This window comes from Martelella limonii (genome assembly GCF_013344475.1).
Taxonomy (GTDB): Bacteria; Pseudomonadota; Alphaproteobacteria; order Rhizobiales; family Rhizobiaceae; genus Martelella; species Martelella limonii.
This window is the reverse complement of sequence record NZ_JABUOU010000004.1, coordinates 371413-428676: the sequence shown is the minus strand read 5'-3', so window position 1 is coordinate 428676 and position 57264 is coordinate 371413. Positions and strand designations below refer to the sequence as shown.

General features: G+C 62.2%; 49 protein-coding genes and 1 tRNA gene (2 of these 50 cut by a window edge). 24 read left to right on the top strand and 26 right to left on the bottom strand.

Translation table 11 applies throughout. The features are described from left to right. The 4 genes from HPQ62_RS11800 to HPQ62_RS11785 form a co-directional block, all read right to left on the bottom strand. Positions 1 to 2035, bottom strand: partial view of a two-component system response regulator gene (locus HPQ62_RS11800; protein WP_174802736.1) — the 5' portion only. Its footprint begins 200 nt before the window's first position; the window shows 2035 of its 2235 coding nt (coding positions 1-2035); its start codon is at positions 2033 to 2035; the stop codon falls past the left edge of the window. 19 nt (positions 2036 to 2054) lie between these two features. Beyond that, positions 2055 to 3929 (bottom strand): sensor histidine kinase, encoded by a 1875-nt coding sequence (locus tag HPQ62_RS11795; RefSeq protein WP_174802735.1) that lies wholly within the window; start codon positions 3927 to 3929, stop codon positions 2055 to 2057. 213 nt (positions 3930 to 4142) lie between these two features. Further along, a complete protein-coding gene (locus HPQ62_RS11790) occupies positions 4143 to 5732 on the bottom strand; it encodes a DHA2 family efflux MFS transporter permease subunit (RefSeq protein ID WP_174802734.1) in 1590 nt (529 codons plus the stop codon). A 44-nt stretch (positions 5733 to 5776) separates the two neighbouring features. Further along, positions 5777 to 6904 (bottom strand): HlyD family secretion protein, encoded by a 1128-nt coding sequence (locus HPQ62_RS11785; protein WP_194246320.1) that lies wholly within the window; start codon positions 6902 to 6904, stop codon positions 5777 to 5779. A gap of 245 nt (positions 6905 to 7149) precedes the next feature. On the opposite strand from HPQ62_RS11785, the gene HPQ62_RS11780 reads away from it, so the two are divergent. From HPQ62_RS11780 to lysS, 3 genes are all read left to right on the top strand, one after another. Beyond that, complete coding sequence (locus HPQ62_RS11780) at positions 7150 to 7923, top strand: TerC family protein (protein ID WP_174802733.1); 774 nt, start codon at positions 7150 to 7152, stop codon at positions 7921 to 7923. A gap of 153 nt (positions 7924 to 8076) precedes the next feature. Continuing rightward, positions 8077 to 9543, top strand: a complete 1467-nt coding sequence (gltX, locus tag HPQ62_RS11775) for a glutamate--tRNA ligase (RefSeq protein WP_174802732.1) — start codon at positions 8077 to 8079, stop codon at positions 9541 to 9543. Between the two features lies 1 nt (position 9544). Further along, positions 9545 to 11032, top strand: a complete 1488-nt coding sequence (gene lysS / locus HPQ62_RS11770; protein ID WP_174802731.1) for a lysine--tRNA ligase — start codon at positions 9545 to 9547, stop codon at positions 11030 to 11032. Between the two features lie 235 nt (positions 11033 to 11267). Here the strand turns inward: lysS and HPQ62_RS11765 are convergent, their stop codons facing one another. Next, the gene (locus tag HPQ62_RS11765; protein ID WP_174802730.1) at positions 11268 to 12446 is read right to left on the bottom strand and encodes an MFS transporter; all 1179 of its coding nucleotides are present in this window, start codon (positions 12444 to 12446) and stop codon (positions 11268 to 11270) included. A 165-nt stretch (positions 12447 to 12611) separates the two neighbouring features. Next, a complete protein-coding gene (locus tag HPQ62_RS11760) occupies positions 12612 to 13379 on the bottom strand; it encodes a LamB/YcsF family protein (protein ID WP_174802729.1) in 768 nt (255 codons plus the stop codon). A 177-nt stretch (positions 13380 to 13556) separates the two neighbouring features. On the opposite strand from HPQ62_RS11760, the gene pyrC reads away from it, so the two are divergent. After that, positions 13557 to 14600 carry a dihydroorotase gene (gene pyrC, locus HPQ62_RS11755; protein ID WP_174802728.1) on the top strand — a complete coding sequence of 348 codons (1044 nt, stop codon included), beginning with the start codon at positions 13557 to 13559 and terminating at the stop codon, positions 14598 to 14600. Here pyrC and HPQ62_RS11750 read toward each other — a convergent pair. The 4 genes from HPQ62_RS11750 to HPQ62_RS11735 are packed head-to-tail and all read right to left on the bottom strand — an operon-like array spanning position 14576 to position 18042. After that, positions 14576 to 15433, bottom strand: a complete 858-nt coding sequence (locus tag HPQ62_RS11750) for a metal ABC transporter permease (RefSeq protein ID WP_280516273.1) — start codon at positions 15431 to 15433, stop codon at positions 14576 to 14578. The two genes, pyrC and HPQ62_RS11750, sit on opposite strands and share 25 nt — an antisense overlap. Next, a complete protein-coding gene (locus tag HPQ62_RS11745) occupies positions 15430 to 16293 on the bottom strand; it encodes a metal ABC transporter permease (protein ID WP_174802727.1) in 864 nt (287 codons plus the stop codon). Before HPQ62_RS11745 ends, HPQ62_RS11750 begins: the two co-directional genes overlap by 4 nt. Beyond that, a complete protein-coding gene (locus HPQ62_RS11740) occupies positions 16286 to 17179 on the bottom strand; it encodes a manganese/iron ABC transporter ATP-binding protein (protein WP_174802726.1) in 894 nt (297 codons plus the stop codon). Before HPQ62_RS11740 ends, HPQ62_RS11745 begins: the two co-directional genes overlap by 8 nt. Then, complete coding sequence (locus HPQ62_RS11735) at positions 17176 to 18042, bottom strand: metal ABC transporter substrate-binding protein (protein WP_244629662.1); 867 nt, start codon at positions 18040 to 18042, stop codon at positions 17176 to 17178. The genes HPQ62_RS11740 and HPQ62_RS11735 overlap by 4 nt, the downstream gene beginning before the upstream one ends. Positions 18043 to 18418: 376 nt before the next feature. On the opposite strand from HPQ62_RS11735, the gene HPQ62_RS11730 reads away from it, so the two are divergent. From HPQ62_RS11730 to galE, 3 genes are read left to right on the top strand one after another with little or no spacing between them, the layout of a single operon-like run. Continuing rightward, positions 18419 to 19576: a galactokinase gene (locus HPQ62_RS11730; RefSeq protein WP_174802724.1), complete on the top strand. Its 1158-nt coding sequence runs from the start codon at positions 18419 to 18421 to the stop codon at positions 19574 to 19576. Between the two features lie 5 nt (positions 19577 to 19581). Further along, a complete protein-coding gene (locus tag HPQ62_RS11725) occupies positions 19582 to 20619 on the top strand; it encodes a UDP-glucose--hexose-1-phosphate uridylyltransferase (RefSeq protein WP_174802723.1) in 1038 nt (345 codons plus the stop codon). A 27-nt stretch (positions 20620 to 20646) separates the two neighbouring features. Continuing rightward, positions 20647 to 21639, top strand: a complete 993-nt coding sequence (gene galE, locus HPQ62_RS11720) for a UDP-glucose 4-epimerase GalE (protein ID WP_174802722.1) — start codon at positions 20647 to 20649, stop codon at positions 21637 to 21639. A 184-nt stretch (positions 21640 to 21823) separates the two neighbouring features. Here galE and HPQ62_RS11715 read toward each other — a convergent pair whose 3' ends face one another. Continuing rightward, positions 21824 to 22990 carry a pyridoxal phosphate-dependent aminotransferase gene (locus HPQ62_RS11715; protein ID WP_174802721.1) on the bottom strand — a complete coding sequence of 389 codons (1167 nt, stop codon included), beginning with the start codon at positions 22988 to 22990 and terminating at the stop codon, positions 21824 to 21826. 187 nt (positions 22991 to 23177) lie between these two features. Here HPQ62_RS11715 and HPQ62_RS11710 point away from each other — a divergent pair, with 187 nt between their 5' ends. After that, positions 23178 to 26681 carry a PAS domain-containing hybrid sensor histidine kinase/response regulator gene (locus HPQ62_RS11710; protein WP_174802720.1) on the top strand — a complete coding sequence of 1168 codons (3504 nt, stop codon included), beginning with the start codon at positions 23178 to 23180 and terminating at the stop codon, positions 26679 to 26681. Between the two features lie 74 nt (positions 26682 to 26755). Here the strand turns inward: HPQ62_RS11710 and HPQ62_RS11705 are convergent, their stop codons facing one another. Then, positions 26756 to 27808 carry a DUF475 domain-containing protein gene (locus HPQ62_RS11705; RefSeq protein ID WP_174802719.1) on the bottom strand — a complete coding sequence of 351 codons (1053 nt, stop codon included), beginning with the start codon at positions 27806 to 27808 and terminating at the stop codon, positions 26756 to 26758. 539 nt (positions 27809 to 28347) lie between these two features. On the opposite strand from HPQ62_RS11705, the gene HPQ62_RS11700 reads away from it, so the two are divergent. Then, positions 28348 to 28421, top strand: a tRNA-Gly gene (locus HPQ62_RS11700). Between the two features lie 8 nt (positions 28422 to 28429). On the opposite strand, the gene HPQ62_RS11695 is transcribed toward HPQ62_RS11700, so the two are convergent. The 4 genes from HPQ62_RS11695 to HPQ62_RS11680 all read right to left on the bottom strand — a co-directional run bounded on the left by HPQ62_RS11695 (position 28430) and on the right by HPQ62_RS11680 (position 32372). Then, entirely contained in the window at positions 28430 to 30307 is a 1878-nt protein-coding gene (locus tag HPQ62_RS11695) for a glycosyltransferase family 2 protein (RefSeq protein ID WP_174802718.1), read from the bottom strand. A 204-nt stretch (positions 30308 to 30511) separates the two neighbouring features. Then, positions 30512 to 30940 carry a tellurite resistance TerB family protein gene (locus HPQ62_RS11690; RefSeq protein ID WP_174802717.1) on the bottom strand — a complete coding sequence of 143 codons (429 nt, stop codon included), beginning with the start codon at positions 30938 to 30940 and terminating at the stop codon, positions 30512 to 30514. A gap of 24 nt (positions 30941 to 30964) precedes the next feature. Then, the gene (locus HPQ62_RS11685) at positions 30965 to 31639 is read right to left on the bottom strand and encodes a S24 family peptidase (protein ID WP_174802716.1); all 675 of its coding nucleotides are present in this window, start codon (positions 31637 to 31639) and stop codon (positions 30965 to 30967) included. Positions 31640 to 31724: 85 nt separating this feature from the next. After that, on the bottom strand, positions 31725 to 32372 hold the full coding sequence (locus tag HPQ62_RS11680; protein WP_174802715.1) for a response regulator: 648 nt from the start codon (positions 32370 to 32372) through the stop codon (positions 31725 to 31727). Between the two features lie 244 nt (positions 32373 to 32616). Here HPQ62_RS11680 and HPQ62_RS11675 point away from each other — a divergent pair, with 244 nt between their 5' ends. Together HPQ62_RS11675 and HPQ62_RS11670 are read left to right on the top strand one after the other, a co-directional pair. Continuing rightward, a complete protein-coding gene (locus tag HPQ62_RS11675; RefSeq protein WP_174802714.1) occupies positions 32617 to 32967 on the top strand; it encodes a DUF952 domain-containing protein in 351 nt (116 codons plus the stop codon). Then, positions 32964 to 34040, top strand: coding sequence for a quinone-dependent dihydroorotate dehydrogenase (locus HPQ62_RS11670; protein WP_174802713.1), 1077 nt, complete (start codon positions 32964 to 32966; stop codon positions 34038 to 34040). Before HPQ62_RS11675 ends, HPQ62_RS11670 begins: the two co-directional genes overlap by 4 nt. Before the next feature lie 4 nt (positions 34041 to 34044). On the opposite strand, the gene HPQ62_RS11665 is transcribed toward HPQ62_RS11670, so the two are convergent. Together HPQ62_RS11665 and HPQ62_RS11660 are read right to left on the bottom strand one after the other, a co-directional pair. After that, positions 34045 to 34548: a CAP domain-containing protein gene (locus HPQ62_RS11665; RefSeq protein WP_194246319.1), complete on the bottom strand. Its 504-nt coding sequence runs from the start codon at positions 34546 to 34548 to the stop codon at positions 34045 to 34047. Continuing rightward, positions 34545 to 34811, bottom strand: a complete 267-nt coding sequence (locus HPQ62_RS11660) for a DUF6460 domain-containing protein (protein ID WP_174802712.1) — start codon at positions 34809 to 34811, stop codon at positions 34545 to 34547. The genes HPQ62_RS11665 and HPQ62_RS11660 overlap by 4 nt, the downstream gene beginning before the upstream one ends. A 134-nt stretch (positions 34812 to 34945) precedes the next feature. Here HPQ62_RS11660 and HPQ62_RS11655 point away from each other — a divergent pair, with 134 nt between their 5' ends. From HPQ62_RS11655 to HPQ62_RS11630, 6 genes are all read left to right on the top strand, one after another. Beyond that, positions 34946 to 35884 (top strand): class I SAM-dependent DNA methyltransferase, encoded by a 939-nt coding sequence (locus HPQ62_RS11655; protein ID WP_174802711.1) that lies wholly within the window; start codon positions 34946 to 34948, stop codon positions 35882 to 35884. 109 nt (positions 35885 to 35993) lie between these two features. Then, positions 35994 to 36299, top strand: coding sequence for an XRE family transcriptional regulator (locus tag HPQ62_RS11650; RefSeq protein ID WP_174802710.1), 306 nt, complete (start codon positions 35994 to 35996; stop codon positions 36297 to 36299). Between the two features lie 82 nt (positions 36300 to 36381). Beyond that, on the top strand, positions 36382 to 37017 hold the full coding sequence (locus HPQ62_RS11645; RefSeq protein ID WP_174802709.1) for a YitT family protein: 636 nt from the start codon (positions 36382 to 36384) through the stop codon (positions 37015 to 37017). A 50-nt stretch (positions 37018 to 37067) separates the two neighbouring features. Next, the gene (locus HPQ62_RS11640; RefSeq protein ID WP_174802708.1) at positions 37068 to 39596 is read left to right on the top strand and encodes a ligase-associated DNA damage response DEXH box helicase; all 2529 of its coding nucleotides are present in this window, start codon (positions 37068 to 37070) and stop codon (positions 39594 to 39596) included. Further along, complete coding sequence (gene pdeM, locus HPQ62_RS11635; protein WP_174802707.1) at positions 39593 to 40300, top strand: ligase-associated DNA damage response endonuclease PdeM; 708 nt, start codon at positions 39593 to 39595, stop codon at positions 40298 to 40300. Before HPQ62_RS11640 ends, pdeM begins: the two co-directional genes overlap by 4 nt. Beyond that, positions 40300 to 41199, top strand: a complete 900-nt coding sequence (locus HPQ62_RS11630; protein ID WP_174802706.1) for an aminoglycoside phosphotransferase family protein — start codon at positions 40300 to 40302, stop codon at positions 41197 to 41199. Before pdeM ends, HPQ62_RS11630 begins: the two co-directional genes overlap by 1 nt. Here HPQ62_RS11630 and HPQ62_RS11625 read toward each other — a convergent pair. The 5 genes from HPQ62_RS11625 to HPQ62_RS11605 form a co-directional block, all read right to left on the bottom strand. Continuing rightward, positions 41186 to 41959, bottom strand: a complete 774-nt coding sequence (locus tag HPQ62_RS11625) for a TIGR02186 family protein (protein WP_174802705.1) — start codon at positions 41957 to 41959, stop codon at positions 41186 to 41188. The genes HPQ62_RS11630 and HPQ62_RS11625 overlap by 14 nt on opposite strands. After that, a complete protein-coding gene (locus HPQ62_RS11620) occupies positions 41956 to 42882 on the bottom strand; it encodes a TSUP family transporter (RefSeq protein ID WP_174802704.1) in 927 nt (308 codons plus the stop codon). Before HPQ62_RS11620 ends, HPQ62_RS11625 begins: the two co-directional genes overlap by 4 nt. A gap of 118 nt (positions 42883 to 43000) precedes the next feature. Next, positions 43001 to 47800 (bottom strand): peptidoglycan-binding protein, encoded by a 4800-nt coding sequence (locus tag HPQ62_RS11615; RefSeq protein ID WP_174802703.1) that lies wholly within the window; start codon positions 47798 to 47800, stop codon positions 43001 to 43003. 166 nt (positions 47801 to 47966) lie between these two features. After that, entirely contained in the window at positions 47967 to 48671 is a 705-nt protein-coding gene (locus HPQ62_RS11610) for a DUF1223 domain-containing protein (protein WP_244629661.1), read from the bottom strand. A 162-nt stretch (positions 48672 to 48833) separates the two neighbouring features. Next, entirely contained in the window at positions 48834 to 49427 is a 594-nt protein-coding gene (locus tag HPQ62_RS11605) for an exopolysaccharide biosynthesis protein (RefSeq protein ID WP_174802701.1), read from the bottom strand. A 347-nt stretch (positions 49428 to 49774) separates the two neighbouring features. On the opposite strand from HPQ62_RS11605, the gene HPQ62_RS11600 reads away from it, so the two are divergent. Further along, a complete protein-coding gene (locus tag HPQ62_RS11600; protein WP_174802700.1) occupies positions 49775 to 50191 on the top strand; it encodes a RusA family crossover junction endodeoxyribonuclease in 417 nt (138 codons plus the stop codon). Then, complete coding sequence (locus tag HPQ62_RS11595) at positions 50188 to 50817, top strand: hypothetical protein (RefSeq protein WP_174802699.1); 630 nt, start codon at positions 50188 to 50190, stop codon at positions 50815 to 50817. Before HPQ62_RS11600 ends, HPQ62_RS11595 begins: the two co-directional genes overlap by 4 nt. Positions 50818 to 50905: 88 nt before the next feature. On the opposite strand, the gene acnA is transcribed toward HPQ62_RS11595, so the two are convergent. Further along, entirely contained in the window at positions 50906 to 53599 is a 2694-nt protein-coding gene (gene acnA / locus HPQ62_RS11590) for an aconitate hydratase AcnA (RefSeq protein WP_174802698.1), read from the bottom strand. A 278-nt stretch (positions 53600 to 53877) separates the two neighbouring features. Between acnA and ccmA the strand changes: the two genes are divergently transcribed. Genes ccmA through HPQ62_RS11565 form a run of 5 tightly spaced genes read left to right on the top strand, consistent with a single transcriptional unit; the run spans position 53878 to position 56738 of the window. Next, entirely contained in the window at positions 53878 to 54540 is a 663-nt protein-coding gene (ccmA, locus tag HPQ62_RS11585; protein ID WP_194246316.1) for a heme ABC exporter ATP-binding protein CcmA, read from the top strand. A 4-nt stretch (positions 54541 to 54544) separates the two neighbouring features. Then, positions 54545 to 55204, top strand: a complete 660-nt coding sequence (gene ccmB / locus HPQ62_RS11580; RefSeq protein WP_174802697.1) for a heme exporter protein CcmB — start codon at positions 54545 to 54547, stop codon at positions 55202 to 55204. A 36-nt stretch (positions 55205 to 55240) separates the two neighbouring features. Next, entirely contained in the window at positions 55241 to 56011 is a 771-nt protein-coding gene (locus HPQ62_RS11575; RefSeq protein WP_174802798.1) for a heme ABC transporter permease, read from the top strand. Continuing rightward, entirely contained in the window at positions 56008 to 56169 is a 162-nt protein-coding gene (gene ccmD, locus HPQ62_RS11570) for a heme exporter protein CcmD (RefSeq protein WP_174802696.1), read from the top strand. The genes HPQ62_RS11575 and ccmD overlap by 4 nt, the downstream gene beginning before the upstream one ends. After that, positions 56166 to 56738 carry a DsbE family thiol:disulfide interchange protein gene (locus HPQ62_RS11565; protein WP_174802695.1) on the top strand — a complete coding sequence of 191 codons (573 nt, stop codon included), beginning with the start codon at positions 56166 to 56168 and terminating at the stop codon, positions 56736 to 56738. Before ccmD ends, HPQ62_RS11565 begins: the two co-directional genes overlap by 4 nt. A 37-nt stretch (positions 56739 to 56775) precedes the next feature. Here HPQ62_RS11565 and mutT read toward each other — a convergent pair whose 3' ends face one another. Both mutT and HPQ62_RS11555 read right to left on the bottom strand, forming a co-directional pair. Then, the gene (mutT, locus tag HPQ62_RS11560) at positions 56776 to 57189 is read right to left on the bottom strand and encodes an 8-oxo-dGTP diphosphatase MutT (RefSeq protein WP_174802694.1); all 414 of its coding nucleotides are present in this window, start codon (positions 57187 to 57189) and stop codon (positions 56776 to 56778) included. Then, positions 57189 to 57264: the 3' end of a GNAT family N-acetyltransferase gene (locus HPQ62_RS11555; RefSeq protein WP_425312626.1), read on the bottom strand. Its footprint extends 641 nt past the window's final position; the window shows 76 of its 717 coding nt (coding positions 642-717); its start codon lies off the right edge, out of view — the gene reads right to left on this strand; its stop codon occupies positions 57189 to 57191. Before HPQ62_RS11555 ends, mutT begins: the two co-directional genes overlap by 1 nt.

The window sequence follows — 57264 nt, the reverse complement described above, 5'->3', positions numbered from 1 at the left end:
GGTCGGTCATGGCGACGATGACGGTGCACAGACTTTTCGTGGCATTGGCGCCGGTCAGGTGGCTGACGAAACTGCGATCGATCTTCACGGTCTGGAAGGGCAGGCGTTCCAGGTGGGCGAGCGATGAATAGCCGGTGCCGAAATCATCGAGCGAAATGCTATAGCCCTGCTTCGCCAGTTCGCGTACTTGCTCGATCGGCACCTCGCCTGACATCGCGATTGCCTCGGTCACCTCGAAATCGATCATGGGTGGCTGAAGGCCGAGGGCCTGAAGCCTTCGCAGTAGCCACGCCGCAAAACCGGGCACGTTGAGGTCGGCCATGGAAAGGTTGACGGATACGCGAAACGGCTGGCCGTCGGGGCGGGCGTTGGCCTTTACCCATGCCGCCACGTCCCGCAGCACGAAATTGGTCAGCGATCGCGTGAGACCGGTTGCCTCCGCAATCGGGATGAATTCGCTCGGAGGGACGGATTCGTCATCGATGGTCCAGCGCATAAGCGCTTCTGCACCGATGATCTCCCCCGTCATGAGATCGACCTTGGGCTGAAGATAGGTGGCGAGACCCGAAAAGGTCTCGGAATCGCGCTTCAGCGCGTTCCGAAGCCTGTTGCTCCGCTCCCATGCAAGCCTCTCGCGCTTGCCGTAAAGGATATGGGCTTCGCTCTCTGCCTTGCGGGTGGGCACCTGGGCTGCGGTTGCAACGGTGAGGGCGTCGTCGCGATTTTCGGGCAGGTCCCGGATCTGGAGGATGATCGATGACGGGCTGGATGCCATCTCGATATCGTCGATGATATAGCTGCATTGCAGGGCCTCGGCGAGCTTCTCCGGCAGGAGTGTCGCATTGGGATCGACAATCCCGAAGGCACCTTCTCCGACGAGCGCGACCTGGCAAGTATCACCGGCCATGGCCGTCAGGCGGTTATAGGCCTGGCGCATCAGCTTGCGGGTGACAATGGTGCCGAAGGTTGCGACCTGAGACTGGTAATCGCACACCTGCACCTTCGCGATATAGCCTTCGGGCCCGCGGTCGAGCGCTTCATTGAGCGCATCCTCGAAGGCATTCAGATTTGGCAGATCCAGGATCGGATCGGTGAATGCGCGCTTGTTCAACGCCTCGAGCAGCGAGATATTCTCGAAGCCGACACTGATATTGCTCGAAAAGAGCCGGAGCAGATCGAGCTCCGTCGGGGTGACGTCATGGTCGGATTCCAGCGCTGCGAACAGCAGCGCGCCAAGATCGGATTCAAACCGCATGCCGAGATAGTCACCCTCGTTGAAGGGCTCTTCGCTGGCGCGGCTGTTGGCGCACATCGCTGCCAGCGTTTCATCCACCTCTTCAAGCGTCTTGCCCTGATGGCCGGCATATCGCCCGATGCCTGTGATGATGCGCATCTTGTCGTCCTCGGACTTGCTGCCGCTGACGAGTCCGCTTGATGACACCCGCAGGAGCGCCGCCACCTGGGTGAGAACGCCCTGCGCAAACATTTCCAGGTCATTGCGCTTGTAAAGCTGACGGGCACTGCCAACGATGAGTTCCAGGCCTTCGCGGCTGCGCGACATGATCCTGATGTTTTCATAGGCGCGGATCGCGGTGGTCAGCAGCGAGATCAGCCGCGTCCTGGTCAACTCCTCCTTCGTGAAATAGCCGTCGATCTCGTAATTCGTCACGACGGAAAGTTCAGGCGCGTAGCCGGGAAAGCCGGTGCGCAGAACCAGGCGCGTGTCATGAAGGCCTTGCTCGCGCAGCGCTTTGACAAGTTCCAGACCCGCATCCGGCGTTTCCATCACGACATCGATGATTGCGACTGCAAGCTCGTCGATCCCGGCGGTCTTTTCGAGCGCCTCCCTTGCGCTCGAGGCAAAGATCAGTGACAGCCGCCGCCCGAAGATCGTGATGTCCTTGATCGAATAGGCCGTCGCACGGTGGACCTCGGTGTCATCATCGACGATCAGGATGTTCCAGGCCTGCCCTCTGGCCGGCATGATGTCGCTGTCGGAGGAGTCATCAAAGAGTTCTATTTCGCCGTTTTCCATCTTTGATCCTGTCTCCTGCTCAATTCGTGAATTGGCCATTCCCCGAGGGGGCGACGATTGGTATGAGCAGGGTCACGCTGGTTCCCTGATCCGGTGTGCTTTCGATGTCGAGTTTTCCGTGCAGGACGCCACCCACGATATTGTTGACGATGGTGAGGCCAAGCCCGCTCCCACCATCGGCGACGGCAGTCGTGAAGAACGGGTCGAGGGCTTTCCGGAGCTGCTCCGGCGTCATGCCATGGCCGTTGTCGCTGACGATGATGGCGACATGATCGCTGCCGACGCGTTTCGCCGAAACCTTCACATGGCCGCGCGTCTCTCCCTTGAAACCATGAACGCGGGCGTTGATCAGCAGGTTCGTGACGACCTGACCCAGCGGACCGGGAAAGCTTTCCATGGTGACGGCTGCGATCTCGCCCGCAATAAGCGTGATGCCGGAACGCGTGAATTGGGGCTTCAGGAGCTTGAGCGTTTCCTGCAAATAATCCTTGAGCTCGAAAGATCGTCTGCGGTCGCTGGTCTGGTCGATCGCGAACTGCTTGAAGCTGCCGATGATCTCGGATGCGCGGTAGAGGGAGGCGGTCATCATCGAAACGCCTTCGCGGATATCCGATACCATCGAAAACAGGGCGTTCCTGCCGATCCTGCCTTCGCTGACGGTGCGCGAAAGCTCGCTGGCGCGATGATCGATGGTCGTGGCCGTCATCATGGCATTGCCGATCGGGGTGTTCAGCTCATGGGATACGCTGGCAACGAGCGCGCCAAGACCCGCCATCCGGTCAAGGCGGATGACCTGCGCTTCTGACGCCCTTGCCTGTTCTTCGGCTCTCTTGCGGCCGGCGATCATGGTCGCGGTGTAGATCGAAAATGCCGCACAGGCGACGATCAGGAGCGCAATGCCGGGAATGTTCCTGGAGGAGAAAAGGCCGCCGGCCAAGGGCAAGTCGACAAGCATGTAAAGCGTCGACTCTTGTGTGTTAACGCTATCGTAGGTCGTCCGGCTTCTGATCAGGTCGGCCAACGGAAGGCTGATGTAGCTGGTCCGGACGCGATCCTGCAGGACCGTTCCTGCGTGCGCAGTTCTCACCTGCGACCAGAGGGCCGGATCCTGCCGCGCGAGCGTATGGTCGTTGTCGAACATGAAGCCGAACAGATCGGCCTTCTGCGCTCCGCTCAGCCAGTAGCCTTGCGCATTCAAGAGCTGAACCGGCTGACCAAGTGGTCTTGCCATGTCCTCGATCGCCTCCAGAATACTGCCGGCATCAAGGTTCATGATCAGTATGCCGCGCGCTTCGGGTGCGGAGCCGTAGATCGGCAGGGCCAGTCGCACAACGGGCCGCCATGGGGTCTCTATGCGCCCGAATTCGACGTTCAGATCGATCGGCGAAAGATAAAGTGCGTGTTCCGGAAGGCCGATCGTCGTTTGAAAGTAATAGCGCGAGGCCTTGTTCTGAAGGTCTGCTTCGGGAGCTGCCACGATCTGTTCATTCACGCGTTCGCTGCGAAGGACCTCCCGGCCGGCGCTGTCAATATAGCGCAGCTGGGCAATTGCCGGCCGCGCTGCGAGCCAGGCGTCGAAATCGCGCAGCGCATCGCCATGGTAGCCCGGGTCCTGCACGGCCCTCGTGAAGGTTGTGGTGTTGGAGATGATGTCGAGGCTTTGGGCATAGTCGGCAAGAAAATTCGCCAGCCATATCTCTGCAAGGCCAAGAACATTCTCCGCCCTGAGCCGGCTCTGCTCGAACGCGAACCGGCGATCGAAATGATCGATGGCGCCCCAAGTCAGCAGGGCTGAGGACAGGGTAGCGATGAACAGGATGATTATAAGCCGTAATGCGGACGCGGTTGAGCCGCTGAAGAAATATTCTGACAGAAATGATCTTCTGCGTCCCATCTGCGAGGTCTGTACCGGTTACTGGTTTTTCAATAATTTCATCTGATATTCTAGGACATAATAAATTAGAACTTTAATATTGTCATGCCCAGCAGGGGTTTGCACCAAAATTGGTCCGCAAAGTGGTATTTATACGGACATCAAGGCATGCTTCAGCTTTCCCGGTGGCGCTGGCGCACAAGCGGGTTCGGCTTACCTGCGCAAGGCTGATCGTCAGTGGCCGCCGCCGCCAACGCCCGCTTTCGGCTTTCTCACCAAGATGATGCAGAAGCTGAGGATGACGAAAAGCACGGTCAGAATGGTGAAGATGTCGATGAAGGCCATCAGCCAGGCCTGCTGGCTCACGATCTGGTGAAGCTGCAGGATCGCAGCCTTCTCGCCGTCAATACCCTGGCTGTCGTAGACGCCCTTGAGCAGGCCGATCCATTCCTGCGTCGTGGTGCTTCCGGCGCCAACCGTTTCCGCCAGCCGGTCGAAGTGGAAATCGGTGCGGCGGCTCAACAGCGTGTTGATCACGGCAAGCCCCACGGCGCCGCCGAGATTGCGGGTGAGGTTGAACAGGCCGGATGCGTTCTTGATATCCTGCGGAGGCAGGGTGCCGAGCGCGATGTTCGAGACCGGGATCATCGAGATCATCAGTGCCACGCCGCGGCCCGCCTGCGGCCAGAACAGGTTCCAGTAGTCCCACTCGGCGGTGATATGGGTCATCTGCCAGGTGCAGAGCGCAAACAGGGCAAGGCCCATGCCCATCATAACCCGGGGGTCGAGTTTGTTCTGTAGCATACCGGCAACCGGCGCCGTGCACATCATGAAGGCGCCGGTCACGAACATCGTTTCCCCGATCATCAGCGCGTCATAGCCACGGATGCGTGCCATGTAGAGCGGGAACAGGTAGACGAGGCCGTAAAGCCCGATACCGAGTGAAAACGAGAACACCGACCCGACGGCGAAGTTGAAATTGCCGAAGGCGCGCAGATCGACCACCGGAGAGGGGTTGGTAAAGGAGCGGTAGAAGAACAGGACGCCGCCGATCACCATGGTCACGAACACGACCCGAATGACCTCGTCGGAAAACCAGCCCTTGATATTGCCTTCCTCGAGAAAATACTCGAGCGAGCCCAGAAACGTCGCCATTGCCGCAAGGCCGAGCCAGTCGAAATGCTTCAGCAGGGGCAGGTTGGGCTTGTCGAAATCGATCAGCAGCCACGAACTGATCGCGACGATGATGCCCGGGATGAGGTTGATCAGGAACAGCCAGTGCCAGGAAAAAGCGGCGACCAGGTAGCCGCCGACCGTGGGGCCGATCGTTGGGGCAAGGGTTGCGACAAGGCCCACCACCGGGATGACGGTCGACCGCTTCGATGGGGGGAATGCGGTGAACGAGACGGCGAAGACCGCCGGCACCATCCCGCCGCTCATAAAGCCCTGGAGCGCGCGGTAGACGATCATCTGGTCGATGCTGGTGGCGGTCGCGCATAACACGCTGCAGGCGGTAAAGGCTGCCGCCGAGACGGTGAACACCACGCGCGTGGAGAAGATCCGCGCCAGGATGCCCGACAGCGGGATCATGATCACTTCGGCGATCAGGTAGGAGGTCTGGACCCAGGCGATCTCGTCCGCGCTGGCGGAAATGCCGGCCTGGATATCAGAAAGCGCCGAGGCGACGATCTGGATGTCGAGGATGGCCATGAACATGCCGAACGCCATGACCACGAAGGCCACCCAGGTGCGGGCCGGCACATGGTCCGACGGCGGGGACGCGGCTTCTGTTCCAAGCTGCGCATTTTCGGCGGTATCTGTCATCAAAACATCCGATCGACCAGAATGCGGCGCAGGCATGCGACGTATCAGCGGTTGGCGGCAACCGCTTCACCGATGGTGCCGTCCGGTGCGGTACGGCTATCGACTTCCGCCGTGACGGAGAGCCCCGCCTTCAGGTAATTGCGGTCGAGAATGTCCTGCGGGATCGTGATCCTCACCGGCAGGCGCTGCACGATCTTGGTGAAATTGCCCGTTGCGTTCTGCGGCGGCAGCAGCGCGAACACCGCGCCTGATGCGGGCGAGAAGGATTCGACCGCGCCGGTGAAACTGTCCTTTTCGAAGGCATCGACGGTCACGCGGACCTTCGCGCCAATGCCGAGGCGATCGAGATCGGTCTCCTTGAAATTGGCGACGATGTAAAGATCATCGGTCGGCACGAGTGCGCCGAGGCGGGCACCGGAGGACACGAGATCCCCCACCTGCACATTCTTGTTGCCGAAGATGCCGTCGAACGGCGCACGGATCTCGGTAAAGCCGAGATTGCGCTTGGCAAGCTCGATCGCGAGCTGGCGTTCCTTCAGCGCGGCCTGTTGCTGGGCAAGCTGGGCCTCGGTGGTCGTGATGTTCGCCTTGGCGACCTCGATGGCTGCATTGGCGGCTTCAACCTTCGCCTTCAGCTGATCGAGCGCCGACTTCGCGTCGTCATAGGACGCAATGGTGGCGGCCCCCTTCTGCTGCAGCGTGTTGGCGCGCTGCAGGATCGATTTGGCATTGTCGATCTGCGGGTCGAGCGCATCGCGGTTGGCCTGGGCCTGCGTCAGAGACGCCTTGCTGGCTTCGATCTGGGCTTCCGTCGCCTTCAGCGCCACGTTCTGCGCATTGAGCTGCGCCTCGGCCTGGGCGAGCGCATTCTGATAGTCTCCGTCGTCGATCTTGATCAGAAGGTCGCCCTTCTTGACGCGCTGGTTGCTGACGACCTCGACATCCTCGACATAGCCGGAGACTTTCGGAGAGATGATTGCGATATCGCCTTCGATATAGGCGTCATCGGTGGAGATCATGAAGCGGCCTTCGGTCCACCAGTGATGGCCGAACCATACCGCGCCGCCGATCAGAGCCACGCCAAGCGCTGCGAAGATGATCTTGCGCGTGGCACCACCGGACTTCTTCTCCGGCGCGCGCGGCGCGGGATGGATCTCAGTTTCGGTCGTCATGCGAAAAGGCCTTTCTTGCGCCGTAGGGGAGGGCACGCGGCGCGGAAAACTTGAATTCGAACTCGCGGGTTCGATGAATTTGCACGGTAGATGCGCCTTGCGGACTTTTCTGTCAAGCGTAAGAAGGTTGGAACCGCTGTAACGTCTGCACGTTGTTGCTGAAACCGTGGATATTGCGGTATGAAAACGTCATTCGGCTCCCTCCGGTTCCTCAACCCGGCCGGGACCGTCAGGGGGATACAAATTTGAACGATCTGCTTGCGCTTGCCTCCCAGCCAGAAGCCTGGGCCGCCCTCGTTACCCTGATCGTGATGGAGGTGGTGCTCGGCATCGACAACCTTGTCTTCATTTCCATTCTGACGAACAAGCTTCCGGCGGAGAACCGAAGGAACGCACGCCGCATCGGACTCGGCCTTGCGCTTGTGCTCCGGCTCGTGCTGCTTGGTGCCGTCGCCTGGATCGTGCAACTGACCGAGCCGGTATTTGCCGCTTTCGGACATGATTTCTCCTGGAAGGACATCATCCTGATTGCCGGTGGACTTTTCCTCGTCTGGAAGGCGACGCGGGAGATCCATCACAGCGTCGATCTGGAGGATCAACCCGGCGATATGGTCGGCCGCACCGTGAAGACCAGCTTTGCCGCGGCAATCGTGCAGATCCTGCTCCTCGATTTGGTGTTCTCGGTTGACAGCATCATCACCGCCGTCGGCATGACCCAGCATCTGCCGATCATGATCATCGCCGTCGTCGTTGCCGTGACGCTGATGCTGATCGCGTCGGGTCCGCTTGCCCGCTTCATCGAAGCCAACCCGACGATCGTGATGCTGGCGCTCTCCTTCCTGCTGATGATCGGCATGACGCTGATTGCCGACGGCATCGGCTTCCACGTGCCGAAGGGCTATATCTACGCGGCCATGGCGTTTTCCGGTCTGGTCGAGGCGCTCAACATGCTGGCGCGCCGCAAACGCCGCAAGGAGAGACAAGGCGGGGAGGAAACTGCGGTGGAGACCCTGCACTGAGGCTCTCGAACGGTCCGATGGCTTGACGGAGAGGGATGAATATGCACAAAGGCAGGCCTGATCGGGCCGCCTTCCGGCTGGGAGTTGCCGGCCCCGCACATTCAGCATTTCTCGAGAGAAAGCCGCGGTTAGGCTGCGGTACGGACAAAAACCATGAGCACAACCGGCCCGCGCCTGCGCATCGCACCCTCTCCGACAGGCGAGCCGCATGTCGGCACAGCCTATACCGCGCTGTTCAATTACCTCTACGCAAAGAAGATGGGCGGTACATTTATCCTGCGCATCGAGGATACCGACGCCACGCGCTCGACGCCCGAATTCGAGAAGAACGTGCTCGACGCGTTGAAATGGTGCGGCCTGGAATGGGCCGAAGGTCCGGATGTCGGCGGCCCTTACGGTCCCTATCGCCAGTCGGACCGCAAGGACCTCTACAAGCCCTATGTCGACCGCCTGGTCGCCGAAGGCCATGCCTTCCATTGCTTCTGCACGCCCGAGCGGCTCGACCGCATGCGCGCCGCCCAGCGCGCCGAAGGCCGTGCGCCGAAATATGACGGGCTCTGCATGCATCTGAAGGCAGAGGAAGTCACCCAGCGGATCGAAGCGGGCGAGCCCAATGTCGTGCGCATGAAGATCCCGACGGAAGGCGCCTGCAAGTTTACCGACGGCGTTTATGGCGACGTGGAAATCCCGTGGGATGCGGTCGACATGCAGGTGCTGCTGAAGGCCGACGGCATGCCGACCTATCACATGGCAAACGTCGTCGATGACCATATGATGAAGATCACCCATGTGGCGCGCGGCGAGGAGTGGCTGGCCTCGGTGCCGAAGCACATCCTGCTCTACACCTATCTGGGTCTGGAGCCGCCGCAGTTCTTCCACCTGCCGCTGATGCGCAATCCCGACAAGTCGAAGCTTTCAAAACGGAAAAACCCGACCTCGATCTCGTATTACTCGGCGCTTGGCTATCTGCCGGAAGCGCTGATGAACTTCCTCGGCCTGTTCTTCATCCAGATTTCCGAGGGTGAAGAGCTGATGACCATGGATCAGCTGATCGAGAAATTCGACGCCGACAACCTCAACAAGTCAGGCGCCGTTTTCGACACCCAGAAGCTCGAATGGTTGAACGGGCGGTTCCTGCGCGAGACGCTTTCGGAAGAGGATTTCATCGTCCGCGTTGCCGCTTGGGCCGCCGAGAATGCCCGTCTCCAGGAAGGGCTGAAACTCTCCCAGAGCCGGATCACCAAGCTTGGCGAACTGCCGGCGCTGATGGGCTTCCTGTTGCAGTCGGACATGGTGCCGGAGGCCGACGCCTTCGCGAAGATCAAGAAGACCAGCCCGGCCGAGATTCTCGAGATCCTCCAGGCGGTTCAGCCGGTGCTCGAAAAGCTGGTCGAATGGAACGTCACCACCATCGAGGAGGCGCTGCGCCAGCTTTCCGAGGATATGGACAAGAAGCTCCGCACCGTGGTCGCGCCGCTGTTCGTCGCCATGTCCGGTTCGTCGCGGTCGCTGCCGCTATTCGACTCGATGGCCATTCTCGGCCGCGCTGTCGTGCGCCAGCGGCTGAAGACGGCCGAGGGTGTCGTCGCGGGCATGGTCGCAGAAGAGGCAAAGAAGTAAGATGAACAAGAAGACCGAAGAACTTTCCTCCGACGCGACCGAAGTCCGCGCCCAGAAGCTCAATATCCTCCGCGAGAAGATCGGCGACGTCTATCCGGCCCATTTCCACCGCACCATCACCAATGCGGAACTGGCCGAAAAATACGCCGACCTGCCCGATGACGTGACGACAGAGGATGTCGTTACCGTCGCCGGCCGCGTCTATTCGATGCGCAATTCCGGCATGTTCGTCGATCTGCGCGATGCTTCCGGCAAGATCCAGATCTTCTCGCACAAGGACACGACGCCCGAAGAGGTGCGCGAGCTCTGGTCGCTGGTCGATCTCGCCGATATCGTCGGCGTCACCGGCGTCGTGCGCCGCACCAAGCGCGGCGAGCTGACGATCAACGCCCGGGAGCTGACCATGCTCACCAAGGCGCTGAAGCCGATGCCGGAAAAGTATCACGGACTTGCCGATATCGAGACGCGCTATCGCCAGCGCTATCTCGACATCATGAGCAACGAGGATTCCAAGCTCCGCTTCATCCAGCGCTCGAAGGTCGTCTCCGGCGTCCGCCGCTTCCTGGAAGACGAGGGCTTCATGGAAGTCGAGACGCCGATGCTGCAGTCGATCTATGGCGGCGCGACGGCCGACCCGTTCAAGACGCATCACAATGCGCTCGACATGGACATGTATCTGCGCATCGCGCCGGAGCTTTATCTGAAGCGCATCCTTGTCTCGGGGCTCACCGACAAGGTGTTCGAGGTCAACCGCAACTTCCGCAATGAAGGCGTATCGACCCGGCACAATCCCGAATTCACGATGATGGAATGCTACTGGGCCTATGCCGACTACGAGGACATGATGGGCCTCGTCGAGCGGATGTTCGAAAGGCTCGCCCTCTCGCTCCACGGCGATACGAAGCTGATGTTCGGCGAGACCGAGCTCGACTTCAAGGGCCCGTTCAAGCGCGTGCCGATGCCCGATGCGGTGAAGGATGCGACCGGCATCGACTTCCGTGCGATCGCGACCGACGAGGAAGCGCGCGCTGCCGCCAAGGCTGCCGGCTTCGAGATCGAGGATGACTGGACCTGGGGCGAATGCCTCGCCTTCATCTTCGAGGAAAAGGTCGAGGGCACGCTGATCCAGCCGTCCCACGTCACCCACTTTCCGAAGGACATCTCGCCCTTCGCCAAGGAAGTGCCGGGCGAACCGCGCCTCGTCGAGCGGTTCGAGACCTATGTCAACGGCTGGGAACTCGGCAACGCCTTCTCCGAGCTCAACGACCCGGTGGAACAGCGCCGCCGCATGGTGGAGCAGCTCGAACAGGCTCACGCCCGCGGCGAAAAGGACAAGCGTCTCGACGACGATTTCCTCAACGCCATGGACCACGGCATGCCGCCCGCAGGCGGCCTCGGCATCGGCATCGACCGCCTGATCATGCTTTTGACCAACGGCCCCTCGATCCGCGACGTCATCCTGTTCCCGGCCCGCCGACACAGGGACTGAACCATGCTACGCTGCCCGCTCCAGCTGGCAGCCCTGATGGTTGAGGGGCCTTGCCACACCCACGGGTGCCATCCTCGGGCTTGACCCGAGGATCCAGGCGGGGGCGCACGGCGTCAAAGAGTGAGAATCCATTGCCTGCTCAGTATGGATGCTCGGTTCAAGCCCGAGCATGACAGCTGGGTGAGAGGTTGGCGGCAATCCGAGGCTCTGCAGCGGCGCTTTTGGACGGCTTCTCTTACCTCATCCGCGCAGCGAACCCACGGCTTAACATCAGCGGTACCAGCGCAAGCGCCACGGCCGGGAACACCAGCCAGTTCATCAGGCTCCAGCCATTGTCGATATGCACCAAGACGCCTGCCATGAACGAGGCGGTGGCGGTGGAGCCGAAGACGAGGAAATCGTTGAGGCCCTGCACCTTGCCGCGCTCTTCCGGCGTGTGGCAATCGGTGATCATCGCTGTCGCGCCGATGAAGCCGAAATTCCAGCCCAGCCCAAGCAGGATCAGCGCCAGCCAGAAATGGGTGAGGCCGAGGCCCGAAAGCGCGACCACCGCACAGCCCGCAATCAGCGCGAGACCCGTTGCCGCGATCCTTTCCTTGCCGAACCGGGCGATCAGGCGTCCGGTAAAGAAGCTCGGCCCGAACATCGCCAGCACATGCCATTGAATGCCGAGCGTCGACTGATTGACGGAATGGCCGCAGGCGACCATTGCAAGTGGCGAAGCAGTCATGATGAAGGACATCATCGCGTAGGAGATGATACCGGTGCCTGCGGCGAGGATGAAGCGGGGCGAGCGGGCAATCTCCGAAAGCGGCCTTCCGCCGGAAATGCTGACAGCTACGGGTTTGGGGAGTGTCAGTCGCGTGGCAAGTCCGAGTGTGAGCAATGCCAGCCCCGCTAGGCAGATGAAGCTCGCGATATAGGGAATGCCTGGAACCGCATCCGGTGTGTGCATCGCTATCTGCGGGCCAATGATCGCGGCTGCAAGACCGCCGACCATAACCCGCGAGATCGCCTTGGGTTTCATGTCGCCTGAAACGGCATCGGCGGCCGCGAAGCGGAAACTCTGGATGTAGGAACCGTAGAGCCCAACTGCCATGATCGCGAGACAGAACAGCAGGAAGGTGCTTGCCGCGATCGCGGTTGCCGCCAGCAGGCCGCCCAGGATGCCGATCAGCGCGCCGAAGACATAGCCCTCGCGCCGGCCGAAACGGCGCATGATCCATGCGGCCGGCAGGGTGCCGAGCGCCACGCCGACATTGTAGAGGCTGACGGGCAGGGTCGCGAAGGCGGGATCGGGCGCAAGCGTGCCGCCGACAATGCCGCCGAGCGAGATCACGATCGGAGGCGCTGCGCCGCCGATAGCCTGAGCCATCGTCAGAATATTGATATTGCGGAAGGCATTGTCTGTCATGGGCGGGCCTCATTGCCCGGGCGCGCCGCCCGGATCATGCTCGGCCTGTCTTAGACCGGCCACCCCGCCACAACCAGTTTTTTTGAGGGGCCATCTGCATTCCCGAAAAGGCGGAGCAGAGTCCATTGATGCTGCAACCAATCCGCCGGCCTGCGCAGACTTGGCCTAGTGGATGAAGTTGGTGATCGCGTATCCCTGCCTTTCAAGCGCTTCACGCACTGCAGATGCAATCGGAACGGCTTCGGGCGTGTCGCCGTGAACGCAGACGGAATCGATGGCGGTCGGGATACGCTTTCCCGTTGCCGTGATGATGGCGCCCTCCGTCACCATAGCGCCGACCCGCCTTCCGGCTTCGGCCGGATCGCGGATCACCGCGCCCTGTCGTCCGCGCGACAGGAGCACGCCGTCGTCGTCATAGCCGCGATCGGCGAAGATCTCGGAAACAACGGTCAGCCCCATTTCCGCGGCGATCTGCTGCTGCTGGCCGAGCGCGATCGAAAGACAGATCAGCGCAGGGTCGACGGCCTTGATGGCATTGCAGACCGCGCGCGCGACGTCCTTGTCCTCCTGCGCCAGATTGCCGAGCGCGCCATGGGGTTTGACGTGGGTAATGGGATGGCCGACATACTGCGCCATCGCCTGCGCCGCGCCGATCTGGTAGGCGACCAGCCGCTCGATCTCTGTCGCCGAATAGGGAATGCGCCGGCGTCCGAAGCCCATCAGGTCTGCAAAGCCCGGATGCGCGCCGACGGCGACATTGCGGTCGCGCGCCAGCACGAAGGTCGTTGCCATGGTGTCGGGATCACCGGCATGGAAGCCGCAGGCGACATTGGCGGAGGAGACGATCTTCAGCATCTCGGCATCGTCGCCCTTGTCCCAGGCGCCGAAACTCTCGCCCATGTCGCAATTGATGTCGATGCGCGGTGCGGTCATGTCGTTTTCTCCGGTCGGGTCTTTCCATCTATCTAGGGTCTCTGCCCGGTTCCAAACAACGGGCGCTTCGAAAAACCGCCCGATTTTTTTCCTATTCCACGCTGGCGTCCGGTCGGCGGACTTCCATTTTGAGGCCGAAAGCCGTATGCCAGCCCTCTATCCGCCATGGAGATCCCGATGAAAAACCTGACAATCCGCCGCCCTGACGACTGGCATCTGCATTTGCGCGACGGGGCCATGTTGGAAGGCGTGATCGGCGATACCGCGCGTCATTTCGGCAGGGCGATCATCATGCCCAACCTGGTGCCGCCTGTGGTGACGGCGGTGGATGCCGCCGCCTATCGCGACCGGATTGTTGCCGCGATACCCGAAGGCGCGCGCTTCACGCCGCTGATGACGCTCTATCTGACCGAGACCACGGAGCCTGCCGATGTGGCGTCTGCCTGGAACGAGGGGCTGATCCGTGCGGTCAAGCTCTATCCGGCCGGCGCCACCACCAATTCGGCAAGCGGCGTGCGCAACATCGACAGCGCCATGGGGGTTCTGGAAAAGATGGCCGAGATCGGCCTCAACCTCTGCGTTCACGGCGAGGTCACGGACAAGGACGTCGATATCTTCGACCGCGAGGCGGTGTTCATCGAGACCGTGCTTGACAAGATCCGCCGCCGCCTGCCGGAACTGAAGATCACCATGGAGCATGTGACGACCAAGGATGGCGTCGATTACATCAAGGATGCACGGAAGAACCTTGCCGGTTCGCTGACGACCCATCACCTGATCATCAACCGCAACGATATGCTCGTTGGCGGCATCCGCCCGCATTATTACTGCCTGCCGGTCGCCAAGCGCGAGGAACACAGGAAGGCGCTGGTCGCCGCCGCCACCTCGGGCGACAGCCGCTTCTTCCTGGGCACGGATTCCGCGCCCCATGTCGATCCGGCGAAAGAATGCGGTTGCGGCTGCGCCGGTATCTACACTGCCCCCAACACCATGAGCTGCCTTGCCCATGTGTTCGAAAACGAGGGTGCGCTCGACAGGCTTGAAGCCTTCACCTCGCTCAACGGTCCCGCGTGGTACGGGCTGAAGCCGAACGAGGAGACGATTACGCTCGTCAAGCGCGACAATCCGGTCGAATATCCGGCAAAGCGGGAGACCGGGGCCGGTCCCGTCACCGTGTTCGATCCGAAGTTCCCGCTCTATTGGGACGTCGAGGCCGTCTGACGCGCGGTGCGCCGGGAAGCGATCATGGTGCGGATGAAGCTTGCGATGAAGGCGAGCGTCATCACCAGCACGATGGTCGGCGCCGGCGCGCTGTCGATGTAGAAGCTTGCATAGATGCCTGAAAGCGTGGATCCGATTGCCACCGCAAGCGCCACCAGCAGCATGGTTGAAAACCGTCTTGTCCATAAGAAGGCGATCGCGCCGGGGGCGACCAGCAGTCCGACCGACAGGATGATGCCGACGGCTTTGAGGGCCGCGACCACCGTCAGCGACAGCACGATCAACAGCCCGTAATGCAGGACCTTCGTCGGCAGGCCAATGGCGCGGGCATGCTGCTCGTCAAAGGCATGCAGCAGCAGGTCCTTGCGCTTCAGCGTCAGGAAGGCCGTGGCGGCCAGGGCGATCAGGCCTGCCTCGACCAGGTCCCGGATCGAGATGCCCAGCATGTCGCCGAACAGGATGTGGTCGAGATGGACGGCGGAATGGACCTTGACGTAGAGCACCAGTCCAAGGCCGAACATGCCGGAGAACACGATGCCAAGCACCGTATCCTCCTTGATCCGGCTGTTTTCGGAAAGAAAACCGGTCGACAGCGCGCAGACCATGCCAGCAACGAAGGCGCCGAGACTAAGCGGCAGGCCGATCATATAGGCGACCACGACGCCCGGCAGCACGGCATGCGAGACGGCGTCGCCCATCAGCGACCAGCCCTTCAGCACCAGAAGGCAGGATAATAGCGCCATCGGCACGCACACCATCAGCGTGATCGCGAAGGCCTTCAGCATGAAATCGAGCTGGAACGGGAACAGCGCCATCATCCAGAAATCGTTCATGGCGTTTGCTCCTGAAGCGCCCGGCGGGCGCGGCGCTTTGCGGCCAGCAGGCCGTGCTTGGGGGCGGCCACGAAGGCAATCAGGAACAGGGCGGTCTGCATGACGATGATGACGCCGCCGGTCGCGCCGTCGAGGAAATACGAGACATAGGCCCCGAGCGCGGAGGTGATGGCGCCGATGGCGGCGGCAAGGGCGATCAGGCGCGGAAACCGGTCGGTCAGGAGGTAGGCGGTGGCGCCCGGGGTGACGACCAGTGCGATGACAAGAAAGGCGCCGACGGTCTGGAGCGCTGCCACGGTCGAGGCCGCGAGCAGGGTGAAGAACAGCACCTTCATGATATCGGGATTGATGCCGATCGAGCGGGCGTGGTTTTCATCGAAGAACACCACCATCAGGTCCTTCCACTTGAACGCCAGTATCGAAAGCGTCACGCCGCCAATGATCACGAGCTGGATGGTGTCGGACCGGGTGATCGCCAGCACATTGCCCATGATGATAGACTGGATGTCGATCGGGACCGGCGAGACCGAGACCATGAACAGGCCAAGCCCGAAAAAGCCGGTGAAGATCAGGCCGATGATCGCGTCTTCCTTGAGTTTCGTCTTTCTGTTGAAGAACAGCATTGCGCCCGCGGCGAGCCCGCCGGCCACAAAGGCGCCGAGTGAAAACGGCAGGCCCAGCATATAGGCGCCGGCCACGCCCGGCACGATCGAGTGGGACAGCGCATCGCCGATCAGCGACCAGCCCTTCAGCATAAGATAGGCCGAGAGAAAGCCGCAGACGCCGCCAACCAGCGCGCTCACCCAGATGGCGTTCAGCATGTAGGCGTAGGAAAGCGGTTCCAGGAGCCGGTCAATCATCGTCGCCGTCCTGGCCTGGCGAGAGGCGCGCGGATTTTTCCGCGATCGTATCCGTGCCCGGCTCACCATAGATGACGAAGGGGCGCTCGTCGTCGGTGATGACCTTGACCCGGCGTTTGTCTGCGTCATCGTGGAGCGCTGGGCCTTCCAGCACGAAATGACGCAGTACGCCGCCGAAAGTCTGCTCCAGGTTCCTTTGTGTAAAGGTGGATTCCGTCGGTCCATAGGCCACCACGGTACCCTTAACCAGCACGGTCCGGTCGCAGAATTCAGGCACGGAGCCGAGATTGTGGGTGGAAACGAGCATGATCCGGCCCTCGTCGCGCAGCTCCCGCAGGAGTGCGATGATCTGCTCCTCGGTCTTGACATCGACGCCGGTGAAGGGCTCGTCGAGCAGGATCACCTGACCTTCCTGTGCAAGCGCCCGGGCGAGGAACACCCGCTTGCGCTGGCCGCCGGAAAGCTCGCCGATCTGGCGGCGGGAAAAGCCGGTCATATTGACCCTTTCGAGGGCGGCCGCGACCATCTTGCGGTCTGTCGCCGACGGGCGGCGCAGGAAACCCATATGGCCGTAACGCCCCATCATCACGACATCTTCCACCAGGACGGGGAAGTTCCAGTCGACCTCTTCGGCCTGCGGAACATAGGCGACAAGGTTCTTTTTCAACGCTGTGGCGGCCGGAAGCCCGAGAATTTCAACCGTTCCCCGGGCAAGCGGCACGAAGCCCATGATGGCCTTGAAGAGCGTGGACTTGCCCGCGCCATTGACGCCGACGAGCGCCGTGATGGTGCCCTTCGGGATTTCGAAACTCGCGCCCGCAAGGGCGGTGTGGCCGTTGCGATAGGTGACGGTCGCGTTTACGACGGCAAGACCTGCATCGGTCATTGGGCAAGGCCCTTTGCGATCGTTTCCGTGGTGACCGACAGAAGATCCAGATAGGTGGGCACCGGTCCGTCTTCCGCGCTCAAACTATCCACGTAAAGCACGCCGCCATAGGCCGCCCCCGTTTCTCGGGCGATCTGGCGGGCGGGCTTGTCGGAAACCGTGCTTTCGGAGAAAATCACTTCGATACCTTTTTCCCGCATCGTGTCGATCACCTGGCGAATCTGCTGCGGCGTACCCTGCTGGTCGGCATTGACCGGCCAGAGATAGAGCTCCTTCAGGTCGAGATCGCGGGCGAGATAGGAAAACGCTCCCTCGCTCGTTACCAGATAGCGCTGGTCTTCCGGCACGGCGGCAAGCGCGTCGCGCATCGGCTGCAGCGCCGCCCGGATTTCGGCGGTGTAGGCTGCGGCATTTTCGGTGTAGGCATCCGCATTGTCGGGGTCGATTGCGATCAGGGCGTCGCGGATGTTCGCGACATAGATTTCGGCGTTGTCCGGCGACATCCACGCATGCGGGTTCGGCTTGCCGTCATATTCGCCGCCCGCAATATCGATGGGCGTGATGCCATCGGAAACAACCACATTCGGCACGTCGCCAAGGTTCTGCAGGAATTTCTCGAACCAGCGCTCAAGATTGAGCCCGTTCGATAAGATCACGTCGCCGTCGCGGGCACTCAGGATATCGCGTGGCGTTGGCGTATAGCCGTGAATTTCAGCGCCTGGCTTGGTGATCGAGACCACTTCGGCATGCTCGCCTGCAACATTGCGGGCCATGTCGGCAATCACGGTAAATGTGGTGACCACTTTCGGCGGGCCGGCGGCAAATGCCGGCAATGACGCGGCCGCAGACAGGGCCGAAAGCATGGCTGCCGCGCATGCGGCCTTTATGGTCTTCATCAAGCCTACCCTGAAATGCAGTTAAGAATTACTTGCAACGAACATGGGGCCGACTTGCGTCCTTGTCAAATGCTATTGCAAATCATTCGCAACACGGCAGCCGGACACCGCTGGAATATGCGCAGGCTCCACCCAGCATGGCCGAACTTGTCCTCAGGTCTTGCCCTCAGATCAAAGGCTTCCTCGGAGCCATCACGACCTCCAGCTTCAAGCCAGGCTGCGCGATGCAAGGATCCTGGCGGGCGGACGGGCAGCGCGCCGCCCGCATGCCGACCGCCCGGACCTTGACGAGGCCCGAGTTTCAACCTCATATGCGCACGATTTGAAATGGGGGAGTTTGTTCATGGCTGCATCCGAGGCTTTGCGCGCACGGTTTCTCGACTATTTCCAGGGGGAGCCGCAGCTTTTCAGAGCGCCCGGCCGGGTCAACCTGATCGGCGAACACACCGATTACAATGATGGTTTCGTGATGCCGGCAGCGCTCGAATACCAGGCCGATGCCGCAGCCGCCCGTCGCGCCGACCGGATGGTGCGCATTCGGTCCCTCAACAATGACAAATTCGCCGAGCTCGACCTCGATGCGGACGAGCACACACCGCGCGGTGACTGGACCGATTATGCCTTCGGCGTCGCGGTGATGCTGGAGCGCGCCGGCAAGCATCTCGCGGGTGCCGATATTCTCGTGTCCTCCTCCGTTCCCGTCGGCTCCGGACTTTCATCTTCGGCAGCCCTCGAAGTGGTGGTCGGCTATGCGCTGCTGTCGCTTGCCGGTCACGACGTCGATCCGGTGGAACTTGCGAAGATCTGCCAGCAGGCGGAAAACGACTATGTCGGCATGCGGTGCGGCATCATGGACCAGTTCATCTCATGCAATGGCGTTGAAGGCCACGCGCTGATGATCGATTGCCGCACGCTTCAGGGAAGCACGGTGCCGATCGATCACAAGGCGCGGATCGTGGTTGCGAATTCCATGGTCCACCATGCCCTTGCCGACGGCGAATACAATCGGCGCCGCCAATCCTGCGAGGAAGGCGTGCGGCTGCTGCGCACGGCGCTGGGCGAAATCCGGGCGCTGCGCGATGTCTCTTTCGAGGACCTCGAGGAGAACCGCGATGCCCTCTCCGATGTCACCTACCGCCGCTGCCGCCATATCGTGACTGAGAACGAGCGGGTTCTGCAAGCCGCCGATGCGCTTCAAAATGCCGATCTGGAGACTTTCGGACGACTGATGAACGCCTCCCATGCCTCGATGCGGGATGATTACGAGATCTCCTGCGAAGAGGTCGATATTCTCGTCGATATCGCACAGGCGCAGAAGGGCGTGTACGGCGCCCGCATGACCGGCGGCGGCTTCGGCGGCTGCGTGGTGGCGCTGGTTGCCGCAGGCGATGTCGAGGCGTTCATGGAGAATGTCCGCGCTGCCTATCGCGAGGCGACCGGCCACACCTCCGAAATCTTTGCCTGCGCGCCGAAAGATGGCGCCGGGCCGCTGAGGGACTGAGAGACATGAGCACGTTTTCCGATCATCCGCACCGCAGGTATAATCCGCTTCAGGGCGAATGGGTCCTGGTGTCGCCCCATCGCGCCAAGCGGCCTTGGCAGGGACAGGTGGAGGACGCGGATGTGCCGGAGATGCCGGCCCATGATCCGGACTGCTATCTCTGCGCCCGCAATACCCGCATCAACGGTAAAAAGAACCCGGATTACAGCCACACCTTCGTTTTCGACAATGATTTTGCCGCGCTGACGGAAGATGCGCCGCAGGAGAGTTTTCGCGACGGCCTGCTGATGGCGGAAGGCGAAAGCGGCCTTTGCAGGGTCATCTGCTTTTCGCCCCGCCACGATCTCACGCTTGCGCGCATGGAGGTCTCCGACATTGCGCGGGTGGTCGATACCTGGGTCGAACAATATGTCGAACTTGGCGCGCGGCCGGATATCGGCCATGTGCAGATCTTCGAAAATCGCGGCGCGATGATGGGCTGTTCCAATCCGCATCCGCACGGCCAGATCTGGGCGAGCCGCAATCTGCCCAATGCGGCAGAGCGGGAAACACAAACCCAGACCGCCTATTTCGAGCAGCATGGCACCCCGCTTCTGATGGCCTATCTCAAGCAGGAGCAGGCCCTTGGCGAGCGCATCCTGTTTGAAAATGACGGCTTCGTGGTGCTGGTGCCCTATTGGGCGGTCTGGCCTTTCGAAACCATGGTGCTGCCGAAGCGGCATATCCGTTCGATGGAAGAGATGACCGCATCGGAGAGGACCGACCTCGCCGAGGCGCTCTCCCATATCACGATCCGCTACGACAACCTGTTCTCCACGTCCTTCCCCTATTCCATGGGCTTTCACCAGCGCCCGACGGATGGCAAGGATCACGATGAATGGGTGATGCACGCTCATTTCTATCCGCCGCTCCTGCGGTCGGCGACCGTCAAGAAGTTCATGGTCGGCTTTGAGCTGCTCGGCACGCCGCAGCGCGATCTCACACCGGAACAGGCCGCAGACCGGCTGCGCGCGCTTTCCGATACGCATTATCTCGCCGGTTGAAAAAAGACAGCGGAAGGGAACACGAAAATGACGATCCTGGTTACCGGCGGCGCCGGTTATGTCGGTTCACACATGGCCCATGCGCTTGTCGATCGCGGAGAAAAGGTGGTGGTTCTCGACGACCTTTCGACCGGTCATGACGAGCTTGTTCCCGAAGCTGCGAAGCTGGTGAAGGGCGATATCGCCGACCGCAAGCTGGTGGCAAAGCTCATCGCCGACGAAGGCATCAATGCGGTTGCCCATTTTGCCGGATCGATCGTGGTCTCGGATTCGGTCTCCGACCCGCTGACCTATTACGACAACAACACCGTGAAATCGCGCGCGCTGATCGAGGCCGCCGTCGAAGCCAAGATCGAGGCGTTCCTGTTTTCCTCCACCGCCGCCGTCTATGGCGAACCGGGCGTGGACCTGCTGGACGAGGAGCAGAACCTGCAGCCGGTCTCGCCCTATGGCTGGTCGAAGCTGATGACCGAGGTGATGCTGCGCGACAGTGCCGCCGCCTACGGCTTCAAATATGCGGCCCTGCGCTATTTCAACGTCGCCGGCGCCGATCCTCAGGGCCGCACGGGCGAGACGCGCGAACATGCCACCCATCTGATCGAGATCGCCGCCCAGGCCGCAACCGGCCGGCGCAACCGCATGCAGGTCTTCGGCACGGATTATCCAACGCCTGATGGCACCTGCCTGCGCGACTATATCCATGTGACCGACCTGATCGATGCCCATGTGAAGGCGCTGATGCATCTCCTGAACGGCGGCGACAATTTCGTCGCCAATTGCGGCTATGGCCACGGCTTCTCGGTGCTGCAGGTGGTGGATGCGATCAAGCGGGTCTCGGGCGTCGATTTCCGCGTCGACATGGCCGAGCGCCGCCCCGGCGATCCGCCGGCGCTGGTTGCCGACAATGCCCGCGTGCGCGAGATCCTCGGCTGGGAACCGAAATATGATGACCTCGACACGATCGTGAAGCACGCGCTTGCCTGGGAAGACCAGCTGGTGAACGGCAGGGTGAAGCTTTAGGGCGCGGCAAAGATGCGCCGGCCCGATTTTTCGTTGGGCCGTTTCTGTCCTCGCTGCGTATCACTCCATCTTCGGGTCACCCTCGGGCTTGACCCGAGGGTCCAGGCAGAGTTTCCCGTGCGGCCTGGATGCTCGTGTCAGGCACGAGCATGACTCATCAAGAGAAGGGCGCGTTTGTGCGCCCTCAAATCCGCGCGATATAATCCGCCAGACGGTCGGCGGCTTCTGACAGCTGGCCGGCATTGCGCAGGAAGCAGGCACGCAGGAAGGGCTCGCCGCCGGGGCCGAAGGCGGAGCCTGGCGCAAGGCCGACTCCGGTCTTGTCGACGATGTCGAGCGCCGCCCGGCGGCTGTCGGTGATGCCGTCGATCTTCAGATAGGCATAGATCGCGCCCGCGGGCTTCAGCGTCTGCACCCGGTTGGTGGCGAGAAGCCGGTCGCAGAAGATGTCGCGGCCTTCCGTCGCCCTTGCAATGTTTTCCGCCACGAAATCATCGCCGTCATTGACGGCGGCCACCGCGCCGCGCTGCATGAACTGCGAGACGCCCGACGTGGTGTACTGCACCAGGTTTTCGATGACATCGCCAAGCACGGGCGGCGCCACCACCCAGCCGACGCGCCAGCCGGTCATCGACCAGTTCTTCGAAAACGAGTTGGCAAACACCACCCGGTCTCCCTCCTCTATGATGTCGAGGAACGAGGCCGCGCGGCCGCCGGCATAATGGTAGAGCGCATAGATCTCGTCGGCGAGGATCCAGATGCCGTGGCGGCGCGAAATATCGAGAAGGGCTGTCAGATCGGCAAGGCTTGCCGTCCATCCGGAAGGGTTCGATGGGGTATTGACGAAGATCATCGTCGTCTTGTCGGTGATCGCGGCCTCGACCTTTTCGATGTCGAGCGACCAGGCGCCATCGGCAAAGGTCAGCGGCACGGCCACCTGCTGCGCGCCCGAAACGCCAAGGGCTGCGGCGATATTCGGCCAGGACGGGGTCAGGTAGATTGCCTCGTCGCCCGGCGCCGTCAGCGCCTCGACCATCAGCTTGATCGCATGCATGCCCGATCCGGTGACATAGATGTGCTCCGGCGAAAGGTCTGCCTTAAAGTGGCGCCGATAGTAGTCGGCAATGCCCTGCCTCAGCTCCGGAATGCCGCGCTGGTAGGTGTAGAAGGTCTCGCCATTGTCGAGCGCCCGCTTGGCCGCTTCATTGATGAAGGCGGGTGTCGGCAGGTCGCCTTCACCGGCCCAGAGCGGCAGCAGATTGTCGCGGCCGCGGGCATAGTTCACGATCTCTACGATACCGCTTTCGGGGGCTGACCGGGCACGGTGGCTGAGGCTTTCGATAAGGCGCATTTTGAGTCTCCTGTCGTCCTCTCTTAAACCGGAGCGCGCCCTGGATGCCATCAATTTTCGGCGTCGATCGATTGAAACTTGTCATGTGTGTGCTGCGACAGTCGCATTTCAAAATCCTTGCCCTTGGCATATCGTCGTGCTGCGCGGCAAATTTGAGTGCTTCGCATCAGAACGGGAGAATGAAGGGATGCTGCCCGGCTGGCTGATCCTGCTATCGGCGCTGCTCTATATACTGCTGCTGTTTGCGGTCGCAAGCTTTGGCGACCGGCAGGCAAAGCGGCAGATGCGCCCGCGCGACGGGCGCAATGTGGTCTATGCGCTGTCGCTCGCCGTCTACTGCACCTCGTGGACCTATTTCGGCGGCGTCGGCCTCGCGGCCACGCGCGGTCTCGAATTCCTCGGCATCTATATCGGTCCGATCCTGGTCTTCACCGTCGGCATGCCGCTGGTAAAGCGCATCGTTGCGCTGGCGAAGGCGGAAAAGCTGACCTCGGCCGCAGATTTTCTGGCGGCCCGCTACGGCAAGAACCCGATCGTCGCGGGCCTTGTCGCCATCATCTCGCTCGCCGCAGCCATTCCCTATATCGCATTGCAGCTAAAGGCGGTCTCGGACTCCGTCTCGGTCATGGTCGGCGGCGAGCCGGGCTTCCTGTCGGCGGGCGCTGCCTATGGCGTCGGCCTGCCGCTTGCCGTCACGCTGGCGCTGGCAAGTTTCGCGATCGTGTTCGGCACCCGCCACACCGATGCCACCGAACACCAGGACGGGCTGATCCTGGCGATCGCGATGGAATCCGTCATCAAGCTCGTTGCCTTTGCTTCCGTTGGGCTGTTCGCACTGTTCGTGCTGTTTGACGGCCCCGCCGATCTCCTCGCTTCCGCGCGGGAACACGCCGTGGCGGCCGCAGCGCTTTCCTATGAGACGCCGATCAGCCGTTGGATCCTGCTGACGGTCCTGTCTGCCTGCGCCATCCTGCTTCTGCCGCGTCAGTTTCATGTCACCGTGGTCGAAAACCGCTCGGAGGGAGAACTCAACCTCGCCCGCTTCCTGTTTCCGCTCTATCTGATCGCGATCAATCTTCTGGTCCTGCCGGTGGCGATCGGCGGGGCGATGACGCTTGGCCCTAACGTCGACCCCGATCTCTACGTTCTGGAACTGCCGATCGCCTTCGGCCAGCGCGTCATTTCACTGATCACCTTTCTCGGCGGGTTCTCGGCGGCCACCGCCATGGTCATCGTCGCTTCGGTGGCGCTTGCGATCATGCTGTCGAACGATATCGTCAATCCGATCTTCCTGCGCCGGCGGATGATGTCGGGCGAGGGGCGGCGGCAGGATTTCTCACGCCTGCTGCTCAATGTCCGGCGTGCCTCGATCCTCGGCGTCATGCTGCTCGGCTATGCCTATTACCGCCATATCGACAGCGATCGTGGTCTGTTCTCGATCGGGCTTCTGGCCTTTGCGGCGATCGCGCAGGTGGCGCCGGCGCTTCTCATCGGGCTCGTCTGGCGTAATGCCAACGCCCGCGGCGCCATTGTCGGCCTGTCACTCGGCTTCATCACCTGGATCTACCTGCTGTTCGTGCCAAGCCTTGGCGGGCCGGATCAGTCGGCGGTTGCGGGCGCGGTCATGAATTTCCTCATTCCGGGGACGAGCCTTTTTGTCGGGCCGGATGCCGATATCCTGCTGAACGTCACCTGCCTGTCGCTCACGGTCAACATTGCGGGCCTCGTGTTCGGTTCGCTGAGCCGGCCTGCGCGGCCGCTGGAGCGGATCCAGTCCGGCATCTTCGTCAAGCGCCAGACCCGCTGGCAATCGACGGCGCGCGGCATCGGCACGGGCGTTTCGGTCGGCGCGCTGCGCGAAACGCTGAAGGGCTATCTCGGCGCCGAGCGCACGGCCCGCTCCTTCGCCACCTTCGAACGCAATGCCGGACGGCGCATGGCGGACGACGAGCAGGCCGACATGGCGCTCATTCATTTTTCGGAACAGTTGCTCGGAACCGCCATCGGCTCGTCATCGGCGCGTCTCGTGCTGTCGCTGGTACTGCAGCGTGCCGAGTCGGCATCGGGCGATGCCGCCTTCCTGCTCGATCAGGCAAGCGAGGCCCTGCAATATAATCAGGGCCTGCTGCAGACCGCATTGTCGCAGATGGATGAGGGTATCGCCGTCTTCGACGCCGCCAACCGGCTGACGGTCTGGAACAAGCGGTTCCGCGCGCTTCTCGATCTTCCCGAGGAGGTCGGTCAGGTGGGCTACCCGCTGATCAACATCGTCGGCCGGCTCTCCTCGCGCGGGGATCTGACAGGCGAGGAAGCGAAGGAGGCGCTGCGCAAGCTGCGCGCCCACGAGACCGCCTTCCCGATGGTGCTCGACGGCGGCAAGCGGATCATCGAGGTCCAGTCCCGCGCCATGCCTGATGCCGGCATGGTGGTGACCTTTACCGATATCACCCGCAGGGTTGAAGCCGATCTCGCCCTCAAGCAGGCCAATGAAACGCTGGAACAGCGCGTGGCCGCGCGCACGGCGGAGCTGACCGAAGTCAACAATGCCCTGCGGCTGGCGCGTGCGGCCGCCGATGAGGCCAATATCGGCAAGACGCGTTTCTTTTCCGCAGCCGGCCACGACATTCTCCAGCCGCTCAATGCAGCCCGCCTGTATGCCACAGCCCTTGGCGAGCGGCTGCCACCTGAAAGCGAGGCCCGCGACTTTTCCGACAAGATCGATTCCGCACTTCAGTCGGTCGAGGATATTCTGGGCGCGGTGCTTGATATCTCGCGCCTCGATGCCGGTGCGATGAAGCCGCATTTTACCACCGTCAGCCTCGGCGATACGCTGAAACGGGTGGAAACGGATTTCCGGCCGCTGGCGGATGAAAAGGGCCTCGATCTGGTCGTGGTCCCGTCCTCGCTGAAGGTGCGCTCGGATGCGCAGGCGTTACGACGCCTGGTGCAGAACCTCGTCTCCAACGCGATCAAATACACCATCAGCGGCAAGGTTCTGGTCGGCGTCAGGCGCAAGGGCGATCACGCGGTGATCGAGGTGCATGATACCGGGATCGGCATTCCCGCATCGAAGGCCGAAAGCGTGTTCAAGGAATTCACGCGGCTTGATGAAGGCGCGCGCGCAGCCCATGGGCTTGGCCTCGGTCTTTCGATCGTCGACCGGCTGGCGCGAATGCTCGAACATCCGGTGACCATGTCCTCGGCGCCGGGCGAGGGGACAGTGTTCCGCCTTGCCGTGCCGTTTGCCGAGATTGGCGCCGATGCCGGCCAGCCCGCGGCCAAGCCTCAAGGCAGGCTGCCCGGTCAGGCGATTGCAGGCCTCAAGGTTCTGTGCATCGACAATGAGGAGGCGATCCTGGCCGGCATGCGCGTTCTGCTCGGCGGCTGGGGCGCGGATATCCACACCGCGCGCGGGCCCGACGAGGCGCGGGCAATCGATATCGTGCCCGATGTCATCATTGCCGACTACCATCTCGACAATGGTGCAAGCGGCGTCGATGCGGTGACGATCCTGCGCGAGCACTACCAGCGCCATATCCCGGCGCTGCTGTTGACCGCTGACCGCACGCAGGATGTGCGTGACCTGGCGGTCGAGGAGGATATCGTGGTTCAGCACAAGCCCCTGAAGCCCGCTCTGGTGCGCGCCTTCCTTAGCCAGATCGCGATCTTCCACAAGGCGGCCGCCGAATAGACGGCGCGCTGCTTCGAAGGGATAGCAAGCAAGAAGGGCGAAAGGGCGGGTCCCTGAAGGACCCGCCCCGATCGTCAGATCGTGTCGACGAGTTCCTGAAGCTTGCGCCAGCGGATGGATGACCACAGCGAAAGCGCGATCAGGCCCGCACCGACCAGACCAGTGATCGCTTCCGGAATATGCAGCAGCGTCTGGGTGTACATGATCACCGCCAGCACCAGAATGGCGTAGAACGCGCCATGCTCCAGGAAGCGGAATTGCGACAGCGTCTGCCGGTCGACCAGCATGATGGTCAGCGAGCGCACATACATCGCCCCGATGCCAAGGCCGATCGCGATCACCAGCAGGTTTTTGGTCAGCGCAAAGGCGCCGATCACGCCGTCGAAGGAAAAGCTCGCATCAAGCACTTCGAGATAGATGAAGGCACCGAGCCCGCCCTGCGCTGCGGCCTTGACGGTCTGGGTCTGGGTCGCATCCATCAGCCCGCTGAACACCTCGATCGCGAGATAGGTCAGGAGACCGTAGAGCGCCGGATAGAGGAAGTCCTCCGCGCGCCCGTCCGGTACCAGATTGGAAAATACCAGCACCAGGATCAGCGCAATGCCGGTCTCGATGCCCTTGACGGCGGCAAGCTTTGCCATCGGCCGTTCGAGAGGCGCAAACCAGTGGACCTCCTTTTCGTGGTCGAAGAAATAGGAGAGCCCGACCATCAGCAGGAAGGTCCCGCCAAAGGCTGCGATCGGCAGATGCGCCTCCTGCATGATCGCGGCATAGGTCTTCGGCTCGGCAAAGGCGAGGTGGATGGCGGCGATCGGGCCGATCTTGGCGGCAAGCGCCACAATCACCAGCGGGAACACCAGCCGCATGCCGAACACCGCGATCAGGATGCCCCAGGTCAGGAAGCGCCTCTGCCAGACATGGCTCATGGTCTTGAGCTTGTTGGCATTGACGACCGCATTGTCGAAGGAAAGTGAAATCTCCAGCACCGCCAGAACCGCGGTGATGAACAGGAAAGCAAGCGCACCGCTGACCCCGAAGCTGAAATAGCCGAAGAGCGTGCTGGCAGCGAGGCCGAGGATGGTGATGATGAAGGCCCATTTGAAATAGGACAGGGTGGAGGCTCTCATGGATGCGCCTCCCGCAGGGTGAAAGATATCGGATCACAGAAAAAAGCGCATGCGCGAAGACCACGCGCAGGCGTCCTAAACGTCAGATTTTGAAGCAAGGTAACCATGTCCGCCGGCTAATTTGCGGGCGGTACCGACATCACGAGAGCGCCGTCAGAACTCTCGCCAGAGGGGCCCGGCACCGGGTTCGTCCTGCCGCCTCACGAGGTCCGGCCGGACTGGACATGACATTTACTCCCCAACGGCCCGCCGTCAAGCCCCATGCCCGTAACCGCGCGGGGCCAGGCGGGGAGAGGCCGTGCCGAAGGCGCGGGCCACGCCGCACTTCCGGGCTCAATGCAGGCCTTGAGAGAACGGCAACGCCTGGAACGAGAAAGCGATCGCCCATCGCCGCTGCCGTTCCATCCGATGCCGCAACGCGCGCTTCGCCCGCCGCTCCGGGCTCCGCATTTTCGGCTTGCCGGGCGCGGTGGCGCGGTGATATTGAAAGCGGGTTGTCGCACGCTTGGAGGTCCTGCTGGGGCCGTATCCGTGCGCCGGCGGGTATGATGTAATGGTAGCCTGTCAGCTTCCCAAGCTGAACGCGCGGGTTCGATTCCCGCTACCCGCTCCAGTCTTTCCTCACGATTCAGAGGGCCGGTGGTCGGTTTTGCGCCAGAGATAGGGCGCGTGATAGAGTTCCAGAAAAGCCTTCCATCCCGCAAACGACAGCATCAGCCAGTAGACTGGCAGCCAGACGGCGCTTGCGCCCATGCGCGCGAGCTCGCCCTTGGTCATCCGTGAGCCGCCGAGCCTCAGGAAGATCCAGTAGCTTGCCAGGATATTGATGAGATCGATGCCGGTCAGCACCTGCTGTATCGGTCCGGGGTCGGGCGCCGGCTGCAGCATCAGCCAGGCCGTGGTGACCACGGAGACGAACAGCAGCGGATGCAGCAGCGCCGACAGGATCAGCCCGCCGGTGCTTGCAAGGAACACCGCGAAATTCAAAAGCCCGATCTCGTCGCGCAACCGGCCGGGTTCGCGCAGCGCCACCAGCGTCGTCTGCAGCCAGCCCTTGATCCAGCGCGATCGCTGGGCAATCCATGCCCCTATCCCGGTCGGCGCATCTTCAAGCGTTGCAAGGGATATCGCGCCGCAATAATAGCCGAGACGGTGGAGGCGCAGGCCGAGATCGGCGTCCTCCGCGACATTGTAGGGATCCCAGGCGCGGCAGCGACGCAGCGCCTCGATGCGGAAATGGTTGGAGGTGCCGCCGAGCGGCACCGGAAACCGGTGGCGGGCAAGAAACGGCAGGATGCCGCGAAACAGTCCGGCATATTCGCAGGCGTAGAGCCCGGTGATCCAGTTGCAGCCGATATTGGAAATCGTGAGCGGCGCCTGCAGGCAGGCGAGCTGGCGCGGCGCGCGGCGGAAGGTTTCGAACGCCTCGCGCAACTGGTCGGGATGGGGCCGGTCCTCGGCATCGTAGATCACCAGATATCGTCCGCGCGCGCCGCGCAGCGCATAATTCAGCGCATTGGGCTTGGTGCGCGGTCCGCCGGGCGGCACAACCACGGTTTCGAACTGGGCGGGAAGCCGGGCATTTACGATGGCCGCACGCGTGTCGCGGTCATCCTCCTCGCAGATGAGCTTGATATCGAGTTTGGAGACCGGCCAGTTGAGCGCCTCCATGCTTTGCCTGAGCTGCGCGATCATGCCGGCTTCCCGGTAGAGCGGTATCAGCAGCGTGTAGACCGGCAGGTCGCGGTGAGGGGTAATGGCGGAGCCGGTGGGGGTGTTCGATGCGGCGCGCGCCGAGGCCAGCCTGACCAGCAGCGAAAACAGGTAGAGCGCGGTGAAGATGATGTGGGAAGCAAGCAGCGTCTCGACGGGGAAGAACAGGAGGCCGGTCACGAAGGAGGCTGCGCCGCCGCCCAGAAGAAAGCCCTGCTTGCCCCAGAACACGATCCTCGACGAAAACCGCGGCTCCCACACCATCAGTTCGTTCACGGTGTCGAACAGCCGTCGGCGCGCGCCGGCCCTCCAAACCGCAGCGCGCACGGCCCGCGGCGTGGTGATGATCACGCAACGCCTGATTTCGGGATGCGAGGACAGACGGATGTGGAGATCGGCGAGATCGTGGGCAGACGGCACCACGCCGTAGCGACGCTCTGCCGCGCCGTGATCGAGCCTCAGTCCGCGCGGGTCCGAAAGCAGGCGATCCATGCTCGGGCGGTCGACCACCCAGTCCTCGGGAAGGCGCGCTTCAAAGGGCAGTACCAGATAATGCGCGAGCCTCCTGTAATAGACGTCCTGATCCACCGCACCGCTTGAAAGCAACTCGGTCTCAATCGAGGTGTTGTTGGCGCGCGCGGCTTTCAGGGCGCTTTCGATGAGCGCTTCGTCGAAGCCCAGCCGGCACAGCATGCGGCGTTCCTTCCGCATGGTTTCAGGCAGATCGCGCGCAGGCGTCTCGCCCTGTGCAAAGGACTGTACAGCAGCTTGCTTCAAGATGGACATTAGACCCCTCTTAAATGCGCACCGATGAATGAAGTTTATACTAGTAAACGATCTGCCGGAGAAAATTACAACAAGTAATTATGGCATTGGGCGAGAGTCTGATACTTCATTAATTGATGATGTTCTTATATGCCGAGATTCAAACGCATTTAGCAATTTGAAAGATAAAGCTGTGCGTGCGGGCGCGATTGCGAAAGCCCTGTCTCAGGCCGGTCGGTAGCGGGCGATCGCGCCGCGTTCGATTGCCGCGCAGGTGAGCTTGTCCAGATGCAGCCGGTCGCGGATCAGTTGCAGAAGGCGGATTTCCTCGGCGCTCACCACCCGGTCTACCGACATGATCTCGACAGCGAGCGCGTAGGCCGTGTCGTAAAGTCTCTTCGGAAGCGCGTCGCGGATGATTTCGAGGGCGATATCCATGCCTTCCGGCCCCGACAGGATATTTGCGCAGTCGCGGGCGATTTCGGTCAGGAGATCGTCATCGAAACCGTCGAAAACCGGCAGCGAACGGGCAATCTGTCCGATGCGCTCAAGCTCGGTATCGCTCATCGCACTGTCGACGGCAGAGGCCATCACCATCACATAGACAAGCGCATCATAATGGGTGATCTCGGCGCGGGGGGTGGATTGTGACATCTGCGTGTGACTCGGTCGCGGGAATTACTGACTGGCCCACAGGATGCGGGCGATCCATTCGACCTCTGAAAGGTCGAAGACGATGTTCTCATGGTCCGGGTTGATCGACATCAGCTCGATCTGGCGGGTCGTGCGGCGCACCAGCACCTTGGCCAGCACCTCACCGTCGCGTGTGCGCACCACCACCCGATCACCCTTGCGGGTGTCGGCGCTCGCCTCCACGATCAGGACATCGCCGTCGCGGTAAAGCGGCAACATGCTGTCGCCCTGCACTTCGAGCGCGTAGATCCCCTGCGCGGTGCGGGCGGGTGCTGGGAAATCGACCTCGTCCCAGCCCTGGCCGACGGGAAAACCGCCATCGTCGAAGAACCCGCCGGTGCCCGCGCGGGCAAGCCCCAGAAGCGGGATGGTCGAAGGCTGCGGCGGGAACGCGCCCACGGGCGCGCGCGCGGGCGGCTCGACAGCCGGCATTTCGCCGATGAAATCGCTCATCGAGGTGTTGGTGGCTGCCAGGATCTTGGCAAAGGATTCCATTGACGGCCACCGCTCGCGCCCGTCGGCGGCGCGCCGTTTCGACTTGTTGAAGGTGGTCGGGTCGAGGCCTGCCTTGCGCGCAAGGCCGGATGGGGTCAGCTTGTGGCGCTCGGCCAGCCGGTCGATCGCGCTCCATATCTCGCCATGTGTGAGCTTCTCAAGCATCGCCGGTGTCCGTTTCTCGCCATAGAACCTATAGCGTAACGGCAGGCGGAGCGTAAAGCCGGACAGGAATAAAATCCTGTCCCCCTCAGGCCACCATTGCCATGTTGACCTTGCCGAGCTGGATCACCGCCTGCGTGCGACTGTCGACATTGAGCTTCAGGAGGATCGCGGAAACATGGGCCTTGACGGTGGCTTCCGAAACGTTGAGCTCGTAGGCGATCTGCTTGTTCAAGAGCCCCTCGCACAGCATGCGCAGCACGCGCGACTGCTGGGGCGTGAGCGTTTGCAGGCGCTGCAGCATGTCGGCGATATCGGGATCGCTCTCCTCTCCGCCGCCGAACGATTTGGGCGTGTAGACCTCCCCGGCGAGAACCGTGCTGATGCCGGTGCGCAGTTCGTCGATGCCGACGGATTTGGAGATGAAGCCGGAGGCGCCAAGCGCGAGCGATCGTCGGATGGTGTCGTCGTCATCGCTGCCCGAAATCACCACGATCGGCAGGCTCGAAAATTCCGAGCGCAGCGTGATCAGTCCGGAAAAGCCGCTGACGCCGGGCATGGCAAGATCAAGCAGCATCAGTTCGGCCTCGGGCGTGTCGCGGGCGGCCTGCTGGGCGGTTTCGAAGTCTCCGGCCTCGACCACATCGTAAGTCGTGGCCATCCCGCCGATCGCCTGCTTGAGGGCGCTGCGGAAAAGCGGGTGGTCGTCAGCGATCAGAATTGTCTGTCCGGTCATCCTGGCCTCCTCCCAAAGGCGGTTCCTGAACATTCGGCCTGGTTCGGGATTATTGTTGATCCGCGAAACAATAAAGCTGTTGCTCTTTATGGTCGCCGTCAGCCCCGCTTAGCAACCCATAAAAGCGTCCAGTCACGACAAAAGGCGTATTTTTCCAGTGTTCAGGCTTTCAGGCGGCGCCACCGATGGACATTTGTCCCGCTCTTTGCCAAACCGGCCTCAGACACAGGCGGTAGAGCGGACAATGACGGAACAACCGATATTCAAGATCGTCACGGCCAATGAATGGCTGGTGGCAAGGGAGACAGGCGTGTTTACGGGCGCGCCGGTGGATATTGCCGATGGCTTCATCCATTTTTCAACGGCTGATCAGCTGTCGGAAACCGCAGCCCGGCATTTTGCCGGAAAGACCGACCTTTATCTGGTTGCGGTCGATCCGGCCGTGCTCGGCGCTCAGCTGAAATATGAGCCGTCGCGCGGGGGAGCGCTGTTTCCCCATCTTTACGGCGACCTTCCGCTTGATGCCGTTCTCTGGGATCGGCCGTTGCCGCTTTCCGCCAACGGTCGCCACGATTTTGCGGGGTTGCTCGGATGATCGATCTTTACAGATTGGGTGGTCGCCGTGCCGCCTTCGCGCTCGATCCCGAGCTTGCCCACGGCCTGACGCTGAAGGCGATCCGTACCGGCCTCCTGCCGGGCGCGCGTCATGCGCGGGAGGCAAGGCTTGCAACCGTCGTTGCGGGTCTTTCCTTTGCCAATCCGCTCGGTGTTGCGGCCGGTCTCGACAAGAATGGCGAAGCGCTCTCTGGGCTCCTGAAGCTCGGCTTTGGCCATGCAGAGGCCGGAACGGTCACGCCGCTACCGCAGGCCGGCAATGACAAGCCGAGGCTGTTCCGGCTCGTCAGGGACGAGGCCGTGATCAACCGGATGGGCTTCAACAATGACGGCCACGCGGCCCTTGCCGAGCGTCTGAAGAACCGCCGCTTTCAGGGCATTGTCGGGGTCAATATCGGTGCCAACAAGACCTCCGGCGATCGCATCGCCGATTATGTTCAAGGCATCGGCCGGTTTGCAGGCCTTGCCGATTATCTCACCGTCAACATCTCCTCGCCCAACACGCCGGGCCTGCGCGACCTTCAGGCCCGCGCCCAGCTTGCGAGCCTGCTCGATGCCGTCGGTGAGGCGCGCGAGAAAGCGAGCCGGCGGGTTCCGGTATTCCTGAAGATCGCGCCCGACCTGACGGAAGAAGGGCTCGACGACGTGATCGCGGAGGTGCTGAGAAGCACGCTCGACGGCGTCATCGTTTCGAATACGACACTGTCGCGTGAGGGTCTTGTGGAAGCCGATCTCGCCCGCGAGGCAGGCGGCCTTTCCGGAAAGCCGCTGTTCGAGCGCTCCACGGCGCTGCTGGCGCGGGTCAGGCAACGGCTTGGGCCGGAGCGCGCGATCATCGGCGTCGGCGGGGTGTCGTCGGGCGCCCGCGCGGTCGAAAAGATCCGCGCCGGTGCGGATCTGGTGCAGATCTATTCGGGGCTCACCTATGAAGGTCCGCAGCTGATCGAGGACAGTCTTTCGGCGATCATCGCCGCGATGCGTGAGGCGGGCGTTTCCACGCCGCGTGGATTGCGCGACAGCGGCACTGCCGAATGGGCGGCAAAACCGTTCTGATCGGCTACTGGCTGAGGCACATGGCCCAGAACGGGGTATTGCCGGAATTGGGGCTGACGGCGCGGGCAACGCCGATATGGGAATAATTTCCCAACATGTTCTTCAGGTGTCCCGGCGAATTGACCCAGGCCTGGAACGCCCGTTCGGGCGTGCGCTGCTGCATCGCGATGTTCTCGGCCGCCGGCAGCGGCAGGCCCATGCGCTTGAAGCGGGCGAGCACGCTTTCCGATCCGGTGATATGGTTCATCCTGTTGGCAAGCGCCATCCGGCTTGCCTGATCGATCGCCGCATTTTCGCAGGCGCGCGAGGCGGAAAGGCGCGAGAGTCCCCGGCCTTGGCGCAGATCGTTGACCCAGGGCAGGAATGTCGCGGTCACGCCTTCCGCATCGACATCGCCATCGGGAATGCCCCCGGAAAAGAACGGGCTGCAGGCGGAAAGCCCGGCGGCAAGACCGCCCAGGAGAAGGACGCGGCGGGAGAGCGGGGATATGATCGAAGGTGCGGTCAACGGCGATAGCTCACGATGCGGATGATCAGGAACAGGGGCACGACGATGAGCGCGCCCAGCACGAAATAACGACCGACCTCGCCGAGCGCTGCAAAGCCGCGATGCCAGAGGCCTGCGAAGAAATCGGCAATGCCGTAATAGATGTCGAGCGGGTGGATGCCGAGCGCCGACAGGATGAAGCCGACGATCAGCGAGACCACCAGCAGCCTGACGATCGTGCCGATCACGGTGCCGCCCAGAAACCTGTTGACGTTGTTGCTCATTGTGCTCTCCCTTTCCCCGGCTAGATAAAGGGGGTTTGCGGCGCATTCAAGAACAAAACCGCCTGTCGATTCCGCTTGCTTTTGGCGAGAAAAGGCGACATTGGCGCTCAGTTTCAAGCCGGTTCCATTGACAGATGAGCGTTCTATCCCATTCCTCGGGTGATCTGATTGCAGATCGCCGCGCCGATTATGCACGCATGCTGGACGAGGCAGGCGATCACGCAGCCGCCGCCGAGGTGATGGCGCAGGCGCTGGAACTTTGTCCCGACTGGACGGCGGGCCTTGCGCTTCTTGCCACTTATCGCGAGCGCGCCGGGGATATCCAGGCCGCGATCCGGACGCTGGAGCGGCTGGACGGCGAGGACAAGGACGATGTGTTTGCCGCAAGCCTGAAGCTTGCGGTTCTGGGTGCTGCCGAACCGCCCGCCCATCCGCCGGGCCGTTATGTCGAGGCGCTGTTTGATTCCTACGCCGATCATTTCGATGCGGCGCTGACCGAACGGCTCGACTACAATGCGCCCGCCAGACTTGCCGGCCTGCTTGCAAGGGCTGCCGATCCCGATCAGCGGTTCCGGCTTTGCGTCGACCTCGGCTGCGGCACCGGGCTTTCGGGCGAGGCGTTTTGCGGGCGCGTCGACCGGCTGGAGGGTTTCGACCTTTCGCTGAACATGCTCGCCAAGGCGGAGGAAAAGGCCGTTTACGACCATCTCACCCAGGCCGATCTTCTGCTTTCGCCGCGCGAAAGCGGTCTGTTTTCCGAGGGGTTTGCCCGCGAGCGTGCCGATCTGGTGGTCGCTGCCGACGTGCTGATGTATCTCGGCGCGCTTGAAAGCCTGATGGCCAATGTCGATGCGCTGATTGCGCAGGGCGGCCTGTTCCTGTTTTCGGTGGAGGATGGCGGCGATTGCGAAACCTTCACCCTGCTGCCATCGCTGCGATATGCCCATGCCTTTTGCTATGTCGAGACGCTGCTGGCCGAAACCGGCTTTACGCTCAAGGCCCATGGCCGCGCGGCGCTGAGGAAGGATGCGGGCGCGCCGGTTCCCGGCATTCTGTTTCTGGCGCAACGCTGAGCGAAAGGATCGCGCCTGCCGGCAAGTATCGGCAGAAGGTATCGGAACCCTTGGCGGTCGGAGGGCGTTTAACCCTCGAACCAGATGAACAGACCGAAAGGAGGCATTCATGTCCTTCACGCCCGCACTTTGCCACGCTGCCCGCATTCTCGCAGAGGTCGACCGCAAGGCGCTCTCAGATGAAAGTGGCATTGCCGAAGACCGGATCGAGGAATTCGAGAACGGCACAGCGGAGCTTGGCGACACGACCGCCGAAAAGCTGAAATCCGCTCTGGAAGCGCTCGGGATCATCTTCCTTCCCGAAGAAGAAGAGGGTGGCGTCGGCATCCGCCGCAAGTTTACCGAAGGCGACAACCGCCGCATTCTCAACTGGGAAGGCGAGGGCGGTCGCGCCGATAGCGACAACGTCGTGTAACGGTTTGACCGGCTGAGAATTTTCGGCAATGAAGGGGTCGGGGCAGAAATGCTCCGATCCTTTCTTTTGAGGCCTTCGTTTCTTGTCCGAAAATCGCTTCCTCAGAGCCATCATCCGGTCGAGCTCCGAAAACCATTCGGTGCTGGAAGATGCGCAGGGAATCATAGCCGGCTCCATGCTCGCAGCGCTGGGCGTGACGGTGCTGAAGGCAGGCGGGCTCCTGACCGGCGGCACCGCCGGTCTCGGATTTCTTCTGACCTATGCAAGCGGACTGAATTTCGGCCTCGCCTTCTTTCTCGTCAATCTGCCGTTCTATTATTTCGCCTGGCGCCGCCTTGGCCTTGCCTTCACGGTCAAGACATTCCTTGCCGTGGCGCTCACCTCCGTGCTGTCGGCGGTCCTGCCGGATTTCATCACGATCGGGGAGACCGATCCTCTTGTCGGCGCGCTTTTCGGCGGCATCATCGTCGGCGCCGCGCTTCTGATCCTGTTCCGTCATGCGGCAAGCCTTGGCGGGTTCGGTATCCTCGCGCTCTATCTGCAGGACCGGTTCGGTTTCAAGGCCGGTTATGTGCAGCTCGCGCTTGACGGCATGGTGCTGGCGCTCTCCTTTTTCGTCGCCACGCCCTTCATCATCGCATGCTCCGTGGCAGGCGCCGTGGTCATCAATCTGGTTTTGGCCGTCAATCATCGCCGCGATCGCTATATCGCGATGTAGACCCGAAATAAGCTCTGGCTTTCGCCGATAAATCTTGCAATCGTGCGTCCATGAACGAAACGGAAACATTGCCGGAGCGCTTCCGCCGCTGGTTTGCCGGAAAAGGCTGGCAGCCGCGCCCGCATCAGCTTGAACTGCTCCACCGCGCCGTCGCCGGCGAGGACATGCTGCTGATCGCGCCGACGGGCGCCGGCAAGACGCTTGCGGGTTTTCTGCCGGCACTTGCCGATCTCGACCGGCGCGGACCGCGAAAGCCGGGGCTGAAGCCGAGGGGCGTGCACACGCTCTATATCTCGCCGCTGAAGGCGCTGGCGGTCGATATCGCGCGCAATCTGGAGCGGCCGGTCACCGAGACCGCCCTTCCCATCACCATGGAAACCCGCACCGGCGATACGCCGCAGGCCAAGCGCCAGCGCCAGAAGCTGAAACCCCCGGACATCCTGCTGACGACGCCGGAACAGCTCGCCTTGCTGATAGCCGGCAAGGATGCCGACCGCTTCTTCGAGGATCTCCGCTATGTGATCTTCGACGAACTGCACTCGCTGGTCACCTCCAAGCGCGGCCATCTGCTATCGCTCGGGCTTGCGCGGCTGAGGCGGCTGAGACCGGAGCTGACGGCGATCGGCCTGTCTGCCACGGTGTCGGACCCGATGGAGCTGCAGCGCTGGCTGGTGGCGCAGACCGGCGAGGTCGAGCCGCCCCATGCCGGACTGATCACGGTCAAGGGCGGCGCGCGACCGGAGATTACCATCCTGAAGGCCTCGGAGCGGATCCCCTGGTCCGGACATTCGGCGCGCTATGCAGCGCCCGATATCTACGAGGAGCTGAAACGGCGGAAGATGACGCTGATCTTCGTCAACACCCGCTCCCAGGCCGAGATCGTGTTCCAGGAGCTCTGGGGCATCAATGACGACAATCTGCCGATCGCGCTCCATCACGGTTCGCTCGATGTGGCACAGCGCCGCAAGGTGGAAGCGGCGATGGCAGATGGAAAACTTCGCGCCGTCGTCGCCACGTCCACGCTCGATCTCGGCATCGACTGGGGCGATATCGATCTCGTCATGCATATCGGCGCGCCAAAGGGGGCAAGCCGGCTGGCGCAGCGCATCGGGCGTGCGAACCACCGCATGGACGAGCCGAGCCGGGCGATCCTTGTGCCCGCCAACCGCTTTGAGGTGATGGAGTGCCAGGCAGCGCTCGACGCCAATTATGTCGGCGCGCAGGATTCCCCGCCGATCGGGGAGGGTGCGCTCGACGTGCTTGCCCAGCATGTGCTCGGCATGGCCTGCGCCGAACCCTTCGATCTCGATCAGCTTTATGACGAGGTGCGAACGGCGCTGCCCTATACCGATCTCGACCGCGACACCTTCGCGCGCGTCGTTGATTTCGTCGCGACCGGCGGCTATGCGCTCAGAACCTATGAGCGCTATGCCAAGATCCGCCAGACGGAGGACGGGCTGTGGCGGCTTTCCCATCCGGATTTTGCCCGCCAGTACCGCCTCAATCTCGGCACCATCGTGGAGATGCCGATGCTGAAGATCCGGTTGGTGCGGCAGGGCAAGCGCAGCGGGCCGCTCCGCGGCGGGCCGACGCTTGGCGAGGTGGAGGAATATTTCATCGAGATGCTGCGGCCCGGCGATACCTTCCTGTTCTCCGGCAAGGTGCTGCGCTTCGAGGGCGTGCGCGAGAATGAATGCCTGGCCTCGGTCGCCTTTGATAAGGACGCCAAGATCCCGGCCTATGCCGGCGGCAAGTTTCCGCTGTCGACCTTTCTTGCCGATGGCGTGCGCGCGATGCTGGATGATGCCGAGCGCCGCAAGGTTCTGCCCGGCCCGGTGCGCGAATGGCTTGCGCTGCAGCAGCAGCACTCGCATCTGCCGAAACGGGGCGAATTGCTGGTGGAGACCTTTCCGCTCGAAAACCGGTTCTACATGGTTGCCTATCCGTTCGAGGGGCGGCTCGCGCACCAGACGCTCGGCATGCTTTTAACGCGGCGGCTGGAGCGCATGGGCGCGTCCCCCACGGGCTTCGTCTCCACCGACTATTCGCTGGCGATCTGGGGGCTTGAGGATATGGGCGCAATGCTTGAAAGCGGCGCGCTCGATCTCAAGGAACTGTTCGACGAGGACATGCTGGGCGACGATCTGGAGGCCTGGCTCGATGAGAGCTACATGCTGAAGCGCACCTTCCGCACCTGCGCCACCATTGCCGGTCTGATCGAGCGGCGTTTTCCGGGCAAGGAAAAGACCGGACGGCAGATGACGGTTTCGGCCGACCTTATTTATGACGTGCTTCGCAGCCATGAGCCCGACCATATCCTGCTGCAGGCAACGCGGGCGGATGCGGCGGCCGGCTTGCTGGACATTGCCCGCCTTGGCACAATGCTGGAACGAATCAAGGGCTATCTCACCCACTACCGGCTCAAGCGGGTGTCACCGCTGGCCGTGCCGGTGCTGATGGAAATCGGCCGGGAAAGCGTCAATGGCGGGGCCGGTGATGCGGTGCTGCAGCAGGCAGCCGATGAACTGGCGGATGCGCTCGAGATGGCGGACATGATGCATGAAGAGGCAGGCGAATGAACATTGAGGTGATGGAACGGGATGCGACCGCTGCCCGCCTGTTCCGCTTTGCGGGCCACGCCGTCGCCTTCGATGCTGCGGGTGCGGCGTTTTTTCCGGAACTCGATCTTCTTGTCGTCTCCGACCTTCACCTCGAGCGCGGTGCCGCGCATGCGCGCCGCGGCTTCTTCCTGCCGCCCTATGATACAGGCCGCACGCTCGCAGCGCTTGGCGCCGTGATCGCGCGCTACCGGCCCGCGCGCGTTGTCTCTCTCGGCGACAATTTCCATGATCGCGTCGGCGCGCGCGACATGCCGGACGAGACGCGTGCCACGCTCTCGGCGCTTGCCGAAAGCCATGAATGGATATGGATCAACGGCAATCACGATCCCGATGGCGTTGGAAGCCTGCCGGGTGCGGTGTTCGATGTCTGGCACTTCGAGGGACTGACCTTCCGCCATGAACCGGCCGGCAAGGGCGATGCTGAAATCTGCGGACATCTTCACCCGTCCGCAGTGCTGACCCGTCCCGGCAAGTCCGTCAGGCGTCCCTGCTTTGCTGCGGATCATCGGCGGCTGATGCTGCCGGCCTTCTCTACCACGCGCGGCGGGCTCGACCTGCGACACAGCGCATTTTCCGGCCTTTTCGACCGAGCAAGGCTCCATGTCCACATGCTGGGGCCGGAACGGGTCTATTCGCTGCCCTTTGCAGCGCTTGCCGGCTGATGCACGCCGATACCGTACCGATCAGCCTTGCCGCAGCGTGCCGGCTGATCGAGACGCAGTTTCCGCAGTTTGCCGGCCTGCCGCTGAAGGTCCTCGAGGGCGGCACGGATCATGCGATTTACCGTATCGCCGATATCGCGGTGGCGCGCTTCCCACGCCGCGCCGCAGACGCGGATGCGTGTCGCCAGAAACTGGCTGCAGAGGCAGAAGCCCTTTGCGAACTGGCCGCCTGCGCGCCCGTTCCTGTACCCGAACCGCTGGGCATCGGTTCGCCGGGAGAGGGCTATCCACTGTTCTGGGCGATGCAGACATTTCTTCCGGGCACGGTCGCAACGCCCGGCATGCTTCAGGCGTCGCGTGATTTTGCAGGCGATCTTGCCAGTCTGATCACGCGGTTGCGCGCGGCCGACACGCGCGGCCGCCGTTTTGATGGGAATGGGCGGGGTGGGGACCTCAAACATCACGCGGCATGGGTCGAAACCTGTTTCAGAAATAGCGAGGGGCTGCTCGACGTTCCCCGTCTGCGCACGCTCTGGGAGCGGCTCAGGCAGTTGCCGCGCGAGGGCGCCGACGTGATGAGCCATCGCGACCTGATCCCCGGCAATATTCTGGTGCGGGGCGGACGCCTTGCCGGCCTGCTCGATGGCGGCGCCTTCGGTCCGGCAGATCCGGCGCTCGACCTCGTTGCGGGCTGGCACATGCTCGACGCGCCGCGGCGCCAGCTGCTGCGGGATGCGCTTGGCTCCGGCGATATCGAATGGCAACGGGGCGCTGCCTGGGCGTTCCAGCAGGCAATCGGTCTTGTCTGGTATTACCGCACCAGCAATCCGGCGATGAGCGCACTCGGCAAAACCACGCTTGAGCGGCTCCTGAACGCCCCCGAGATCAGTTCTTCCTGAACACCAGGCTTGCAAACCAGCCCGAAAGCAGTGCGATCAGCACGGTGCCGAGACCGTAGAACAACGGGTATTCGTGGGCGGCCGTGGTGAGCTGCGCCTCAAGCCCGGTCTTGACCACCTTCAGCGGCAGTCTTTCCGTGGCGATCTGTCGGCCATTCTTGAACAGATAGGCCTCGACCGTGTGGGTACCCTGGGGAATGTTCACGGAAAGCCTGAGGCTTGCGCGAAACAGGCTGTTGGAGACGAAGGTGACGCCGTCCGGTTCGTTTTCGTAGAGATCGTCGCCGGCGTTCAGCCGGAGCATCGCCTCGCGAAAGGTTGCGACTTCACTCGCATCGCCGAAATAGCCGACTGGCGAGATGCGCAGATGCGAGACCCCGATCCCTTCCGAATTCAGCGTTTGCGGCGATGTCACCTGATCGAGCGCCCGCGTGCTCGAAATCGAGTAGGAGCGCGGCACATGCTCGAAGGTAACCGTCTGGCGGTTGACCCAGATGCCGAAGATCCGTTCCTTTCGGCGTACGTCGGCTTCGGCCTTCGGGCCTTCCAGGATCACGACAATATCGTATCCGCCCTTTGAAAGGACCATCGGATCGGCGTCGTTGATGGCCCCGAACACCGTGAGATCCGCGCCGGAAAAATCCGATGTGATCGCGATCTGGCTGGTCGAGGTGCCGATCTCGAGCGTTTCCTGCTGCTGGGCGGCGGCGGCAGCGGGTAGGATGAGGCCTGCGAGAACGAGGAGGGTGCTGCGGATCATTGCGGCGCCCCCTCGAAGACGACCGAGAAGAGATCGGCCGGCATGGAAACCAGGCCAAAGGCAAGCCGGACGCCAACGGCAAGGATGAGGATTGCAAGCAGCGCGCGCAACTGCTCGCCCTTCAGCTTCTGGCCGACGCGCACGCCATACTGGGCGCCGACGACGCTCGAGAGCATCAGGATGGTGGCAAGCACGATATCGACCGAAAAATTGGTTTTTGCCTGCACCACGGTGGTGTAGGCGGACACGAAGATGATCTGGAACAGCGAGGTGCCGACCACGATATTGGTCGGGATCCTGAGCAGGTAGATCATCGCCGGCACCATGATGAAGCCGCCTCCGATACCAAGTGACGAGGTGAGAACGCCGATCACTCCGCCAAGCGTGAAGACCGGGATGACACTGAGATAAAGCTTCGATTTCTTGAAGCGCATCTTGAAGGGCAGGCGGTGGACCCAGTTGTGCTGGCCGGGCTTGCGCAGCGGGACGGATTGCTGTTTGGCACTGCGCCGGATCGCGCGGATGCTTTCCACCAGCATCAGCCCGCCGATCGACGACAGCAGCACGACGTAAAGCAGCGAGATGACGAGGTCGAGCTGGCCGAGGTCACGCAAGAGCGAGAAAAGCCAGATGCCGATTGTCGCACCAACCAGACCGCCGGTGAGCAGCACCGTGCCGAGCTTCATGTCCAGCGTGCCCCGCCGGAAATGGGTGAGCGTGCCCGAGACGGAGGAGGCTACGACCTGGCTTGCGCCGGTGGCAACCGCGACGACAGGGGGGATCTGGTAGAAGATCAGAAGCGGCGTGATCAGGAAGCCGCCGCCGACGCCAAACATGCCGGACAGGAAACCGACCGCCGCGCCCATGCCGAGGATCACGAAAATATTGACCGAAAGTTCGGCGATCGGCAGGTAGATCGACACGCGTATCCCCAATAGCGTCTGGGCCGGATGTTGAATCCAGCCTCTTCATCAAGTGCTTACTTTCTGCGACTCATAGGCTGGCAAGTCAATTCGCAAAGCCGTGAATTTCGATTTCTGTTCAGGCGTTGTTGCGAGCGAGCAATGCCTTGACCAGATCCGGCGTGATGGCGCCATCCGCCTTGAAGCCGTTCGCCTGCTGGAAAGCGCGGATCGCCGCATCCGTCTTGGCGCCGAGTTCGCCGTCAACCGGGCCTGCATCATAGCCGTTCCTGTTGAGGATCGCCTGAATGTCGCGGACCACGGTCTCCTTGTCGAGAGGCGCGGCCTTTGCCACCAGCGCGTCGGGCATCCAATCCTTGGGGCTTGAAAGACGGTTGGCGGTTTCATCGAGCGGCAAAGGCTTGAAGTCGTCGGCCAGAGCCTTTGCGCGCTTGAGGTCGGCATCGCTCAGGGCCTCGGCCACTTCGTCGCGGCGCTTTTCGGCGTCTGCGTCGCCCTCTCGGGCGGCAACGGCAAACCACTTGTAGGATTGTGTGAGGTCGGCCTCGACGCCCGCACCACGCGCATGGAGGATGGCGAGGTTGAACTGGCTGTCGGCCACGCCGCGATCGGCAGCCTTCTTGAACCATTCACCCGCCGCTTCAAAATCGGGCTTGCCGCCAGCGGCGCCATTGGCGCTCATGACGGCGAGATTGTGCATGGCGCTGACATTGCCCTTCTCTGCCGCCTCACGGTAGAGCGAAACGGCCTTTGCCGCATCCTGATCGACGCCGGTGCCTTTTTCGTAAAGGCTTCCGAGCTGGAAGGCCGCGGGCGCGGAGCCGCGTTCTGCTGAAAGCTCGAACCAGAAGGCGGCCTTGGAGAAATCCTGCTTGAAGCCCAGGCCGTCAAGATAGCGAAGGCCGATCTCGTAAAGGGCGGCGGGGTTGCCCGCGCGCGCTGCCTCTGCCAGCGCCTCCGTTTCAAGGCCCGCCGGCAGTTCCGCCGTGATCGGGCGCATGGTCTCGGGCTCTGCCTGCGTGCCCGCAACAGCCTCTGTCTCGGGCGCGATCTGCGTGGCTTCAGGCATGTCGGCGGAGGCTTGCGCTGCGGGCGCTTCGGGGGGCTTTGCCGCAACAGGGCTATCGTCTTCGGGCTGTTTCGGCGCTTCCGTGATTGCGGGCGCCGGAGCCTTTACCGGTGCGTTCAGCAGTTCGAGCACGTCCTTGGTCGTGACCGATGCCGTTTCGACCAGGTCTTCTGCCTTGTTTTCGAGTGCTTCGGCCGCCTTTTTCAGCTTTTCCGCAGCCTTGGGCGATGTATCGGCAAGGCGCGGGCGCTCTGTGCCGGCGGCGGTTTTGCCGATGCTGCCGGTGATGATGCTGTCATCGGTCTCGACCATGCTGAAGGCGCTGACCGGCCTGGCTTCGGGCTCGGCCGCGAAACTGGCCTTGGCGGCGGGCTTTATGGTGAGGTCGATCGTACCCTGGCTTTTTGCGGGCGCGGCGTTGGCGACGGCGACCGGTGCCACGGTAGGCGTCTCGCGTCTGAGGTTTGCCGCTTCCAGCGATTGCGTCGCGGCCAGGATGGTCTCGCGGTCGCGACCGAGATCGGTGAGCAGCGGATAGGCCATGATTGCGAGCAGGATCGCGCCTGCCGCAAGATAGACCGGCCGGCGTGAAAAGCCGTCGCCTTTCCGTGCCGGCTCGCTTTCTTCGTCTACCGCCTCGGTATCGGCAACCGCGGTCGTGACCGCCCGGCGGGCCGCGGCGATCAGATCGGCGCGGGAGGTGCGCGGACCGAGACCCTGGCTTCTGACGCCTGCGGGCTCCTGCGGTTCGCGTTTCCTGAATTCCGTGTGCGGGCGTTCATGGACCGGCAGGACCGGGCCATGGGACAGAGGGCGATGGTCATCCCTGGTGGCGCGCACGCGCGTCAGGATATCCATCACCTCGTCGCTGTCATCCTTCGGAGCTTGCGCGCTCTGGCTAAAGCGGGTTTCGAAGGCGGGCGGCCCGACATGGGCGCTATGGGGCGCAGCCTGCGGCTCAGCTTCCGCCTTGGCGGCCAGCGGCATCTGATTCAGATGCCCGGCGATGGTCTTCAGCGTTGTCTGGAATCCATCGTTTTTTTTTCCGTCGGGCTGGTTGAGCGCCTTGAGATCGGCGGCAAGCTGCCTGATGACCTCGATATGCTCGTCGGTCTCGCCCTTGCGGTCGGCCTCGAAGGTTTTCAGCGCCGCTTCGGCTGCGTGCTGGGCCGCTTCGATGATGAAATCGTCATTGCTGGCCGACAGCGCATCAATGCGCGCGCCGATCCGGCTTTCGAGTTCGCCGAGCGGAAGTTTGGGTTCCGGCCGGTGCATCAGTGCCGTCAACTCGGCAATCTGGCGTTCGAGCCGCTGCAATTCCGGAGCGTTTTCCGTCCGGCGGCTTGTCTCCAGCTGGGTGGCAAGGGCTGAAAGCTGCGCCGAAAGGCGGGATTCCGCGCCGTTCTGCTCGACGGCGGCGATCTTCAGCGACAGGCGCTCTTCCAGTCCCTTGACGTCAAGAGCGTCGAGACGGGCGGCAAGGCGGCCTTCTGCAGCAAGGCTCGCTTCGAGCTTGCTGTGCAGTTCGGTATCGGCCACTGGGGCCGGGATCGCGGCGATCTGGGCTGAAAGCCTGCGCTCCGTTGCGGAGAGATCGAGATTCCCGACCGTCGCATTGATGCGTGTAACCGCATCCTCGAGCGCTTCCGGTTCGATCCCGCGGCGATTTTCGATCAGCGCCGAGAGGCCGGCGAGCTGGCCCTTCAGGGCGCGCCGGTCTTCCGGGCCGAAGCCGCTTTCGGAAAGCGCCTCGAGCTTCTGCCCCAGCCGTTGTTCGGCACCCTTGAGGTCGAGACCCGCAAGATTGTCGTTGAGCCGGTTGACCGAGGCTTCGATGGCGCCGGTGTCGCGGCCTTCGATCAGGGCCTCAAGCTTGCCGATCTGGTCTCGGATCTCGCGACGGTCCGCATCGCTCATTCCGGCAGTGCCGATGGTGTCGAGGCGTGCGGCGATGCGGCGTTCGGCGCCTGCGAGATCAATGCGAGCGATATTGTCGTTGATCTGGCTGATGGCGGCTTCGATGGCGCCGGTGTCTCGGCCTTCGATCAGGGCCGCAAGCTTGCCGATCTGGTCTCGGATCTCGCGGCGGTCCGCATCGCTCATTCCGGCAGTGCCGATCGTGTCGAGGCGTGCGGCGATGCGGCGTTCGGTGCCCGCGAGATCGATGCGAGCGATATTGTCGTTGATCTGGCTGATGGCGGCTTCGATGGCGCCGGTGTCTCGGCCTTCGATCAGCGCCGCAAGCTTGCCGATCTGGTCTCGGATTTCGCGACGGTCCGCATCGCTCATTCCGGCAGTGCCGATCGTGTCGAGTCGTGCGGCGATGCGGCGTTCGGCGCCTGCGAGATCGATGCGAGCGATATTGTCGTTAATCTGGTTGACCGCAGCTTCGATATCGCGCGGATCGCGGCTTTCGATGAGGCCGGAGAGCTTGTCGAAACGGTCGCGGATCTCGCGGCGGTCATTTTCGCCCAGACCGGCAGTGCCGATGGTGTCGAGGCGGGCGGAAATCCGCCGCTCCGCACCGGCGATATCGATCTTCGATACCTTATCGTTGATGCGGTTGATCGCCTCCTGGATGCCACGGGGCTCGTGGTTTTCGATCACGGCCGAAAGCTCTGCAATCTGGTTGCGGATGTCACGGCGATCGGCATCGTTGAGCCCTGCCGCGCCAAGGCTTTCCAGCTTGGCTGCGATGCGGCGCTCGACGTTTTTGAGGTCGATGTCGCCGACCTTGTCCGAAAGCGTTGCCATGGCCTCGCCGAGGAAATGGCGGTCCGCACCGAGCCGCTCCACGGCGGAGGCGAGCTTTTCGATGCGGGCTTCGAGGCGCAGATGGGTATCGGCCGCGTCGCTGCTTTCCAGCCTGCGCGCGACGGCATCGAGATTTTCCAGAAGCGTCGACTGCTTGTTCGACTGATCGCGCATCTGCCAGTCGACCGCGGCAACCGCATTGGAGAGATCGCCAAGGCGGGCTTCCAGCCGCTCGACGGCGGGATCGCGGGTTGCTTCTGTCTGTCTCCGGCCGATCCGCTCCAGATTGCGGTCGATATCCTCGATGCGGCGTTCGATCGCGTGCATCTGGCCATCAAGCCGCTCGCCCGCCGCCGGCATCCGGGTCGACAGCACCTCCATCGCGCCTGCAAGATCGATCATGCGGGCTTCGATTTCCTGAAGGTTCTGGCCGGTTTCATTGGCTTCCAGCACCCGGCGCACATCATCGAGACCGCGCGCCAGCGCCGTCAGTTCGAGATCGAGCCGTGCCGGGTCGAAGGGGGCAATCTGGCGTTCGAGCTTGTCGAACTTGTTTTCGAGCCGGGACACGCTCTTGGCATCGGCAAGGCCGCGCAGGAGCTGCTGCAGATGGTCGAACTCGGCCATAAGACGGCTGTCGTCGTCGGCTGCCGCATTGCTCAAGAGCCAGTCGACGCCTTCGGAAATGCGCAACAGTTCGCTGCGGGTTTCATCGTCGATCGCGCGGGTGTCGGTCTGGCGCTCGATCTGGGACAGCATGCCGTGAAGTCCGGAAAGCTCGTCGCGCAGGCTGGCGGTGAAATCCTCGCGCACGGACTGGCGCAGGTCCTTGAGCGTGCGCGCAATGTCGCGCAGTTCCGCGTCGATTCGCGGATTGCCGGGTTCAAGCTGGGGACGGCGCTCGCGCGGGGCTGTCTCGCGGAAGGGCGGGGGGCTTTCGCGGAATTCGGGAGGGCTGCGGCGCGCGGGAGCGCCTGCGGCGCGGGCCTGCATCATTTCGTTGAGACGGGCCTCAAGGCCTTCGATCGTCTGGCTGAGCGCACTCAGACCGGGTCTTGCCTCACCCCTGTCGTCCGTCATTCGCGCCTGCGCCATGCCCGTCACCCGATCGTTGGCGGTTGCACTCGATCGGACGTCCCCCGGCGCGCAAGACCGCATCAAAACCATGGCCGGAAAGATGCGCTCAACATGGTAAACAAGTTGTTAATTTTTCCGGCCGGAAACCCGGAAAGTCGGGCAGGCGCGGGTTGAGGGCCAGGCTTCAGTGGGCGGTCATCAATGTCGCGCCGAGAATGGCGCCGGGATTGCCGCTCTCGTCACTTGCCTGAAGCAGGATCGCGCAACCATTGCTTTCGCGCGGGCCGAGAACGCGCGCGGGGAGCGTGATCGTGGTCGCCTCTCCGTTCCACATGCCGACGGTCTGAACGTCGGTGACGATGTTGCGGTAGTCGATCGTCTTGCCCTCGTTCTCGCCATCCTTGATCTCAACCTGCTCATGGCTCTTGAGATAGACCACCAGGACATCGGCCTTGCCCTTGCCGGCGCCGATATTGATCGAGACTTCGTTGCTGGTCTTGTTCACGCTGACGGGAACGGTCAGGCCTTCACCTTCGTTCTTCATCTTCAAAAGCGTAGCATCGACCGTGCCGAGGCCGGAGCCGACCATTTCGGCGCGGCCATTGATGACCGCCTGCGGGGTATAGACGCCGGAGCGCCCGAGGGCGGCGCTGTAGCCATATTGCCGCTCGGTGTTTTCGGCGCTGCTCATGGCATCGGTCCAGCCGAGATAGTTCCAGTAGTCGACATGATAGGAGAGCACGATGATGTCCGTGCCATCGGCAAGTTTCGCCGCTGCCTTGTCGGCCGGCGGGCAGGAGGAGCAGCCCTGCGAGGTGAAGAGCTCGATCACGCCAATCGGATTCTTTATTTCGCCCGCATGCGCCGAGGCGGCTGCGAATGCCGCCATTACGGCGGCCGATATGATCGTCTGCTTCAGCACGGCAGGAGCCTTTACCGGTTCACAATGGTTAAGTTGCGCTGTCGGCCAACGCTTCCCAGACACGATCATCAATCTAGCGCCATCCGAAATCAACGGAAAGTCACGATGGGGTGAGAAAGACGTGTCTTGCTAAAGGAGTAGTGACTTGCCCACCCACATGGCGCCAGCCACTGGAATAATTGCCAGAATCGCAAAAAGCCCGTCGTGGCTGAGGATGGAATAGGCAATCAGTGTTACCGCCAATCCCAGGAAGGCCGAGGCAAACGGAACAAGCTCAAGGACAGGCATCATGGCGCCAGCCAGAACACAGGCCAGCGGCAGGACGAGACTGAGCGGATCGCGGAACAGGAACGGAAGGCGCTTGTGAGAGTGCCGGTCGATAAAGCGTGCGAGCGGCAGTATCTTGTTCATTGCTTTCTCTGCCTTGCCGCTTTCGACCGAGCGATGTCGGATGAAGCCGGGAAGCCAGATGCTCTTTTGGCCGATCAGTCGCTGGCCTGCGATCAGCACGATCATGATGCCGAACAGCGATGAAAGACCGGGCACGCCCCCGAGCGGCGACATGACCAGCAGCGACGGCAAAATCAGGAGTGGCACGAAGGAGGCGGATCCGAAGGTCGAGAGCATGTCATCCACCGAAACCTGCTCGCCGTCGGTATGGTCGAGCGCTGCCTGGGTGATGCCGCTCAGCGATTGCGGGTCTTGCTCGGTGCTGTCGCTCACGTGTTGCTCCGCGGGTGGTGCCTCTTAGCGGCTCAACGCGCACGTGCGCGCATCGTTCCGGTTTTAATTGTGAAGGATTTGCAACTTCCGAAACGGCTATATTGCGGGTTAGGCCGGTGCCCGAAATGGGCCAGTCACTAGTGCGATGTGCGCTGCAACCTTGAACACGTTATCGGTTGGATGTGGGTCTTGGAAAGGGGGCTATCTTAACCTCTGCGGCTATGATCTGTTTATAACGATTGCCCTCGAAATTGCTTGAAAGTTTCTTATCAATGGAAAATGGTTACTGTGATCGGAATTGTGTCTAGATTTGTTGGTAGATTTTCGCACCGCGATCGGGGAGATATGTGGAACTGATTTTTCCGATTGAGTTTTTCGTGCTTGGTACAGCCCTCTCATTCCAGGCAAAGCGGGCTAAAGCCTTGCAAGAGTGGAAAGATAGGCTCCGAGCCGCAAGCAGAAAAGTTCTGCCTGAAAATCACTTTGCAACTGATGGACGAATATCGGTCAAGCTCAGCTACTTTCCAGAAACTCGGATGACCGCCGACATCGATAACATCGTGAAACCTATACTCGATGCCTTCTGCAATCATATCTATCTCGATGATGCTCAAGTGGAGCGCATTGTGGTGCAGAAATTCGAGCCCGATATGCCTGTCGTATTTGATGGTCCGTCTCAGACGTTGTTCGATGCGCTGGAAGCTGATCGGCCGGTGCTATATATTCGGATTTCAAACGATCCTTTTGAGGATATGGGCCAATGAGATCGACCATTGAATCGCAAGTGCTTGAAAACATCGCTGAAAGGCTGGAGAGCGAAGGATTCAGAGTATTTATTGAACCGCGTGGACCGGTTGTCCCTGACTTTTTGAAGACCATGCAGCCGGATATAATCGCTTTGAAGAATGGCGAGAAACTGATCGTAGAGGTGAAGAAGCGAGCAGAACCTGAAGGCGGGTCGGCCAAGCGATGGTCGGAACTGCTGGCGGACCACCCTGATTGGAAACTACGTCTCGTCGCTCTCGACAGTTCGGAGGCGAATGCACTTCCGTCAGTTTCTCTAGATGTTGTAAAGCGTCGGTTGAGCGAGGTGAATGAGCTCGCAGAAAAGCACCCGCAGGCTGCCTTTCTGCTGGCTTGGGCAAGTCTCGAAGCTTTGGCACGTGCCACTAGCGCGACACAATTTGAAAAACCACAAAGTCCGGGACGTATTGTGGAGGTGCTTGCTCAGGATGGGTACTTCACACCTACCGAAGCCGATGCCCTGAGGGCGCTCTCCAACCGAAGGAACAGGCTTATCCATGGGGATTTGGATTCTGACCTAACCGCCGAAGATGTTCGGCGCCTTTTGGCTATCATTGAAGCCGGATTGCTCGATGAGGCCGCCTGAATTTTAACAGCGGGTATTGGCTCTCGAGATAAACAAAAACCGGGCAGCTCGCGCCGCCCGGTTTTCATTCCTATTGATGGCCTCAGCCTTACGCCGCGAGATCGCGCAGAACGGTCTGCAGGATGCCGCCATTGTTGACGTAGGTGAGTTCGTCGAGCGTGTCGATGCGGCAGAGGATCGGGATGTCCTTCTCCGTGCCGTCGGCGAACGTGACCTTGGCCACCTTCTTCTCACGCGGCTTGATGTCGGCGAGGCCTTCGATCGAGACGGTCTCGTCGCCCTTCAGGCCAAGGCTTTCCCAGCTTGCACCGTCTTCCAGCGTGAACGGAATGACGCCCATGCCGACGAGGTTCGAGCGGTGGATACGCTCGTAGCTCTCGGCAATCACGGCGCGGACGCCAAGCAGGTTGGTGCCCTTGGCGGCCCAGTCACGGGAGGAGCCGTTGCCATATTCGCCGCCGGCGAAGATGACGAGCGGAACGCCTTCCTTCTTGTATTCCATCGCCGCGTCGAAGATCGACATCTCTTCCTTGGACGGATAGTGGATGGTGTAGCCACCTTCCTTGCCGTTCGGGCCGAGCATGTGGTTGCGGATGCGGATGTTGGCGAAGGTGCCGCGCATCATCACTTCATGGTTGCCGCGGCGCGTGCCGTACTGGTTGAAGTCGGCAACGCCGACGCCGTGACCGATGAGATATTCACCGGCGGGCGAGGCCGCCTTGATCGAACCGGCCGGGGAGATGTGGTCGGTCGTGATCTTATCGCCGAAGAGACCCAGGATGCGGGCGCCCTTGATGTCGGAAACGCCGCCTGGCGTCTGCGTCATGCCGACGAAATAGGGCGGGTTCTGGACATAGGTGGAATCGTCGTCCCAGGCATAGGTCTGGCCGTCCGGGATCTTCACCGCCTGCCAGTTTGCATCGCCCTTGAAGACGTCGGCATACTTGGTCTCGTAGAGTTCGCGGGTGACGTATTTCTCGATCGTCTCCTGCACTTCCTTCGAGGACGGCCAGATGTCCTTCAGGTAAACCGGGTTGCCGTCCTGGTCTTCACCAAGCGGCTCGGTGGTCAGGTCCTTCTTCACCGTGCCGGCGAGCGCGTGGGCGACGACCAGCGGCGGGGAGGCGAGGTAGTTTGCCTGGACGTCCGGCGAGATACGGCCTTCGAAGTTGCGGTTGCCCGACAGGACGCCGGCGGCGATCAGGCCCTTGTCGTTGATGGTCTTGGAGACCGGGGCCGGCAGCGGACCGGAATTGCCGATGCAGGTGGTGCAGCCGAAACCGACAAGGTTGAAGCCGAGCGCATCGAGGTCCTTCTGGAGACCGGCCTTTTCGAGATATTCGGCAACGACCTGCGATCCGGGTGCGAGCGAGGTCTTGACCCAAGGCTTCGACTTCAGGCCCTTGGCGACCGCGTTGCGGGCAAGCAGGCCTGCAGCGATCAGAACGGACGGGTTCGAGGTGTTGGTGCAGGACGTGATCGCGGCAATCGCGACGTCGCCATGGCCGAGATCGTAATCCGTGCCCTCGACGGCATAGCGCTTGTCGAGTTCGGCGGCGTCCTTCTTGTACATGTCGACCATCGCTTCGGCGAAGCCGGAGGCGATGTTTTCGAGCGCGATGCGGCCTTCCGGACGCTTCGGGCCGGCCATCGACGGCACAACGTCGCCGAGGTCGAGTTCGAGCGTGTCGGTGAAGACGAGGTCCGAACCGTCATTGTCGCGGAACATCCCTTGAGCCTTGGAATAGGCTTCAACCAGAGCGATCCGGTCCTTGGTGCGGCCCGACATGTCGAGGTAGCGGAGCGTCTCGGTGTCGACCGGGAAGAAGCCGCAGGTGGCGCCGTATTCCGGGCCCATGTTGCCGATGGTGGCGCGGTCGGCGAGCGTCATGTTGTCGAGGCCGTTGCCGTAGAATTCGACGAACTTGGAGACGACGCCCTTCTTGCGCAGCATCTGCACGACGGTGAGCACGAGGTCGGTGGCGGTGACGCCTTCCTTGAGGTGGCCGGTGAGCTTGAAGCCGATGACTTCCGGCAGCAGCATCGAAACCGGCTGGCCGAGCATCGCGGCTTCCGCCTCGATACCGCCGACGCCCCAGCCGAGAACGCCGAGACCGTTGATCATGGTGGTGTGGCTGTCGGTGCCGACGCAGGTGTCGGGATAGGCAACCGTGGCGCCGTCCTCGTCCTTGGTCCAGACGGTCTGGCCGAGATATTCGAGGTTGACCTGGTGGCAGATGCCGGTGCCGGGGGGCACGACGCGGAAGTTCTTGAATGCCTGCTGGCCCCACTTCAGGAAGCGGTAGCGTTCGCCGTTGCGCTGGTATTCAAGCTCGACATTGTTGGCGAAGGCCTGCGGGGTGCCGAACTCGTCGACGATGACCGAGTGGTCGATGACGAGATCGACGGGAACGAGCGGGTTGATCTTTTCCGGGTCGCCGCCGAGGTTGACGATACCGTCACGCATGGCAGCGAGGTCGACGACGGCGGGAACGCCGGTGAAGTCCTGCATCAGAACGCGGGCCGGGCGGTAGGCGATTTCGGCGCCGGCGGTGCCCTTGTCGGAAAGCCACTTGGCGACGGCGAGAATGTCGTCCTTCTTGACCGAACGGCCGTCTTCGTTGCGAAGCAGGTTTTCAAGCAGGACCTTCATGGAAAAGGGCAGCTTGGAAACGCCTTCAAGCCCGTTTGCCTCGGCCTTCGGCAGGCTGAAGTAAACATATTCTTTTCCGTCCACCTCAAGTGTGGAACGACATTCAAAACTGTCCAGTGATTTAGCCACGGATAAAACCCCGCTCATTCTGATTGGCCTATACAAGCCGTGCGAACGCCTATGTACAACGACATCAGGATGCGGGTGCGACCATTTCCGCTGTCCGCACGTGGGACGCAAGGCCCCATGTTCGGCGCTAGGATGTGTTTCACGCCGGCCGCTGGCGTGGTTGCGCATTGTATAGATAATTTCTAAGAAGGGTGCCAGAACAACTTGCGATTAAATTTGAATTTTTTTTAAATTTGCCGTCTCGCACGGCCACGCCTTGGTGAAGGGTGAGACACAGCATGACAATTGCCGTCAGGGCCGATGATCTGACCGTGCGCCGCGGCGACAAGCTGATCTTCAACGGGTTGTCGCTGTCGCTGGAAGGCGGTCAGGCGCTGCTTCTAACCGGTGCAAACGGGGCGGGCAAGTCGACCGCGATCCGCGCCCTGCTCGGGCTGGTCGGCGCAGCCGAAGGCTCGGCCCTGTTTTTTGCCGATGCGGGCGGGAAGGGCGAGCCGCTTGCCGTGGCCGTCCATTATCTTTCCCACCAGAATGCCATGAAGACGGAGATGTCCGCACGCGAAAATCTTGCCTTCTGGAAGGCGCTGATGGGCGATTTTGCCGGCGGCAAAGGCGTCGCGGTAGAGGCAGCGGCCGAGGCTGTCGGGCTTTGCGACGTGCTCGACCTTCCGTTCGGCTATCTTTCAGCCGGCCAGAAGCGGCGGATCGCGTTTGCGCGGCTTTTGTGCAGCCATCGACCGGTCTGGCTTCTGGATGAGCCGACGGCAGCGCTCGACGCCGCAGCGAAGGCGGTCTTCACCGCCCTCATGAATGCGCATCTTGCCGCAGGCGGCATCGTGATTGCGGCGACCCATGAGCCGCTTGACCTCACCGGCTTCAGCGAGATGCGTTTCTCCGGCCCCGTTCGGCTTGATGCCGATCCGTTTCTGGCGGAGGCTTAAGGCGATGTGGGCGCTTTATCGCCGCGATCTGGTTCTCTCCGTGCGCGCCGGCGGCGGTGCGCTGGTCGGGCTCCTGTTCTTTCTCTCCGTGGTCGCGGTGGTGCCGTTCGGCGTCGGGCCGGATCTCGCGCTCCTTGCGCGCATCGGTCCGGCCATGGTCTGGATCGCGGTGCTCCTGTCGACGCTGATCGGGCTTGATCGCATGTTCCGGGCCGAGCGCGATGACGGTTCGCTCGATCTTCTGAAAATGGGCGACGAGCCGCTGGTGATCGTGGTGCTGGTGAAGTGCCTGGCGCACTGGACGGGCTATGTGCTGCCGCTCGTCATCCTGTCGCCGGTCATGGGGCTGTTGCTGAATATCGGGCCTGCGGGTCTCGGTGCTGCGTTCGTGACGCTGCTGGTCGGCTCGCCCGCCATCACCTTCATCGGCGCTGCGGGTGCGGCGATCGCGGTGTCGCTGCCGCGCGGCGGATTGCTGGTGCCGATCCTGATCCTGCCGCTTGCGATCCCGGTGCTGATCTTCGGCGTCGGTGCAAGCCATGCCGTGACCTCCGATATCGAACCCTTCCTTCCGCCGTTTCTTCTGCTCGTCGCGATCACGTTATTTTTTGCGGTCGTCGGGCCGGTGGCGGCCGCTCTGGCCTTGCGTCAGGCGGATGATTGAGCCAAACCCATGCGAGACAGAGGCACGATCGAAACGATGAACCAGAACGCGGCAAAGACAGGCTTGATCACGGGGCTGGCAAACCCGACGCGGTTTTTGAGCCTCGTCGCGCGCCTCCTGCCCTTCATGATCGCGATCACGCTCGCCCTGTTTGCCGTCGGGCTCTATCTCTCCTTCACCTCCGAAGGGGATTACCAGCAGGGCGATACCGTCCGGATCATGTATATCCACGTACCCGCCGCCTGGCTGTCGATGATGTGCTATATGGTGATGGCCGCCGCCGCACTCGGCACGCTGGTCTGGCGCCATCCGCTGGCCGATGTCGCCCACAAGGCGGCAGCGCCGATCGGGGCCGCGTTCACCTTTCTGGCGCTCGTCACCGGTTCGCTCTGGGGCAAGCCGATGTGGGGCGCGTGGTGGGTGTGGGATGCCCGGCTCACCTCCGTCTTCATCCTTTTCCTGATGTATCTCGGCATCATCGCGCTTCATCGCGCCGTTGATGAGCCCCAGCGCGCCGCGCGCCTTGCCGCGATCCTGATCCTTGTCGGGGTCGTCAACATCCCGATCATCAAGTTCTCGGTCGACTGGTGGAACACGCTGCACCAGCCGGCAAGCGTGATGCGCTTCGACGGGCCGACGATCGATCCGGTGTTCCTCTGGCCGCTGGCCGTGATGGCGCTTGCCTATACGTTCGCCTTTTTCACCATGCATCTTGCCGCCATGCGCAACGAGATCCTGCGGCGCCGGGTGGCAGCCCAGCGCCGGGTCGCCGCAAGCCGGGTGGAAGCGCCGAGGATCATCCCGTGAGCCATGCCTTTTACATCTATTCGGCCTATGGCGTGACCGGGCTGGTCTTTGCCGGCCTCATCCTCTGGCTCGTTGCTGACGGCGCCGCGCGTCGGAAGGAACTTGCGGCGCTCGAGAAGGCAGGCGCGCTACGCCGCAGCAGGAAAGCCCGCTCATGAGCGAAAAGCGCCGCTATCTGGTCGCAGCCATTCCGCTGATCGTCGTTGCAGCGCTGTTCGGCGTGTTCGGCTGGCAGATCCTGTCCGGCCATGATCCCTCCGAAATACCCTCTGTGCTGATCGGCAAGCCCGCACCGAAGATTGATCTTCCCGCACTTCAGGGCAGCAACCGTCCGGCACTCACCGATGCGGAGATCTCCGGCAGGTTCACCCTCGTCAACGTGTTCGCGTCCTGGTGCATTCCATGCAGGGCCGAGCATCCGTTCCTGATGAAGCTTGCGGAAGACCCGGCGATCAACCTCGTCGGCATCAACTACAAGGACAAGCCTGCCAAGGCGCTTCAGTTCCTCAACGAACTCGGCAATCCCTACAGTGCGATCGGCGTGGATGAAAACGGCGCGGAAGCGATCGATTGGGGCGTCTACGGTATCCCGGAGACCTTCGTCGTCGGTGCCGATGGGACGATCATCTACAAGAAGATCGGGCCGATCGATGCGGCTTCATACGAGAACGAAATCCTGCCGGTGATCAACCGCAGCATCGGTCCGGCTTCAAGGCTCAAGAACTAGGTCCGTCGGGCGAAGCCGTCAGCCATCATCTGCGATGTCAGAGAAGATCCTGCAGGATCGGGATCAGCGGCTCGTCGGCCGGCGGCATCGGGTAGTCGCGCAGATCCTTCGCACGCACCCATTTGATAGCCTGCCCCTCGCGGCCCGAGGGAATGCCCTGATAGCGGCGGCAGACGTAAAGCGGCATCAGCAGGTGGAAGTCGTCATAGGTGTGGCTGGCAAAGGTCAGCGGCGCAAGGCAGGCGACCTTGGTGGTGATGCCGAGTTCCTCTTCCAGCTCGCGCACCAGGCAGTCTTCCGGCGTTTCGCCATGTTCCACCTTGCCGCCCGGAAACTCCCACAGACCCGCAAGCGACTTGCCCTCGGGGCGCTGGGCGAGCAATATCCGCCCGTCGGTGTCGATCAGGGCGCAGGCTGCCACCAGCAGCAGTCTTTTCGGAGCATCCGTCATCATGTTTCCTGCCAGTAGCGGTAGCGATAGGCTTCCCTGAAGCCAAGGCCCTCGTAAAGCGCGATTGCGCCCGTG

Excerpts from the sequence above, each read along its gene's own strand:
- HPQ62_RS11795 (WP_174802735.1), bottom strand. The coding sequence starts at position 3,929 with ATGGGACGCAGAAGATCATTTCTGTCAGAATATTTCTTCAGCGGCTCA.
- HPQ62_RS11790 (WP_174802734.1), bottom strand. The coding sequence starts at position 5,732 with ATGACAGATACCGCCGAAAATGCGCAGCTTGGAACAGAAGCCGCGTCC.
- HPQ62_RS11785 (WP_194246320.1), bottom strand. The coding sequence starts at position 6,904 with ATGACGACCGAAACTGAGATCCATCCCGCGCCGCGCGCGCCGGAGAAG.
- gltX (WP_174802732.1), top strand. The coding sequence starts at position 8,077 with ATGAGCACAACCGGCCCGCGCCTGCGCATCGCACCCTCTCCGACAGGC.
- lysS (WP_174802731.1), top strand. The coding sequence starts at position 9,545 with ATGAACAAGAAGACCGAAGAACTTTCCTCCGACGCGACCGAAGTCCGC.
- HPQ62_RS11765 (WP_174802730.1), bottom strand. The coding sequence starts at position 12,446 with ATGACAGACAATGCCTTCCGCAATATCAATATTCTGACGATGGCTCAG.
- HPQ62_RS11760 (WP_174802729.1), bottom strand. The coding sequence starts at position 13,379 with ATGACCGCACCGCGCATCGACATCAATTGCGACATGGGCGAGAGTTTC.
- pyrC (WP_174802728.1), top strand. The coding sequence starts at position 13,557 with ATGAAAAACCTGACAATCCGCCGCCCTGACGACTGGCATCTGCATTTG.
- HPQ62_RS11750 (WP_280516273.1), bottom strand. The coding sequence starts at position 15,433 with ATGAACGATTTCTGGATGATGGCGCTGTTCCCGTTCCAGCTCGATTTC.
- HPQ62_RS11745 (WP_174802727.1), bottom strand. The coding sequence starts at position 16,293 with ATGATTGACCGGCTCCTGGAACCGCTTTCCTACGCCTACATGCTGAAC.
- HPQ62_RS11740 (WP_174802726.1), bottom strand. The coding sequence starts at position 17,179 with ATGACCGATGCAGGTCTTGCCGTCGTAAACGCGACCGTCACCTATCGC.
- HPQ62_RS11735 (WP_244629662.1), bottom strand. The coding sequence starts at position 18,042 with ATGCTTTCGGCCCTGTCTGCGGCCGCGTCATTGCCGGCATTTGCCGCC.
- HPQ62_RS11730 (WP_174802724.1), top strand. The coding sequence starts at position 18,419 with ATGGCTGCATCCGAGGCTTTGCGCGCACGGTTTCTCGACTATTTCCAG.
- HPQ62_RS11725 (WP_174802723.1), top strand. The coding sequence starts at position 19,582 with ATGAGCACGTTTTCCGATCATCCGCACCGCAGGTATAATCCGCTTCAG.
- galE (WP_174802722.1), top strand. The coding sequence starts at position 20,647 with ATGACGATCCTGGTTACCGGCGGCGCCGGTTATGTCGGTTCACACATG.
- HPQ62_RS11715 (WP_174802721.1), bottom strand. The coding sequence starts at position 22,990 with ATGCGCCTTATCGAAAGCCTCAGCCACCGTGCCCGGTCAGCCCCCGAA.
- HPQ62_RS11710 (WP_174802720.1), top strand. The coding sequence starts at position 23,178 with ATGCTGCCCGGCTGGCTGATCCTGCTATCGGCGCTGCTCTATATACTG.
- HPQ62_RS11705 (WP_174802719.1), bottom strand. The coding sequence starts at position 27,808 with ATGAGAGCCTCCACCCTGTCCTATTTCAAATGGGCCTTCATCATCACC.
- HPQ62_RS11695 (WP_174802718.1), bottom strand. The coding sequence starts at position 30,307 with ATGTCCATCTTGAAGCAAGCTGCTGTACAGTCCTTTGCACAGGGCGAG.
- HPQ62_RS11690 (WP_174802717.1), bottom strand. The coding sequence starts at position 30,940 with ATGTCACAATCCACCCCCCGCGCCGAGATCACCCATTATGATGCGCTT.
- HPQ62_RS11685 (WP_174802716.1), bottom strand. The coding sequence starts at position 31,639 with ATGCTTGAGAAGCTCACACATGGCGAGATATGGAGCGCGATCGACCGG.
- HPQ62_RS11680 (WP_174802715.1), bottom strand. The coding sequence starts at position 32,372 with ATGACCGGACAGACAATTCTGATCGCTGACGACCACCCGCTTTTCCGC.
- HPQ62_RS11675 (WP_174802714.1), top strand. The coding sequence starts at position 32,617 with ATGACGGAACAACCGATATTCAAGATCGTCACGGCCAATGAATGGCTG.
- HPQ62_RS11670 (WP_174802713.1), top strand. The coding sequence starts at position 32,964 with ATGATCGATCTTTACAGATTGGGTGGTCGCCGTGCCGCCTTCGCGCTC.
- HPQ62_RS11660 (WP_174802712.1), bottom strand. The coding sequence starts at position 34,811 with ATGAGCAACAACGTCAACAGGTTTCTGGGCGGCACCGTGATCGGCACG.
- HPQ62_RS11655 (WP_174802711.1), top strand. The coding sequence starts at position 34,946 with ATGAGCGTTCTATCCCATTCCTCGGGTGATCTGATTGCAGATCGCCGC.
- HPQ62_RS11650 (WP_174802710.1), top strand. The coding sequence starts at position 35,994 with ATGTCCTTCACGCCCGCACTTTGCCACGCTGCCCGCATTCTCGCAGAG.
- HPQ62_RS11640 (WP_174802708.1), top strand. The coding sequence starts at position 37,068 with ATGAACGAAACGGAAACATTGCCGGAGCGCTTCCGCCGCTGGTTTGCC.
- pdeM (WP_174802707.1), top strand. The coding sequence starts at position 39,593 with ATGAACATTGAGGTGATGGAACGGGATGCGACCGCTGCCCGCCTGTTC.
- HPQ62_RS11630 (WP_174802706.1), top strand. The coding sequence starts at position 40,300 with ATGCACGCCGATACCGTACCGATCAGCCTTGCCGCAGCGTGCCGGCTG.
- HPQ62_RS11625 (WP_174802705.1), bottom strand. The coding sequence starts at position 41,959 with ATGATCCGCAGCACCCTCCTCGTTCTCGCAGGCCTCATCCTACCCGCT.
- HPQ62_RS11615 (WP_174802703.1), bottom strand. The coding sequence starts at position 47,800 with ATGGCGCAGGCGCGAATGACGGACGACAGGGGTGAGGCAAGACCCGGT.
- HPQ62_RS11610 (WP_244629661.1), bottom strand. The coding sequence starts at position 48,671 with ATGGCGGCATTCGCAGCCGCCTCGGCGCATGCGGGCGAAATAAAGAAT.
- HPQ62_RS11595 (WP_174802699.1), top strand. The coding sequence starts at position 50,188 with ATGAGATCGACCATTGAATCGCAAGTGCTTGAAAACATCGCTGAAAGG.
- ccmA (WP_194246316.1), top strand. The coding sequence starts at position 53,878 with ATGACAATTGCCGTCAGGGCCGATGATCTGACCGTGCGCCGCGGCGAC.
- ccmB (WP_174802697.1), top strand. The coding sequence starts at position 54,545 with ATGTGGGCGCTTTATCGCCGCGATCTGGTTCTCTCCGTGCGCGCCGGC.
- HPQ62_RS11575 (WP_174802798.1), top strand. The coding sequence starts at position 55,241 with ATGAACCAGAACGCGGCAAAGACAGGCTTGATCACGGGGCTGGCAAAC.
- HPQ62_RS11565 (WP_174802695.1), top strand. The coding sequence starts at position 56,166 with ATGAGCGAAAAGCGCCGCTATCTGGTCGCAGCCATTCCGCTGATCGTC.
- mutT (WP_174802694.1), bottom strand. The coding sequence starts at position 57,189 with ATGACGGATGCTCCGAAAAGACTGCTGCTGGTGGCAGCCTGCGCCCTG.